Origin of the sequence: Streptomyces purpureus, assembly GCF_014648195.1 — a bacterium.
Classification (GTDB): domain Bacteria; phylum Actinomycetota; class Actinomycetes; order Streptomycetales; family Streptomycetaceae; genus Streptomyces; species Streptomyces purpureus.
Genome location: NZ_BMQQ01000024.1, coordinates 64455 through 112947, shown reverse-complemented (window position 1 = coordinate 112947; position 48493 = coordinate 64455). Strand labels below are relative to the sequence as shown.

At 72.7% G+C, this 48493-nt stretch carries 35 protein-coding genes and 1 pseudogene; 9 read left to right on the top strand and 27 right to left on the bottom strand.

Annotated elements, in window-relative coordinates; all coding sequences use genetic code 11:
* Window positions 1–116: 116 nt before the first annotated feature.
* From IEZ01_RS25985 to IEZ01_RS25955, 7 genes are all read right to left on the bottom strand, one after another.
* Window positions 117–617 (bottom strand): methylated-DNA--[protein]-cysteine S-methyltransferase, encoded by a 501-nt coding sequence (locus tag IEZ01_RS25985; protein WP_019890454.1) that lies wholly within the window; start codon window positions 615–617, stop codon window positions 117–119.
* A gap of 12 nt (window positions 618–629) precedes the next feature.
* Window positions 630–2105 carry an AlkA N-terminal domain-containing protein gene (locus IEZ01_RS25980; protein WP_189204047.1) on the bottom strand — a complete coding sequence of 492 codons (1476 nt, stop codon included), beginning with the start codon at window positions 2103–2105 and terminating at the stop codon, window positions 630–632.
* A gap of 61 nt (window positions 2106–2166) precedes the next feature.
* Window positions 2167–2700, bottom strand: a complete 534-nt coding sequence (locus tag IEZ01_RS25975) for an O-acetyl-ADP-ribose deacetylase (protein ID WP_019890452.1) — start codon at window positions 2698–2700, stop codon at window positions 2167–2169.
* Window positions 2697–4118, bottom strand: coding sequence for a phytoene desaturase family protein (locus IEZ01_RS25970; protein WP_189204045.1), 1422 nt, complete (start codon window positions 4116–4118; stop codon window positions 2697–2699). The genes IEZ01_RS25975 and IEZ01_RS25970 overlap by 4 nt, the downstream gene beginning before the upstream one ends.
* Window positions 4119–4251: 133 nt before the next feature.
* Complete coding sequence (locus IEZ01_RS25965; protein ID WP_019890450.1) at window positions 4252–5082, bottom strand: inositol monophosphatase family protein; 831 nt, start codon at window positions 5080–5082, stop codon at window positions 4252–4254.
* A 68-nt stretch (window positions 5083–5150) separates the two neighbouring features.
* Window positions 5151–5801, bottom strand: a complete 651-nt coding sequence (locus IEZ01_RS25960; protein ID WP_189204043.1) for a M15 family metallopeptidase — start codon at window positions 5799–5801, stop codon at window positions 5151–5153.
* Window positions 5802–5945: 144 nt separating this feature from the next.
* Window positions 5946–7349, bottom strand: a complete 1404-nt coding sequence (locus IEZ01_RS25955) for an amidase (protein WP_189204041.1) — start codon at window positions 7347–7349, stop codon at window positions 5946–5948.
* Between the two features lie 140 nt (window positions 7350–7489).
* Between IEZ01_RS25955 and IEZ01_RS25950 the strand changes: the two genes are divergently transcribed.
* The 3 genes from IEZ01_RS25950 to argB are packed head-to-tail and all read left to right on the top strand — an operon-like array spanning window position 7490 to window position 9904.
* Window positions 7490–8206, top strand: coding sequence for a hypothetical protein (locus tag IEZ01_RS25950; protein ID WP_019890447.1), 717 nt, complete (start codon window positions 7490–7492; stop codon window positions 8204–8206).
* A 49-nt stretch (window positions 8207–8255) separates the two neighbouring features.
* Window positions 8256–8975, top strand: a complete 720-nt coding sequence (locus tag IEZ01_RS25945; RefSeq protein ID WP_189204039.1) for a siderophore-interacting protein — start codon at window positions 8256–8258, stop codon at window positions 8973–8975.
* On the top strand, window positions 8972–9904 hold the full coding sequence (argB, locus tag IEZ01_RS25940) for an acetylglutamate kinase (RefSeq protein ID WP_373287668.1): 933 nt from the start codon (window positions 8972–8974) through the stop codon (window positions 9902–9904). Before IEZ01_RS25945 ends, argB begins: the two co-directional genes overlap by 4 nt.
* A gap of 16 nt (window positions 9905–9920) precedes the next feature.
* Here the strand turns inward: argB and IEZ01_RS25935 are convergent, their stop codons facing one another.
* From IEZ01_RS25935 to IEZ01_RS25915, 5 genes are all read right to left on the bottom strand, one after another.
* The gene (locus IEZ01_RS25935) at window positions 9921–10412 is read right to left on the bottom strand and encodes a GNAT family N-acetyltransferase (protein ID WP_189204037.1); all 492 of its coding nucleotides are present in this window, start codon (window positions 10410–10412) and stop codon (window positions 9921–9923) included.
* Between the two features lie 135 nt (window positions 10413–10547).
* Window positions 10548–12134, bottom strand: a complete 1587-nt coding sequence (locus IEZ01_RS25930; protein ID WP_189204055.1) for an amidohydrolase — start codon at window positions 12132–12134, stop codon at window positions 10548–10550.
* A 15-nt stretch (window positions 12135–12149) separates the two neighbouring features.
* Window positions 12150–13022, bottom strand: a complete 873-nt coding sequence (locus tag IEZ01_RS25925; RefSeq protein ID WP_189204034.1) for an ABC transporter ATP-binding protein — start codon at window positions 13020–13022, stop codon at window positions 12150–12152.
* Window positions 13019–14140 carry a FecCD family ABC transporter permease gene (locus IEZ01_RS25920; RefSeq protein ID WP_019890441.1) on the bottom strand — a complete coding sequence of 374 codons (1122 nt, stop codon included), beginning with the start codon at window positions 14138–14140 and terminating at the stop codon, window positions 13019–13021. The genes IEZ01_RS25925 and IEZ01_RS25920 overlap by 4 nt, the downstream gene beginning before the upstream one ends.
* The gene (locus IEZ01_RS25915; protein WP_019890440.1) at window positions 14137–15204 is read right to left on the bottom strand and encodes a FecCD family ABC transporter permease; all 1068 of its coding nucleotides are present in this window, start codon (window positions 15202–15204) and stop codon (window positions 14137–14139) included. The genes IEZ01_RS25920 and IEZ01_RS25915 overlap by 4 nt, the downstream gene beginning before the upstream one ends.
* Window positions 15205–15437: 233 nt before the next feature.
* Here IEZ01_RS25915 and IEZ01_RS25910 point away from each other — a divergent pair, with 233 nt between their 5' ends.
* Window positions 15438–17132, top strand: coding sequence for an ABC transporter ATP-binding protein (locus tag IEZ01_RS25910; RefSeq protein ID WP_189204032.1), 1695 nt, complete (start codon window positions 15438–15440; stop codon window positions 17130–17132).
* Complete coding sequence (locus tag IEZ01_RS25905) at window positions 17129–19003, top strand: ABC transporter ATP-binding protein (RefSeq protein WP_444545493.1); 1875 nt, start codon at window positions 17129–17131, stop codon at window positions 19001–19003. The genes IEZ01_RS25910 and IEZ01_RS25905 overlap by 4 nt, the downstream gene beginning before the upstream one ends.
* A 79-nt stretch (window positions 19004–19082) precedes the next feature.
* Here IEZ01_RS25905 and IEZ01_RS25900 read toward each other — a convergent pair whose 3' ends face one another.
* From IEZ01_RS25900 to IEZ01_RS25885, 4 genes are all read right to left on the bottom strand, one after another.
* Window positions 19083–19292 carry an MbtH family protein gene (locus IEZ01_RS25900; protein ID WP_019890437.1) on the bottom strand — a complete coding sequence of 70 codons (210 nt, stop codon included), beginning with the start codon at window positions 19290–19292 and terminating at the stop codon, window positions 19083–19085.
* Window positions 19289–33511, bottom strand: a complete 14223-nt coding sequence (locus IEZ01_RS25895; RefSeq protein ID WP_189204029.1) for a non-ribosomal peptide synthetase — start codon at window positions 33509–33511, stop codon at window positions 19289–19291. Before IEZ01_RS25895 ends, IEZ01_RS25900 begins: the two co-directional genes overlap by 4 nt.
* 151 nt (window positions 33512–33662) lie before the next feature.
* Window positions 33663–34658, bottom strand: a complete 996-nt coding sequence (locus IEZ01_RS25890) for an iron-siderophore ABC transporter substrate-binding protein (protein ID WP_189204026.1) — start codon at window positions 34656–34658, stop codon at window positions 33663–33665.
* 200 nt (window positions 34659–34858) lie between these two features.
* Window positions 34859–36211, bottom strand: coding sequence for a lysine N(6)-hydroxylase/L-ornithine N(5)-oxygenase family protein (locus tag IEZ01_RS25885; protein WP_028798136.1), 1353 nt, complete (start codon window positions 36209–36211; stop codon window positions 34859–34861).
* Between the two features lie 249 nt (window positions 36212–36460).
* Here IEZ01_RS25885 and IEZ01_RS25880 point away from each other — a divergent pair, with 249 nt between their 5' ends.
* Together IEZ01_RS25880 and IEZ01_RS25875 are read left to right on the top strand one after the other, a co-directional pair.
* A complete protein-coding gene (locus tag IEZ01_RS25880; RefSeq protein ID WP_189204024.1) occupies window positions 36461–37408 on the top strand; it encodes a methionyl-tRNA formyltransferase in 948 nt (315 codons plus the stop codon).
* A 187-nt stretch (window positions 37409–37595) separates the two neighbouring features.
* On the top strand, window positions 37596–38219 hold the full coding sequence (locus tag IEZ01_RS25875; protein ID WP_019890432.1) for a MarR family winged helix-turn-helix transcriptional regulator: 624 nt from the start codon (window positions 37596–37598) through the stop codon (window positions 38217–38219).
* A 10-nt stretch (window positions 38220–38229) separates the two neighbouring features.
* Here IEZ01_RS25875 and IEZ01_RS25870 read toward each other — a convergent pair whose 3' ends face one another.
* The 10 genes and pseudogenes from IEZ01_RS25870 to IEZ01_RS25825 form a co-directional block, all read right to left on the bottom strand.
* On the bottom strand, window positions 38230–38703 hold the full coding sequence (locus IEZ01_RS25870; protein WP_019890431.1) for a hypothetical protein: 474 nt from the start codon (window positions 38701–38703) through the stop codon (window positions 38230–38232).
* Between the two features lie 187 nt (window positions 38704–38890).
* A complete protein-coding gene (locus IEZ01_RS35745; RefSeq protein WP_267907300.1) occupies window positions 38891–39250 on the bottom strand; it encodes an ATP-binding cassette domain-containing protein in 360 nt (119 codons plus the stop codon).
* A 73-nt stretch (window positions 39251–39323) separates the two neighbouring features.
* The gene (locus tag IEZ01_RS25860; protein WP_267907299.1) at window positions 39324–39551 is read right to left on the bottom strand and encodes a hypothetical protein; all 228 of its coding nucleotides are present in this window, start codon (window positions 39549–39551) and stop codon (window positions 39324–39326) included.
* 47 nt (window positions 39552–39598) lie between these two features.
* Window positions 39599–40615 (bottom strand): TIGR03842 family LLM class F420-dependent oxidoreductase, encoded by a 1017-nt coding sequence (locus IEZ01_RS25855; RefSeq protein WP_189204020.1) that lies wholly within the window; start codon window positions 40613–40615, stop codon window positions 39599–39601.
* Window positions 40616–40660: 45 nt separating this feature from the next.
* The gene (gene hydA / locus IEZ01_RS25850) at window positions 40661–42052 is read right to left on the bottom strand and encodes a dihydropyrimidinase (protein WP_019890427.1); all 1392 of its coding nucleotides are present in this window, start codon (window positions 42050–42052) and stop codon (window positions 40661–40663) included.
* An 86-nt stretch (window positions 42053–42138) separates the two neighbouring features.
* A pseudogene (locus IEZ01_RS25845) lies at window positions 42139–42615 on the bottom strand (dihydropyrimidinase); the annotation flags it as partial.
* A gap of 25 nt (window positions 42616–42640) precedes the next feature.
* On the bottom strand, window positions 42641–43921 hold the full coding sequence (locus IEZ01_RS25840; protein WP_019890425.1) for an aspartate aminotransferase family protein: 1281 nt from the start codon (window positions 43919–43921) through the stop codon (window positions 42641–42643).
* Window positions 43918–44760, bottom strand: a complete 843-nt coding sequence (locus tag IEZ01_RS25835) for a nitrilase-related carbon-nitrogen hydrolase (protein ID WP_019890424.1) — start codon at window positions 44758–44760, stop codon at window positions 43918–43920. The genes IEZ01_RS25840 and IEZ01_RS25835 overlap by 4 nt, the downstream gene beginning before the upstream one ends.
* A gap of 178 nt (window positions 44761–44938) precedes the next feature.
* Entirely contained in the window at window positions 44939–46441 is a 1503-nt protein-coding gene (locus IEZ01_RS25830; protein ID WP_189204019.1) for a UL36 very large tegument protein, read from the bottom strand.
* 129 nt (window positions 46442–46570) lie between these two features.
* The gene (locus IEZ01_RS25825) at window positions 46571–46951 is read right to left on the bottom strand and encodes a PPOX class F420-dependent oxidoreductase (RefSeq protein WP_189204017.1); all 381 of its coding nucleotides are present in this window, start codon (window positions 46949–46951) and stop codon (window positions 46571–46573) included.
* Between the two features lie 91 nt (window positions 46952–47042).
* Between IEZ01_RS25825 and IEZ01_RS25820 the strand changes: the two genes are divergently transcribed.
* Window positions 47043–47414 carry an NAD(P)-dependent oxidoreductase gene (locus IEZ01_RS25820; protein WP_229833228.1) on the top strand — a complete coding sequence of 124 codons (372 nt, stop codon included), beginning with the start codon at window positions 47043–47045 and terminating at the stop codon, window positions 47412–47414.
* Here IEZ01_RS25820 and IEZ01_RS25815 read toward each other — a convergent pair.
* Window positions 47397–47648: a helix-turn-helix domain-containing protein gene (locus IEZ01_RS25815; protein WP_189204015.1), complete on the bottom strand. Its 252-nt coding sequence runs from the start codon at window positions 47646–47648 to the stop codon at window positions 47397–47399. The two genes, IEZ01_RS25820 and IEZ01_RS25815, sit on opposite strands and share 18 nt — an antisense overlap.
* 33 nt (window positions 47649–47681) lie before the next feature.
* On the opposite strand from IEZ01_RS25815, the gene map reads away from it, so the two are divergent.
* The gene (gene map, locus IEZ01_RS25810) at window positions 47682–48449 is read left to right on the top strand and encodes a type I methionyl aminopeptidase (RefSeq protein ID WP_189204013.1); all 768 of its coding nucleotides are present in this window, start codon (window positions 47682–47684) and stop codon (window positions 48447–48449) included.
* The last annotated feature ends 44 nt before the right edge of the window (window positions 48450–48493 follow it).

Below are 48493 nucleotides of genomic sequence, written 5' to 3'. Positions count from 1 at the left end.
CCCTCATACAACCAGCGAACTACCGAACACCCAATGTGACAAGACCCGCTAACAAAGCACTACTAGGGGGTGTCTTGTGGATCAGGCCGAGCCCGGCAAGATCCACAAGACACCCACTAGAGCGGGAAGAGGGCCTGCTCGGGGGCGCCGGCCTCGAAGGCGAGCAGGCGCTGCTTGCGGTCGAGGCCGCCGCCGTAGCCGGTGAGGCTGCCGCTCGCGCCGATGACGCGGTGGCAGGGCACGATGATGCCGATCGGGTTCTTGCCGTTGGCCAAGCCGACCGCCCGGGAGGCGCTGGGCTTGCCGAGGGCTTCGGCGAGTTCGCCGTAGGTGCGGGTCTCGCCGTACGGGATGGTGCGCAGCTGCTCCCAGACGGCGCGCTGGAAGTCGGTGCCGTGCAGCCGCATCGGCAGGTCGAACTCCCGCCGCTCGCCGGCGAAGTAGGCCTCCAGCTGGCTGATCGTCTCGTCGAAGGCGCCGGGGTCGGGGCTGCCGAAGGTCTCCTCTGCGGGGCGGTGTCGCTGGGCGGTCATGTAGAGGCCGCTGAGGACGCCGTCGGTGGCGACCAGGGTCAGGGGGCCGTAGGGGCTGCCGACGACCGTGTGCTGGCGGGGCATCGCGAGGAGTCCTTACGCGGGAAGGTGGTTGATGGGGTGGCTGTCGGTCGCCCAGAGGTACTGGACCGCGTACGCCCGCCAGGGCCGCCAGGCGGCGGCGCGGGCCGTGAGCGCGGCGGGGGTGGAGGGCAGGCCCAGGTCCTTGGCGGCGCGGCGGATGCCGAGGTCGGTGGGGAGGAAGGCGTCGGGGTCGCCGAGGCCGCGCATGGCGATGACCTCGATCGTCCAGGGGCCGAAGCCGGGCAGCTGGGCGAGGCGGGCGCGGGCCTCGGCCCAGTCGCTGTCGACGCCGAGGGCGAGGGTGCAGTCGGCGAGGGCCTGGACGAGGGTGACCAGGGTGGTGCGGCGGCTGCGCGGCAGGGCGAGGGTCTCGGGGTCGAGTGCGGCGAGCGCCCGCGGGGTGGGGAAGAGGTGGGTGAGGCCGCCTTCGGGGTCGTCGACGGGGGTGCCGTGGGCCGTGACGAGGCGGGCGGCGTGGGTGCGGGCGGCGGCGGTGGAGACCTGCTGGCCCAGCACGGCCCGTACGGCGAATTCGGCGGCGTCGACGGTGCGTGGTACGCGTCGGCCGGGTGCCTTGGCGACGAGCGGGGCGAGGAGCGGATCGGTCTGGAGCTGGTCGTCGACGGCGGCGGGGTCGGCGTCGAGGTCGAGCAGCCAGCGGCAGCGGCTGATGGCGATGGGGAGGTCGCGGGGGTCGGTGAGGGAGAGCCGGCAGGCGATGTGGTCGGGGGTGGGGGTGAGGGCGACGATGCCGTGGCCGTACGGGAGGGCGAGGGTGCGGCGGTAGGCGCCGTCGCGCCACTCCTCCACGCCGGGGACGGCGGTGGCTGCGAGGTGGCCGAAGAGGTTGTCGGGGTTGAGGGGCGCGCGGTACGGCAGGCGCAGGGTGAGGACGCCGGGGGTCTGCGGGACGCCGGCCGGGGCGCGGGTGGCGCGGGCGCGCAGTTCGCCGGGGGCGAGGGCGAAGACTTCCCGGACGGTGTCGTTGAAGGTGCGGATGGAGGAGAACCCGGCGGCGAAGGCGATGTCGGCCATCGGCATCGCCGTGGTTTCGACGAGCAGCCGCGCGGTCTGGGCGCGCTGTGCGCGGGCGAGGGCGAGCGGGCCGGCACCGAGCTCGGCGAGGAGCTGGCGTTCGATCTGGCGGGTGGAGTAGCCGAGGCGGGCGGCGAGGCCGGGGACGCCCTCACGGTCGACGACGCCGTCCTGGATGAGCCGCATGGCGCGGGCGACGGTGTCGGCGCGGGCGTTCCAGGCGGGAGAGCCGGGGCTGGTGTCGGGGCGGCAGCGTTTGCAGGCGCGGAACCCGGCGCGCTGGCAGGAGGCGGCGCTCGGGTGGAAGACCATGTTCTCGGGCTTGGGGGGTACGACGGGGCAGCTGGGGCGGCAGTAGATGCCCGTGGTCAGGACGGCGGTGAAGAAGACGCCGTCGAAGCGGGCGTCCTTGGACTGGACCGCTCGTACGCAGCGCTCTCTGTCGGTGTGCATGGCGGGATGCATGGGTCCAGCTTCGGGGACGCGCCGCTCCGCGGCTGGCGGAAAAGCGACATCACCTTTCGGCTGCCAGGGCCTTTTCGAATTCCCGATAGGCGTGGGTGTCGAAGAGGACGAAGCGTACGTCGGTGACGGAGGCGGGCGCGGCTTCGCGTACGGTCCGCACCGCGATGCGGGCACCGTCGTCGATGGGCCAGCCGTAGATGCCGGTGGAGACGGCGGGGAAGGCGATGGAGGTGGCGCCGAGCTCTCCGGCGACCCTGAGCGACTCGCGGTAGCAGGAGGCGAGGAGGTCGGAGCGGTCCTCGACGACGGAGTGGACGGGGCCGACGGTGTGGATCACCCAGCGGGCGTGCAGCCGCCCGGCGGTGGTGGCGACGGCCTTGCCGGTGGGCAGCCCGCGGCCGTAGTGGGAGGCGCGGAGCTTGCGGCAGTCCTCGAGGATCGCCGGTCCGCCCCGGCGGTGGATGGCGCCGTCGACGCCTCCGCCGCCGAGCAGGGAGGAGTTGGCGGCGTTGACGATGGCGTCGACGTGCTGGTCGGTGATGTCGCCGTGGACCAGGGTGATGACGGGCGGGCTCTGGGTCATGACGTGCCTCCTCGCAGATGGCGCCAGACGGCCTTGGCGGCGTTGTGGCCCGACATGCCGTGGACTCCGGGGCCGGGCGGGGTCGCCGAGGAGCAGATGAAGACGGCGGGGTGCGGGGTGCTGTAGGGGAAGAGGGAGAGCTTCGGCCGCAGGATCAGCTGGAGGCCGCTGGCGGCGCCGCAGGCGATGTCGCCGCCGACGTAGTTGGCGTTGCGGGCGGCGAGCTGCGGGGGTCCGGCGGTGGCGCGGGCGAGGACGCGGTCGCGGAAGCCGGGGGCGAAGCGCTCGATCTGCCGCTCGATCGCTTCGGTGAGGTCGCCCTCCCAGGAATTGGGGACGTGGCCGTACGCCCAGAAGACGTGCTTGCCCTCGGGGGCGCGGGTGGGGTCGACGAGGCTGGGCTGGGCGGTGATGAGGAAGGGGGCCTTGGGGGCGGTGCCGTGGTACGCCTGGTCGAGGGCGGCGCCGATCTCGGCGGCGGTGGGGCCGACCTGGACGGTCCCGGCGCGGCGGGGGGCCTCGGCGGTCCACGGGACGGGGCCGTCGAGCGCGTAGTCGATCTTGAAGACGCTGGCGCCGTAGCGGTAGCGGTCGTAGGCGCCGCCAAGGCCGGCGATGCGGGCCAGCGCGGTCGGTGAGGTGTCGAAGACATAGGCGCGGGCCGGCGGCAGGTCGTCCAGCCGCTTGACCTCGAATCCGGTGTGGACGACGCCGCCGCGGTCCTTCAGGAGGCCGGCGAGCGCGTCGGAGATGGACTGGGAGCCGCCGCGCGGCATCGGCCAGCCGTTCTCGTGCGCGGCGAGCGCGAACATCAGGCCGACGGCGCCGGTGGCGAGGCCGTTGAGGGGGGCGATGACATGGGCGACGAGTCCGGCGAGGAGGGCGCGGGCCTTCTCGTCGCGGAAGCGGCGCGCCAGCCAGCCGTACGGCGGCAGTCCGTCGATCCCGAAACGGGCGAGGGTGAACGGGTCGCGGGGCAGCGCGGTGAGCGGCAGGGACATGAAGTCCCGGGCGAGGATGTCCCACTTGCCGAGGTACGGGGCGACCAGGCGGCGGTACGCCCCGGCGTCGCGGGCGCCGAAGGAGGCGGCGGTCTCGGAGACGGAGCGGGAGAGCACGGCGGCGGTGCCGTCGTCGAAGGGGTGGGCCATCGGCAGCTCGGGGTGCAGCCACTGAAGGCCGTAGCGCTCCAGCGGCATGGCTTTGAAGGCGGGCGAGCCGATGCCGAGCGGATGGACGGCGGAGCAGGGGTCGTGGCGGAAGCCGGGGAGGGTGAGCTCCTCGGTCCTGGCCCCGCCTCCGACGGTGTCCTGGGCCTCGAACACGGCGACGCTGTGGCCCCGGCGGGCCAGTTCGGCCGCGGCCGTGAGTCCGTTGGGTCCCGCCCCCACGACGACGGCATCGAGCATGGACGTCACCTTCGGACTCCTTCGTCAGCCGGTGGCCAGGACTCCCAGGATATTCCGGCGGGGGCGGGCGGGTGTCGGCGGCCCGGCGTCATCCGGCCACACCGCTGCCGCCGTCCCACACGCCGTCAGGCGGTGCGCCCTGTCACACCGTCAGCAGCTCCACGACCTTCCGGGCGGTCGCGGCGTCCCGGGCCGCCGTGAAGGGCAGGGTGTTGCCGCCGATGATGCGGAACGGCTCGCCCGTGGAGGTCAGATGGGCGCCGCCCGCCTCGGTGACCAGGAGGAGGCCGGCCGCGTGGTCCCACGCGTACTCCCAGGAGAAGGCGACGGCGTCCAGGTCGCCGCGGGCGACGGAGAGGTACTCCAGGCCGGCCGAGCCGCAGGGGCGGGGGCTGACGCCGTCGACGGACAGGCCGAGCAGGGCGTGCTTCTGCTCGGGCGTGGTGTAGTCGGGGTGGGAGGTGGCGATCCGCAGCGGGGCGCCGGGGGCGGGGGCGCCGGCCCGTATCGGCTCGCCGTTGAGCAGCGCGCCGCGGCCCCGGACGGCGACGGCCATCTCCTCCAGGGCGGGCGCGTACGTCCAGGAGGCGAGGACCTCGCCGCGCCGGGCGAGGGCGACCAGGGTGCAGAAGCCGGGCTCGCCGTGGACGAACTGGCGGGTACCGTCGACGGGGTCGACGATCCAGACGGGGGCCTCGCCGCGCAGTGCGTCGTAGACCGTCGGGTCGGCGTGCACGGCCTCCTCGCCGACGACGACGGAGCCGGGCAGCAGCGCGGTGAGCGAGGCCGTCAGATGCTCCTCTGCCGCCCGGTCGGCGACGGTCACCAGGTCGTGGGGGCCGTTCTTCTCGACGATCTCGTGGGTGGCCAGCTGCCGGTAGCGGGGCATGATCTCGGCGGCGGCCGCCTTGCGGACGGCGTCCTCGACGTCGGAGAGGGCACCGGCGGGCAGGTCAAGGAATTCATCGATCATGTGTCCAGCTAAGCACGGGCCGCTGACAATCCGGGTGGTGCGGGGCGTATCGCCCGGTCATCCGCCGTTCAGCGCCCGTTCGCGGAGAAATGCTGGAAATCGGGGGCGGAGCTCCAGCGTCCGCCCCACTGCCAGCCGATGGCCTCGAAGGCGGTGGTGAGGACGTCGCCGGGCAGGATCATGCCGGGGACGGCCCGGCCGCGGTCCAGGAACGGGACTCCGTCGGGCGGGTGCACGGTGCCTTTGCGGTCGACGTACGGGTTCTCCAGAGGGTTGATGTCGACGGCGTCGCCGTGGGCGTGCTGGGAGAGGCGGGTCGCGTCTCCGGTCACCGAGCGGCAGTTGAAGGCGGAGGTGTTGTCGGCGGCCATCGAGGCGGGGTCGCTCGCGCCGTACTCGGTGACGGGCCGCATCCGGCGGATGGGGAAGCGGGCGGCGAAGGCCTTGCCGAAGACGGTGACGAGCGGGGCGACGACGTCCTGATGGACGATCAGTTCACCGCGGCGGACCTCCCCGGCGAGGTCCCAGTGGTTCATGGTGATCCGGCGCAGACGCTCGGGCGGGACCGGGCAGCCGGGGCGGTAGGAGGCGCCGAGCTCGGCCGCGGTGACGGGGGTGACGACGGCGTCGAGGCGGGCGGTACGGGCCCCGGCTCCGGTCGGTGGCGGGACGAGGACCAGGGCCAGGGCCGTCGCGGCCGCACGGAGTACGATTTGCACCTGTTCACCCTAGATGCCCGTTGTCCCGTCCCGCAGCTCGGACGCGCCCGGGCCGGTGGCCCAATGGGGGCGCCTGACCGGGCGACGGCGGTCCGACGGCAGCGTGGGGGCGCCCCCGGATGTGCGCCACCGCGGCCGCGGGCGTCAGTGGCTGATGGCGACGGGAAGCGGCGGGGCCTTCTCGAACCAGCGCAGTGCGTCCTCCAGTTGCGCGGCGAGCGAGATGAGCCGTTCCTCCCCGCCGTAGGGGCCGAGCAGCTGGGCGCCGACCGGCAGGCCGTCGGTGGTGAATCCGGCGGGGACGTTGACGCCGGGCCAGCCGAGGACGTTCCAGGGCCAGGCGTACGGGCAGGCCGCGGCCATCGTCAGGTCGGTGCGCCAGGCCGGCAGCGCGTCGAAGGTGCCGATGCGGGGCGGCGGGGCGGCCGTGGTGGGGGCGAGCACGACGTCGTAGGTGTCGAAGATGGCGCCGATCCGGGCGTGCTGGCGGCCCTCGCGGGCGCGGGCGGCGCGCAGGATCCGGCCGCCGAGGTGGTGGCCGGTGCGGGTGGCGCTGCGGGTGCGGGGGTCGAGCAGGGCGGGGTCGGGGTGGCGGTCGGCGTAGGCGGCGATCCCGGCGGTGGCGCGGGGCAGGAAGCTGAGGCCGATCAGTCCGTAGCGGGGGCGGGCCTCCTCGACGGTGTGGCCGAGGCGGGCGAGCGCCTCGGCGAGGGCCAGCACGGCGGCGCGGATCTGCGGGTGCAGCGGTGTGGGGGTGGCGGTGAACGGCGCGCGCAGGGCGAGCGCGATTCGCAGCCGTCCGGGGTCGCGGCGGGCGGCGGCGGAGGCGTCGAGGGGCTTGGCGGCGGTGCCGTCGGTGGAGCTGACGGCGTCGAGGAGGAGGGCCGCGTCGGCGACCGTCCGGGCGAGGGGGCCGTTGACGGTGAGGCCTTCGAAGCAGTCGGTGTACGGATGGGTGGAGACCCGGCCGCGCTGCGGTTTGATGCCGACGAGATGGGTCCAGGCGGCGGGGATACGGATGGAGCCGGCGCCGTCGGAGCCGAGGGCCGCGGGGACGAGCCCGGCCGCGACGGCGGCGGCCGACCCGCCCGAGGATCCGCCGGGGGTGTGCTCGGTCGACCAGGGGTTGCGGGTCGCGCCGAAGGCGGCGCCTTCGGTGAACGGCCATTGGCCGAGCTCGCAGGAGTTGGTCTTGCCGACGATCACGGCTCCGGCGGCGCGCAGCCTGCGAACGGCCTCACCGTCGGCGGAGACCGGTGGCAGGTCGCCGGCGCAGCCGAAGGCGGTGGGCAGGCCGGCGACGTCGGTGTCGTCCTTGACGGCGACGGGCACGCCGAGCAGCGGGGCCCGCTCCCCCGCCGCGAGACGCCGGTCGGCCTCCTCGGCCTCGCGAAGCGCCTCCTCCGGCCTGGTCAGCCGGAAGGCGTTGAGGGTGCCCTGGGTGGCCGCGATCCGGTCCAGGGACGCCTTGACCAGCTCCACGGAGGTGATGTGACCCTCCGTCAGATCGCTTGCGTGCCGCGCCAGTCCGTGAAGGGTCGTCGCCATGGCGGGGAGCCTACTGGAGAGTAGGGAAGGTGTCAGCCCCCTCGCTCCGGCCCGAGAGCGGACCCCGCTCACCTCTTACCGCGCCGACAAAAGTAAGGTTAGCCTTACCTCAATACGTCCGCTGTCCGCCTGGAGTCCCGTTGAGCACTCACGCCGCCACCGCCCTGCCTGAGCCGACCCCCGCGGAGCGGGTGCGCTCCGTTCTGGCCCGCGCGGTCTCGCTGTCCCTCACCACCGCCGGGCAGGACTACGACCTGATCGGCATGCACTCCGTCAGCGCACAGGGGCAGATCACGCTCCACCCGCCGGCCGGCAGCCCGCTGGGGCGGGAGGCCGCCGAGTCGCCGCGCGGCAGCCTGGCCGCCCTGCTGGAGTTCACCGACATCGCGCCCAGCGCGGTCCGTGACCGCGTCCGGGCCAGGGTGACGGTCTCCGGGTGGCTCGCCCCGGCGGACGGCGGCGCCCTGCGGCTGGACACCGCGCGCGTCTGGCTCCGGACACCGGCGGGCGCGGTGGACGTGGGCCTGGACGAGGTCACCCTGGCCGAGCCCGACCCTCTCGCCGTCGAGGAGGCCGCGATGCTGACCCACCTCGTCGATGCGCACGAGGAGCTGATGGACGATCTGGTCGGGCTCGCCGGGGCGCGGCTGCCGTACGGCATGGTCCGCGCCCTGCCGTACGCGCTGGACCGTCACGCCATCACCCTGCGCTGCGAGTACCCCGTCGGACACTGCGACGTCCGGCTGCTCTTCCCGGCGCCCGCGCGCGACGCCGCCGAGGCCGGCGAGCGGATCCGGCAGCTCCTCACCGCGCCCCGCGACTGCCCGCACCGGCACCACACGTCCACCCGCCCCTGACGGGCACCTCATCGCGCATCCACTCCAACCACCCCCGGGGGACAACGACATGGGACACGGCTGGCAGGGCGCCGTCCTCAAGCTCATGCGAGGCAAGGACTTCACCTTCACGGTCCGGCACAACGAGCGGATCTCCGACCGGCTCCACCGGCTCTCCTTCTCCGACGGGGGCATGCTCGGGGCGACAGGCACCCATCCGACGATGTGGGTCCGCCTCTGGTTCGACAACGCGGGCCGGCCCCATCAACGCGGCTACACCCTGGTGAACCCGGACCCGTCCGCCGGCACGTTCGACGTGGACTTCGTCCTGCACGCCGGCTGCGCCAGCGACTGGGCCCGGGCCGCGCGGCCCGGCGACACCGTCGAAGCGACCGTCCAGGGCTCGGAGTTCGCCGTGCCGGACCCCCTGCCGTCGCAGCTGCTCGTCGTGGGCGATCCGGCGTCCCGGCCCGCCGTCGACTCGCTGCTCGACGCGATGCCGCTGACTCCCGCCACCGTATGGTTCGAGACGGCCCATCCCCTGGACGACGACCGCCCGCCACGGCCCGGCTCGGCGCACCACGAGGTCGTCCGGGTGCCACGACGGGACGGCGGGGCCCACCTCGTGGACACCGTGCGGAGCGCGCTGCCGGACCTCCTGGACGACGGCTCCTATCTCTGGATCGCCTGCGACACCACGACCACACGCTCGCTGGCCACCTTCGCGCGCAAGCAACTCGCCCTGCCCAAGGAGCGGTTGCACGCCCTCGGCTACTGGAGAGCGACATGAGAGAAGCGGGGACACACATGCGTACAGCCGTGGAACAGCCGGTGACCGAGGCCGGTCCGCGCGCCGGGCACCAGACGTGGCGCGAGGAGCTCCAGGGCCGCACGGTCGTCGTCAAGTTCGGCGGCAACGCCATGGTCGACGACACGCTCCAGCAGGCGTTCGCACGGGACGTGGTGGAGCTGTGGCACGCCGGCCTGATGCCGGTCGTGGTGCACGGCGGCGGCCCGCAGATCAGCACGATGCTCGACCGGCTCGGGCTGGAGAGCCGGTTCGAGGCCGGTCTGCGGGTGACCACCCCGGAGACCATGGACGTGGTCCGGATGGTGCTGACGGGGCGGGTCCAGCGAGAGCTGGTCGGCGCCATCAACGCCCATGGGCCCTTCGCCGTGGGCCTGTCGGGCGAGGACGCCCACACGATGACCGCCGTACGGCGCCCGGCGCGGGTGGACGGGCGGCTCGTGGACATCGGTCTCGTCGGCGACATCGTGGCCGTGGACGCGGGCACCGTACGGGCGTTGCTGGACCAGGGACGTATCCCGGTCGTCTCCCCCGTCGCGCGCGGCACGGACGGTGAGGTGTACAACGTCAACGCCGATCTCGCTGCCTCGGCGCTGGCGGTCGCCCTCGGCGCCGACCGGCTGGTGGTCCTCACCGATGTCGAGGGGCTGTACGCGGACTGGCCGCGCAGCGCGGAGGTGATCGAGCGGCTGACCGCCGCCGAGTTGGGGGCGCTGCTTCCGGGGCTCGCGAGCGGGATGCTCCCGAAGATGGAGGGCTGCCTGCGGGCCGTCAGGGCGGGGGTCGGCCGGGCCCAGGTCCTCGACGGCCGGGTGCCGCACGCGGTGCTGGACGCGGTCCTCTCCGAGAAGAGCCCGGGGACGACGGTCGTCCCGGACGACGTGCCGTCCGGGCCCCCGGCCGGTCCCTGAGAGGTCCTTGCGGCCGTCAGAGCGTACGGGCGAGGACCCGCGCCCCGCGGCGCGGGTCCACGGCCCGCGCCCATGCCGCGGGGGCCGCGCTCAGGGGGGCCGGGGCGAAGCCGTACCGCACGAAGAGACGCCCGCTGCCGGTGGTCGCGGTGAACAGGGCGGCGAGGGACTGGGTCCGCGCCCTGGCCAGTGCGGCGCCGAGGAGCCGTGCGCCGAGGCCGCTGCCCTGCCGTCGGCGGGCGACGCAGAAGTTGTAGAGGACCCCGGCGGGACGCCCCTCGGGGGCCGCGGCCGGGTGGAACCGCAAGCCGAGGCAGCCTTCGAGCGAGCCGTCGTGCGCCTCGGCCACGAGGAAGTCGGCCGTGTGGGCGGCGTAGAGACGTAACGGCCGCTCCCGCAGCGCGCCCGAGCGGACGAACGGCTCGGACAGGGCGGCGAGGGCGGCCGCGTCGCCGGGGCGGGCGGGGCGCACATGGAGGGCGGCGAGGGGTGGCGGGGCCGTGATCAAGGCGTTCCTTCCTTGGTTCCACCGTGCGCGAAGGGGCGGCCGGATCGCCGAGGCACCTCCAGGAACGGTAAAACTAAGGTTAGCCTTACCTAAGTGAATCTCCAAGCCGCTGGGCCCAGTTGCGGCGCCCCCTGGCTACAGGGGCGTCGTCCACGTCTCCTTCGTGTCGCGGCCGTCCACGAGCGTCGTCACGACCTCGATGTCCCCGATCCGGGAGGGATCGACGCGCCGCGGGTCGTCGCCGAGGACCACCAGGTCCGCCCGCTTGCCGGGGGCGAGGGTGCCGGCGCTGTCGTCCCAGTGGCAGGCGTACGCGCCGGCGACGGTGTAGGCGCGCAGGGCCTCGTCGACGGTGACGGCCTCGTCGGGGCCGATCAGCCGGCCGGACGCGGACGCGCGCTCGACCATGAACTGGACGGCGCGCAGCGGGGATCCGTCCGTGACGGGCCGGTCGGAGCTGCCGACGAGTGTCACACCGTGGTTGAGGAAGCCCCGGCCGCGGTACATCCACGGGGCCCGCCGCTCGCCCATGACGGTGGCGTAGTCGTCGCCGAAGTAGCGCAGGAAGTTGGGCTGGACGACCGCGCTGACGCCGAGCTGGGCGAAGCGCGCGAGCTGGTCGGGGCGGATCAGCCCGGCGTGCTCGACGCGGTGGCGGGCGTCGGGGCGCGGCCGCAGCTTCTGGGCGCGCTCCAGGGCGTCCAGGGCGAGGTCCGCGGCGCGGTCGCCGATGGCGTGGACGGCGAGCTGCCAGCCCGCGAGGTGGCCGTCCACGACGAGGTCCGTGAGGCGCTCGGGGTCGTCCTGGAGCTGGCCGGTGTGGGTCATGCCCTCGTACGGCTCGGTGAGGGCGGCCGTGCGCGCCATCATGCCGCCGTCGGTGTAGATCTTGAGCGCGCCGATGGACAGCCAGTCGTCGCCGAAGCCGGTGCGCAGGCCGAGGTCGAGCCCGCGAGGGATGCCGTCGTGCTCGTGGGCGCCGACCGGCCGCAGGGTGTCGCCGCCCGGCATGACCTGGATCCGCAGTGGCAGCCGGCCCTGGTCCCGCAGGAGTTGGTACGCGCCGAGCTCGACGGGGCTGTGGCCGAGCAGGCCGCCGCCGATTCCGGCCTCGGCGCAGGCCGTGATGCCTTCGGCGAGGCAGGCGCGGCCGGCGTGCTCGATCGCGTCGGCGAGCTCCGCTTGCGAGTACGGCAGGCGCAGGCGCCGTACGGCCCCCATGGCGGCCTCGACGAGGAGGCCGTTGTCGTGGGGGACGCCGTCCGGGAGGAGGTCGAGGACGGCGCTGTTGACCACACAGGCGTGGCCGGAGTCATGCATGAGGAACAGCCGGCGGCCGTGGCTGACGCGGTCCAGCTCGGCAGCGGTCAGGTGGCGCCCGAGGGCCCGCTGGTCGTAGCCGCCGATGTGCACCCACTGGCCGGGCGCGCCCTTGCGGGAGGCGGCCTTCTCGACGGCCTGGAGGACGTCGTCGACGCTGTGGAGTCCGGCGATGCTCGGGGAGCTCGCCTTCAGTCCGGTCCACGCCAGGTGGACGTGGCTGTCGATGAAGCCGGGGAGCACGGTGGCGCCCTGGAGGTCGACGACCTCCCGGGCGGGCAGCGAGGTCACGGCCTCGTCCAGACCCACGATCCGGCCTTGCCAGATGCCCAGGTCGCGGGCGACCGGGTGGTCCGGGTCCATGGTGAGGATGTTGGCGTTCGTCAGCCTCGTACAGAGCATCATGGACAGTCCGTCCTAACGGGTTTCGGCCATCACGGTGCCGGCGACGGAGGTGGAGCCGTCGCCGTCCTGCGGCTCGTGGCGCCTGGGCGCGGCCGGCACCATCAGGGGTGTGCCGGTCTCGGGGTCGTCGATGATCCGGCAGGGCAGCCCGAAGACGTCCTCGACCAGCTCGGCGGTCATGACGGTGGCCGGGTCGCCCACCGCGGCGACCGTGCCGCCCGGCCGCATGACGATGAGGTGGGTGGCGTAGCGGCAGGCTTGGTTGAGGTCGTGCAGCACCGCCACGACCGTGTGTCCCTTGCGGGCGTGCAACTCGGCGCACAGGTCCAGGACTTCGACCTGGTGGGCGATGTCGAGGAAGGTGGTGGGTTCGTCCAGGAGCAGGATGGAGGTCTGCTGGGCCAGCACCATGGAGAGCCAGACGCGCTGGCGCTGGCCGCCCGAGAGGTCGTCGACGGGCCGGTCGGCGAGTTCCAGGACGCCGGTCTGGCGCATCGCCTCGACAACGGCGGCCTCGTCCTCGGCGGACCACTGCTTCAGCAGTCCCTGGTGGGGGTAGCGGCCCCGCGCCACGAGGTCGCCGACGGTGATGCCGCCGGGCGCCGTCGAGGACTGCGGGAGCAGCCCGAGCCGGCGGGCGACCTCGCGTGAGCGGTACGAGGCGATGGCCGCGCCGTCGAGGTACACCTGGCCTTCGCTCGGCTTGAGCATCCGGGCGAGTGCCTTGAGGAGGGTGGACTTGCCGCAGGCGTTCGGCCCGATGATCACGGTGAAGGAGTGGTCGGGGATGTCGACGCCGAGGTGGGTGGCGACGGTCCGCCGGTCGTAGGAGAGTGTCAGGTCCTCGGCGCGCAGCCGGGGTGTCGGGGCGTTCGTTCCAGTCATGCGCGGCTCTTTCGCGACTCGGTGATCAGCAGCCAGATGAGGTACAGCCCGCCGATGGTGCCGGTGGCCGTGCCCACCGGGAGCAGCGCCGGGGAGAACAGGCGCTGGGCGGCGAGGTCGCTCGCGGCCAGGAGCAGGGCGCCCATGACGGCGGCGGGCAGCAGCGCGGGGCCGGACGAGCGGGTCAGCCGCCGGGCCAGCTGGGGCGCCGCCAGCGCGATGAACCAGATGGGGCCGGTCACCGCGGTGGCGAAGGCGGCGAGGGCGACGCTGATGAGGAGCAGCACCGCGCGTGTGCGCGCCACGTTGACCCCGAGGGCCATGGCGGTGATGTCGCCCATCTCCACCATGGACAGGCGGCGGGAGAAGTAGAAGGCGGGCGGGAGGAGCACGGCGACGGCGAGGAGGATGGCGTTCGCGTGCTGCCAGCCCCTGTTGCCAAGGCTTCCGATCAGCCACGCCTGGGCCTCCAGGGCCTCCTGGAAGGTCGCGCGGGTGATCAGGTAGGAGTTGACGGCGAGCAGCAGCGCGCTCACCCCGATGCCGATGACGATCAGGCGGAAGCCCTGCAGGCCGCGGCCGAGCATGAGCAAGTACACGGCGGCCGCGGTGGCGAGGCCGCCGATCAGTGCGCCGAGCGCGATCTGGGTCATGCTGCCGTGCAGCACGATGATGACGACGAGCGCCCCGACTGCCGAGCCGTTGGTGAAGCCGATGATGTCCGGACTGCCCAGCGCGTTGCCGGTCAGGCTGGTCAGGATGGCGCCGCTGACGGCGAGGGCGGCGCCGACGCAGAGCGCGGTCAGCAGGCGGGGCATGCGCAGGGTGTTCACGATGAAGTCGGCGCCGCCGGAGCCGTTGCCGAAGACGGCCTGGAGGACTTCGCCGACGGTCAGTTCGAAGTCGCCGGTGGTGAGCGTGGTGAGCATGACGGCGACGAGGACGGTGAGCAGGGCGGCCGTGACGGCAACGGTCCGGCCCTGGAACCGTACGGACAGCGCGCCGCCCCGGGTGCGCAGCACCGTGCCGCTGACGACGCGCGGGCGATGGGCCGGCCCGCGGCCGGAGTCCGGGGAGCTCTTGGCGGTGGAGACGTCCGCCTTCCGTACGTCGCTCACAGCATGACCAGCTTTCGACGGCGGCACAGCGCGATGAACACCGGCGCCCCGACGAACGCGGTGACGATGCCGACCTGGATCTCGCCGGGCGCTCCGAGCACGCGGCCGAGGACGTCGGCTCCGATGAGCAGGACGGGGGCGAGGAGCATCGAGTACGCCATCACCCAGCGCTGGTCGGGGCCGACGACGAACCGTGCGATGTGCGGAACGACGAGTCCGACGAAGGCGATCGGGCCGGCGGCGGCGGTCGCCGCGCCGCAGAGCAGCATGACGCCGACGGCTCCCAGCACCCGCGTCCTGGTGACGTTGACTCCCAGGGCCCGGCCCATCTGGTCGCCCAGGGCCAGGGCGTTGAGCGAGGGGGCGAGGGTGAGGGCGATCAGCAGCCCCACGGCGACGAACGGCAGGATCACGTACACGACGTCGTAGTAGCGGCCCGCGAGGGAGCCCACCGTCCAGAACCGGAACTGGTCGAAGGCCCTGGGATTGAGCAGCAGGACGGCCGAGTTGAAGGCGTAGAGCACCGCGGTCACCGCGGCGCCGGCGACGACGAGCCGGTCGGGGGTGGCGATCTTGCGGCCCGAGGACCCCAGTGTGTAGACGACCACGGAGGCCAGGGCCGCGCCGAGGAGGGCGAACCAGACGTAGCCGAGGACGGTGCCCACGCCGAGGAAGGCGATGGCCACGACGACTCCGGCGGAGGAGCCCAGGCTGATGCCGAGGAGTCCCGGCTCGGCGAGCGGATTGCGGGTCAGGGCCTGCATCAGCGCGCCGGAGAGGCCGAGGGCCATGCCGACGAGCAGCCCGAGCAGCGTTCTGGGGACGCGGTAGTCATGGATGATGATCGAGGTTTCGGAACCGTCGGGGTTCCACAGCACGCTCCAGGTGGAGGTGAACGGGATTCCCCGGGTGCCGACCCAGATGCCGAGCAGTCCGACGAGGACGAGGGCGGCGAGCACGGCCAGCAGGCCCGCTCCCCGCAGAGCCGTGGCGGACCGGCCCGGCCGCGGGCCGGCAGCGGTGACGGCCTGGTCCTCCACCACCGCCTGGGTTTCGACCGGCAACGACAATTCCCCCTGACGGTGACTCAGGCGTACCGCGTGCGATGTGAGGCGCGGAAGAGGCTTGCAACTTAGGCGAGGCTAACCGAACGTGGATAGTCGGTCAACGCGCTGGCCCGCAGCGGGAGTAGACGACGGAACGACCTTCTCCGCGGGCCCGGGGCGAGGACACGATGAGCGCACCTGATTAGAGTAGCCTTACCTAACTTTTCTCAGATCTCCAGGCGGAGGGCCACATGCCAGTTGGAGGACCGACCGGGGGCCACGTCCTCCGCAGAGCGATCAGGGGACAGCGCAGGCGGGTGATCTCCGCGTCCCTGCTCGGCATGACCCACCAGGGGTGTGAAGCCCTGGTGCCCGTGGTCATCGGCGCCGCCATCGACACGGCGGTGGCCACCGGCTCCTCGCAGGCCCTGCTGCGCTGGCTCCTGGTGCTCGCGGCGCTCTTCCTCGTCCTGTCCACCTGCTACCGCACCAGCGCCCGGATCGCCGAGGGCTCGGGCGAACACGCCGCGCACCGGCTCCGGCTGGAGCTCGGCGCCCGGGTGCTCGACCCCCGGGGCGGCGCCGACGCGAACCGGCTGCCGGGCGCGCTGACCAGTATCGCCACCAACGACGCCCGCCGCGTGGGCTCGGTGGCCACCGTGCTGGCGTACGGCTGCGCCGCGGCCGCCGCCCTGGTGATCAGCGCCGTCGCGCTGCTGAGGATCTCCGTACCGCTCGGGCTGCTCGTCCTGCTCGGCATTCCCCCGCTGCTCTGGCTCGGGCACCGCATCAGCCGGCCTCTCGAACGCCGCAGCGAGACGGAGCAGGAGAGCGCCGCGCACGCCTCCGGCGTCGCGGCCGACCTGGTCTCCGGGCTGCGTGTCCTCAAGGGCATGGGAGCCGAGGCGGCGGCCGTCGCCCGCTACCGTACGACCAGTCAGGACTCGCTCGCCGCGGCGCTGCGGGCGGCCCGCAGCCGGGCCGGTCACGAGGGCGCGGTCCTGGCCCTGACGGGCGTCTTCATCGCGGTCATCGGCATCGTGGGCGCCTATCTGGCCATGGACGGCTCGATCAGCGTCGGCGATCTGGTCGCCGCGGTGGGTCTCGCCCAGTTCCTCCTCGGCCCCTTCCAGCTGCTCGCCTATGTCAACGCCGAGTTCGCGCAGGGACGCGCCTCCGCGCGCCGGATCGCCGAGGTGCTGGCCTCCCCCGCCGCCGTGGAGGGCGGGCAGCAGACACCGTCCGGCGCCGGTCACGTCCGGCTGCGCGGGCTGACCCTCGGCACGCTGCGCGGGGTCGACCTCGACCTCCGCCCCGGCAGCCTCACCGGCGTCGTCGCCCGTGATCCGGCGGCCGCCAACGACCTGATGCTCGCCCTCGCCAGGGAGGCGGACCCGTCCGACGGCCTGGTCGAGCTCGACGGCGTTCCCCTGACCGAGCTCGACCCCGACGGGCTGCGCCGCTCGGTCCTGGTCGCCCACCACGACGCCGACCTGTTCGAGAGCAGCCTGCTGGACAACGTACGGGCGGGGGCGGCCGACGCCGGTACGAGTGCGGTCGACGACGCCCTGGCCGCCTCGGCGACGGACGAGGTCGCCCGGCTGCTGCCCGACGGCGCGGACACCCTGCTCGCCGAACGCGGCAGGTCCCTCTCCGGCGGCCAGCGCCAGCGGGTCGCGCTCGCCCGGGCGCTCGCCGCCGATCGCGCCGTGCTCGTCCTGCACGACCCGACCACCGCCGTGGACACCGTCACCGAGTCCCGTATCGCCGCCCGGCTGCGCGACGTCCGGCGGGGGCGGACCACGGTCCTCATCACGACCAGCCCGGCCCTCCTCGCGGTGACCGACCGGGTGGTGGTCCTCGACGAGGGAACCGTCACCGTCGACGGCCGGCACGCCGAACTCGTCGCCGCCGACGAGACGTACCGCGCGGCGGTGCTCGCATGACCGCCACGTACGAAGCCCGCCCGGAAGGGCCGGGCACCCCCGCGACGGAGACGACGGAAGAGACGGAAACGGCCATGAGCGGAACCAGCACGGACCGGCCGGACCGGGCGCTCCTCCCGACCGCGAGCGGCACGGAGAGCCTCGCGGCGCTCCGTACGATCCTGCGCGGGCACCGGCTCCTGGCCGTGGGCGCCGTCACCGTCCTCGTCACCGGAACGGCGATCGGTCTGCTGACCGCTCCCCTGCTCGGACACATCGTCGACCTGGTGGTGGAGCGGCGGGGCTCCCAGGCCCTGACCCTGCCGCTGGTCCTGCTCGTCGTGGTGGCGCTGGCCCGGGGCGCCGCGGCCGCCGTGGGCAGCTCGCTCGTGGCCCGGCTCGGCGAGACCGTCCTCGCCTCCGTGCGCGAGCGGTTCATCGAGCGGGCCCTCGGGCTGCCCCTGGAACGGGTCGAGGCGGCCGGCTCGGGAGACCTGGTCTCCCGGGTCACCAGCGATGTGTCCATGATCGCCAAATCGGTGCGCCAGGCGCTGCCGGAGTTCACCCGCTCCGCCCTCACCATCGTGCTGACCATGGTCGGACTCGCCGTCCTGGACTGGCGGTTCCTGCTCGCGGCCCTGCTGGCCATGCCCGTGCAGGTGCTGTCCGTGCGCTGGTACCTGCGCCGGGCCGCGCCGGTGTACGCCGAGCACCGCGTCGCCACCGGCGCGCTCCAGCACCAGCTGCTCGACAGCATCGGCGGTGTGCGCACCGTCCGCGCGTTCCGGCTGAACGACACGCACACCGCGCTTCTGACGGACCGTTCGGCGTCGGCGCGTGATCTGGCAGTGCGCGGCCTGCACATCGTGACCGGGTTCTTCTCCCGGCTGAACCTGGCCGAGTTCATCGGCCTGGCCGCGATGCTCGCCACCGGCTTCTGGCTGGTCGACAACGGTTCGGTGAGCATCGGCACGGCCACCGCGGCGGCGCTGTACTTCCACAGCCTCTTCAACCCGATCAACGCCACGCTGTTCCTCATCGACGACGCCCAGTCGGCGGGCGCGAGCTTCGCCCGCCTGACCGGGGTCTCGAACCTCCCTGCCGAGCGGCTGCCGCGGGGCGGGAGCGTCCCGGTCGACGGCGCGGTGAAGGTGACCGGCCTCAGCCACGCGTACGCCGACGACCGTCCCGTGCTCTTCGACATCGACCTGGAGGTGCGCAGCGGCGAACGGGTGGCGCTGGTGGGCGCGAGCGGCGCCGGCAAGACGACGCTGGCCAAGGTCATCGCCGGTGTCCACGAGCCGCGCGGCGGGTCGATCTCGCTGGGCGGTGTCGACGTCCGCGAGCTGGGCCCGTCGGGCGTACGGCGGGCCGTGACGCTGATCAGCCAGGAGGTGCACGTCTTCGCGGGCCCGCTCGCCGAGGACCTGCGCCTGGCGCGGCCCGGCGCCACCGACGAGGAGCTGCGCGAAGCGCTGGCCCATGTCGGTGCCCTGGAGTGGGCGCAGGCCCTGCCCGACGGTCTGGCCACGGTGGTCGGCGAGGGCGGTCACCGGCTGACGGTGACCCAGGCGCAGCACCTCGCCCTGGCCCGCCTGGTCCTCGCCGACCCGCCCATCGCCATCCTGGACGAGGCCACGGCCGACGCGGGCAGTGCGGGCGCGGGGGTGCTGGAGGAGGCCGCCTCGAAGGCTCTGGAGGGCCGTACGGGCCTGATGGTCGCCCACCGGCTCCCGCAGGCCGCGACGGCGGACCGCGTCGTCGTCCTGGACGAGGGCCGGATCGTGGAGACCGGCACCCACGACGAACTCGTGGCGGCGGGCGGCCGGTACGCGGCGCTGTGGGCGGCGTGGTCCGACAGCCGCCAGACTTCCGGCCAAGGCGTGTGCTAGGCCCCAAGCCCCCAAAGAAGCCGCCGCCCGCAGAGGAGAAGCCTCTGCGGGCGGCGGCTTTCGTATGACTTCTGCCGCGTCAGTCCTGCTGGGCGGCGAGGCTCGCGGGGCGCAGGTCGGTCCAGTGTTCCTCGACGTAGGCGAGGCAGATCTCGCGGGTGTCCGGGCCGGCGGCGGTCCGCCAGCCGGCCGGGACCTCCGCGAAGGAGGGCCACAGCGAGTGCTGGTTCTCGTCGTTGACCAGGACCAGGAACGCGCCCTGCGGGTCCTCGAACGGGTTGGTCGTCATGCGTTGTCACTCCTCTTGGACGGTGCGGTGAACAGCTCGGACAGCGGCTGTTCGGGGTGGGCCACCACGGTGCGCAGCAGCTCCAGAAGTTCGTCGGCGAGCTGCCGCGCCTTGGCGGCGCCGATCAGGTCGGTCGCGTGGATCAGTCCGCAGTGCACGACGCCCTCGCCGCGGGGCTCGTAGAAGCTCAGGGTGAGTTCCGCCCGGGCGGAGCCGGTGGGTACGGCCTCCAGGGAGCCCACGCCGCCTTCCAGTTTCTCCAGGTCGGCCTGCTCGTGGTGGACGACCATGACCTGCGGTCCCTCGGGGGGCAGTCCGGTGGCCCGGACGACCTCGTCGAAGGGGACCTCCTGCCGGTCCAGGGCGCTGAGCGTGGTCTCCCGGACGCGGGTGAGCAGTTCCGCGAAGGTCGGGTCGCCGGCCGTGTCGGTGCGCAGGACGACGGTGTTGAGGAAGCAGCCGACGAGGTCGGCGAGCTGGTCGTCGGTGCGGCCGGCGACCATCGTGCCGATGGGCAGGTCGGTGCCCGCGCCGTGGGCGGTGAGCAGGGCCGCGAGGGCGGAGTGCAGCACCATGAACATGCTGGTGCCGGTGGCCCGGGCGAGCCGGTCCACGTCCGCGTGGAGCCGTTCGTCGAGGACGAACCCGACGTGGTCCGCGGGCCGTCGGCCCGTGTCCGTGGCGGCCCGGCGCGGGCCGTCGGCCGGGAGGGCCAGCCGGGCCGGGACGTCCGCCAGCGTCCGCCGCCAGTAGGCGAGCTGCTGTGCGCCCCGGCTGTCCGGGTCGCCGAGGTCGCCCAGGACCTCGTGGGCCCAGCGGGTGTAGTCGGCGTACGTGACCGGCAGCGGCTCCCAGAGCGGGGCGCGGCTCTCCGTACGGGCCGTGTAGGCCGTGGTGAGGTCGCGGAAGAGCGGGACCACGGACCATTCGTCCACCGCGAGGTAGTGCATGGTCAGCATCAGGGCGTGGCTGCCGTCCGGGGCGGTGAGCAGGCGGGCCCGCAGCGGCGCCTCGTGCTCCAGGTCGGGTGCCTGGCCGGCGAGTTCGGCGAGCCGGGCGTCGAGGTCCGCGCACTCCTCGGCGGCGAGGGCCGGAGCCTGGGCGGGCCGCTGGTGCACCGTGCCGTCGCCTTCGGTGAACGCCGTGCGCAGCGGCTCGTGGCGGGCCACGACGTCGGCGAGCGCGGCGGCGAGCGAGCCGGTGTCGAGGCCGCCCGGGGAGCGCAGGACCAGCGCGTGGTCGAAGCCGGGGCCACGGCGGTAGGTCTCCCACTGCCACCGCTGGCCGGGCGCGAGCGGCAGCGGGTCCTCACGGTCCCCGGCGGGGCGCAGCGCCACGCGGGCGGCCGCCGCCCCCTCCAGCTTGCCGGCGACACCGGCGACGGTCAGCGCGTCGAAGACATCTCGGATGCTGAGCTCGACCCCGAACTCCGCGCGGATCCGGCCCAGGAGCCGCATGGAGGCCATGGAGTGGCCGCCGAGCGCGAAGAAGTTGTCGTGCACGCCGACGCTGTCCAGCTTGAGGATCTCGCAGAACAGTGCGGCGAGGCGGGCCTGTGTGCCGGTGGCGGGGCGGGCATCGCCCGTCATGGCGGACCAGTCCGGCGCGGGCAGCGCCTTGCGGTCCAGCTTGCCGTTGGGGGTCAGCGGCAGCGGGCCGTCGAGTGGCACGACGAGCGCCGGGACCATGTATTCGGGCAGCTGCCCGGCGACATGGGCGCGCAGCTCCTGCGGGGCTGCCTCCCTGGCGTCTCCCGACTCCAGTACGGCGTAACCGATCAGGCGGACGATGTCGCCGTCGCGGTCGGGCAGCACGGCGGCCTGGGCGACCGAGGGGTGCCCGGCGAGCGCCGCCTCGATCTCGCCGAGTTCGATACGGAAGCCCCGGACCTTGACCTGGGTGTCGACCCGGCCGAGGAAGTCGAGGTTGCCGTCGGCGCGCCAGCGGGCGCGGTCACCGGTCCGGTACATCCGGCTGCCGGGCTTCCCGAACGGGTCCGCGACGAAACGTTCCGACGTCAGACCGGGCCGGCCGAGGTAGCCGCGGGCGAGGCCGCGTCCGGCGACGTACAGCTCGCCGACCACACCGGGCGGGACGGGCCGCAGGTGCTCGTCGAGGACGTAGGCGCGGGTGTTCGGGTCGGGACGGCCGATCGGCACCCGGCCGGAGGGGGTGCCGCCGTGCTCCCGGGCCGGCCACAGCGTGGAGTTGACCGTCGCCTCGGTGAGCCCATAGGCGCAGATCAGGTCGGCCGTGGCGCCGAACCGCTCGAAGAGGTCCGGCGGTACGGTCTCGGTACCCACCAGGACGGTCGAGCCCTCGGGGAGCTCGCAGCCGGGCGGCAGCGCCGACACCAGCGACGGCGGCAGGATCATGTGGGTGATCCGCTGGTCGGCGAGGAAGTCGGTGAGCGCCGGACCGGCGACCCGCGCCTCGTCGGTGATGAGGACGAGCCGGCCGCCGTGGCACAGGGCCATCGACAGCTCGAACGCGAAGACGTCGAAGCCGATGGAGGCGAACTGCAGGACGCGGCTGTCGGATCGCAGCCCCATCCGGTCGACGGCGGTGGCGACCAGGCTGGAGATGCCCTCGTGGGGCACGACCACGCCCTTGGGCCGGCCGGTGGAGCCGGAGGTGTAGATCACGTACGCGGCCTGGTCCAGTGCGGCCGGCTCCGCGTCGACGGGTGCGTCGGACAGCGTGTCCAGTGCGGTGACCGTGTCCGGGGCGTCGAGCAGGACCACGGGGACGCCCGCCGCGTCGGGGATCTTCCCGGCGACCGGCTCGGTGCCGACCACGAGGGCGGCGCGCGAGTCCTCGATCATGTACGCGAGGCGGTCGGCCGGATGGACCAGGTCGAGCGGGAGGAACGCGGCGCCCAGCTTGAGCGTGGCGAGGACCGTGGCGACCATGTCCACGGAGCGGGGCACGGCCACGCCGACCACGCTCTCGGCGCCCGCGCCGTGCGCGGCGAGCAGCCGGGCGATGCGGTTGGCACGGGCGTCGAGCTGCGCGTACGTCACCGAGCGGGCGCGCTCGGCTACGGCGACGGCGTCCGGCCGCTCGGCGAGCCGCTGGGCGAACAGCGCCGGCAACGTCTTCTCCTCGACCTCGCGTGGTGTGCCGTTGAAGCCCTCGACGACCAGCTGCCGCTCGTCGGGGGTGAGGATCTCCGCCTGGGACAGGGGGCGGCCGGGGGCGGCGACGAGGGCCGCGACGAGCCGGCCGAGCCGGTCGCCGAGCCGCTCGGCGGTCTCCTGGTCGAAGAGCTCGGTGGCGTACTCCAGACGGCAGTTCAGGGAGCCGGCGCCGCCGTCGGCGGGGGTGTGCTCGGTGAAGCTGAACACGAGGTCGAACTTGGCGGTGCGGGTCGCGAAGGGTACGTACTCCACTGCGAGGCCGGGGAGTTCCAGCTCGTCGCCGCCGCGGGCGTGGTAGCCGACCATCACCTGGAAGAGCGGGTTGCGGGAGAGGGAGCGGGTCGGGTTGAGCTTCTCGACGACGGCCTCGAAGGGCACGTCGGCGTGGGAGAAGGCGGCGAGGTCGGTCTCACGGACCCGGGTGAGCAGTTCGGTGAAGCTGGGGTCGCCGCTGAGGTCGGTGCGCAGCACGAGCGTGTTGACGAAGAAGCCGACCAGGTCGTCCAGCGCCTCGTCGCTCCGGCCCGCGATGGGCGAGCCGAGGGGGATGTCGTGCCCCGCGCCCATGCGGTGCAGCAGGGCGGCCACGGCCGCGTGCACCACCATGAACATGCTGGCGCCGGTCTCCCGGGCGAGCCGCTTGAGCCCGTCGTGGACCTCCGCGTCGAAGGCCAGGTCCAGCTCGGCGCCGGTGAACGCCGGGCGGGCGGGCCTGGGCCGGTCGGTGGGCAGCTCCAGCTCCTCGGGGGCGCCTTCCAGTGCCGTGTGCCAGTACTCCAGCTGGCGTGCGGCCAGGCTTTCGGGGTCGGCCGGTTCGCCGAGCAGCCGCTGCTGCCACAGCGCGTAGTCGGCGTACTGCACGGGCAGCGGCGCCAGGTCGGGGGCCGTGCCACCGAGGCGGGCCGCGTAGGCGGCCGCCAGGTCCCGCAGGAACGGCCGGTCGGACCATTCGTCGGTGGTGATGTGGTGCAGCAGCATCACGATGACGTGATCCTCGGGGGCCAGTTCCACGATCGTGGCCCGCAGCGGGAGTTCGGCGGCGAGGTCGAAGGGGCGGTTGACGGCCGCGTCGACGATGCCGGGCAGCTCGTCCTCGGTGGCCGTGACGCGCTCCACCACGGGGCATGCCTGCTCGGCGGGGAGGACGCGCTGGTAGGTCTGGCCGTCGGCCGCCGTGAAGAAGACCGTGCGCAGCGCTTCGTGACGGGCCGTCACATCGGCGAGCGCGGCGCTCCACGCCTCGATGTCGAGGGCGCCGTGCGCCCGCATGACCAGCGGGAAGTTGTACGCGGCCGAGGTGCACTCGATCTGCTGGATGACCCACAGCCGCTGCTGGGCGTGGGACAGCGGCAGTTCGCCGGGCCGTTCGCCGGCCGTGAGGGCGGGGCGGGCCGCGCCCTGGGCGCGGGAGACCCGCTCGGCCAGCTCGGCGACGGTGGGCGCCTCGAACAGGTCCCGGATGGCGAGCTCGGTGTCGAGCGCCGTACGGGCCCGGCTGACGAGGCGGGTGGCCAGCAGTGAGTGGCCGCCCAGTTCGAAGAAGTCGCTGTCGATGCCGACGCTGCCTTCGGGCAGGCCGAGCGCCTCGGCGAAGAGGGCGCAGAGCGTCTCCTCGCGCGGGGTGCGTGGCGCGCGGCTGGTCCCGGCGCCGGCGAAGTCCGGGGCCGGCAGGGCCTTGACGTCGAGCTTGCCGTTGACGGTCAGCGGCAGGGTCGCGACGGTGACGAGCGCGGAGGGGACCATGTAGTCGGGCAGGCCGGCCTTGAGGTGGTCGCGCAGGCGCTGGGTCAGCGCCTCGCCCGGCTCGGCGCCCTCCTCCGGTACGACGTAGCCGACCAGGCGCTTGGTGCCGGTGGCCTCGTTCACCACGACGGCGGCGTGCGCGACGGAGGGGTGTGCCGACAGGGCCGTGGAGATCTCACCCAGTTCGATGCGGTAGCCGCGGATCTTCACCTGGTCGTCGGTACGGCCGAGGAAGTCGAGCAGGCCGTCGGGGCGCTGCCGTACGAGGTCGCCGGTGCGGTACATCCGCTCTCCGGGGGCGCCGAACGGGTCGGCGACGAACCGCTCGGCGGTCAGCCCTGGCCGGTCGTGGTAGCCGCGGGCGAGGCCGGTGCCGGCGATGTACAGCTCGCCGGGGCAGCCGGGCGGGACGGGCCGGAGCATCGTGTCGAGGACGTAGGCGCGGGTGTTGCGGATGGGGACGCCGACGGTGGAGGTGGCGCTGTCGGCGGTGGAGCCGCCGAGGGTGTTGATCGTGTACTCGGTCGGGCCGTACAGGTTGTATCCGTACGTGCCCTCGGTGCGGCGCAGCCGGTCCCAGACGGTGTCGGGGACGGCCTCGCCGCCCAGCAGGACCAGCGCCGGCCGGTGCTTGCCGGCGGTCTCGTCCTGGTCGAGCAGCCCTTCCTCGATGAGGAGCTGGGCGTAGGTCGGGGTCACGTTGACCACGTCGACGCGGTGGGCGTCGCAGTAGGCGACCAGCGCCTCGGCGTCGCGGCGCAGTTCCTCGTCGCAGACGTGGACCTCGTGGCCCTCGACGAGCCAGAGCAGCTCCTCCCAGGACATGTCGAAGGCGAAGGAGACGGTGTGCGCGATGCGCAGCCGTCGTCCGCCCGCGGAGGCGATGGCCGGGTCGAAGATCTCCTTCTGGTGGTTGAGCTGCATGTTCGTCAGGCCCCGGTAGGGGGTGACGACGCCCTTGGGCCGGCCGGTCGAGCCGGAGGTGTAGATGACGTACGCCGGGTACTCCAGACGGTCCGGTACGTCGTGCGTGAACCCGGGCCGTTCGGCGTCGGTGATCTCACCGTCCGGCAGCGCGGCCAGCTCGGCGGCGACAGCCTCGTCGTCCAGGAGGAGTTCGGGCGCGGCGGGTCCGGCGTCCCCGCGCAGGGCGGGGGCGACGGCGGTGGTGGAAACCAGGCACAGCGGGCCGGTGTCCTCCACCATGAGGCGCAGCCGGTCGGCGGGGTGGTCGAGGTCCAGCGGCAGGTAGGCGGCGCCGGCCCGCAGGACGGCGAAGAGTGCGGCGACCATGTCGATGGAGCGCGGCAGGGCGAGCGCGACGACCTTCTCCGGGCCGGCGCCCCGGGCGAGCAGGAGCCGGGCGAGCCGGTTGATGTGCGCGTCCAGTTCGGCGTACGTGAGGGCGCGCTCGCCGAAGACCAGCGCCACCGCGTCCGGGGTGCGGGCGACCTGGGCCGCGAGCATGTCGGCGACGGTCTCGTTCGGTACGGGCTCGCGGCTGGCCGCCCAGGCGGAGACGAGGGCGGCGCGCTCGGCCGGCAGCAGCAGGTCGACGTCGGCGGTGCGGGCCGAGTCGGGGGCCTGTGCGAGGGCTTCGCCGAGCCGGTCGAGGACGGCCGTGAAGCGGGTGAGGATCGTGGTCGCGTGGTCGGCGTCGAACAGGTCGGGCCTGGCGGCGAGGGTGACGCGCAGCCGGGTCTCGGGCGTGACGATCAGCGTGAGCGGGAAGTGGGTGCCGTCCACGTTGGAGACGGCGGTGATGCCGTGCCGCTGCCGCAGCTCGGCGGCACGGTCCTCGCCGTCGGCCGAGCGGAGCACGAAGAGGGTGTCGAAGAGGCGGCGGTGGCCCGTCGCCTGCTGGAGGGTGCCGAGGCCCACGTACTCGTACGGCATGACGGCGGCCCGCTCGGACTGCATCCGCCGCAGCAGGTCGAGCAGGGGCTCGTCGGGGGTGAAGGCGACCCGGGCGGGGATGGTGTTGAGGAACATGCCGATGATGCCGGCCACGTTCGGTACGTCGGCGGGCCGTCCGGCGACCGCGGTGCCGAAGGCGATGTCGTCGCGGCCGGTCGTCGCCGAGAGCACCAGACCCCATGCCGCGTTCAGGACGGTGTTCAGGGTGAGGCCGTGCCGCCGGGCGAGGGTGCGCAGCCGGTCGCTGCTCTCCTCGGTCAGTACGGCGTCGAAGTCCGCAGGGATCACCGGGCCGCTGTCGCGGCCGGACGGCGCGACCAGGGTCGGCTCGTCGTAGCCGGCGAGCACCCGGCGCCAGGCGTCGAGGGCCACCTCGCTGTCCTGGTCGTCCAGCCAGGCCAGGTAGTCGCGGTACGAGCCGGGGGCAGGCAGCCCGGTGGCGTCGCCGGACCGCTCGTAGAGCGTGAACAGCTCCTCCAGGAACAGCCACGCGGACCAGCCGTCCCACAGGATGAGGTGGTGGGTGACGACCAGGCGGTCCCGGCCGTCGCCGAGCCGGATCAGGAGCAGCCGGCACAGCGGGGGCGAGGTCAGGTCGAAGCGCCGGCGCCGGTCGGTGGCGAGCAGTTCCTCGGTCCGGGCCCGCTGCTCGTCGGCGGGCAGGCCGGACAGGTCCGCCTCGACGAGCGGGATCTCGGCGCCGTCCGCGATGAACTGCACCGGGCGGGGCAGGCCGTCGCCGGCGAATCCGGCCCGCAGGCTGGTGTTGCGTTCAAGGAGCGCCCGGCAGGCGGCGCGCAGCCGGCCTGCGTCGACGCGGTGGTCGAAGTCGAGGGTCTCCTGGGAGAGGTAGACGTCGAGGGCGTCGCCGGCGTCGTAGGTGGCGTGGAAGTACATGCCCTCCTGGAGCGGGGAGAGCGGCCAGATGTCCGCGACGGGGAGTCCGGCGGCGGCTTCGACGCGGGCGGTCTCCTCCGGGGTGAGGTCGAGGCCGCCGAGCGGCCGGGGGGCCGGCGGCTCCTCGGGGGCGGCGGCGGTCAGCTGGTCGAGGAGTGCGCGCAGGGCGGGGTCGACGGCCGCGCCGGACAGGGCCTGCTGGGCCAGTACGGCCTGCAGGGCGGCCGCGGCCTGGCCGGCGTCGGCCGCGGAGACGGTCACCGCGTCCGTGGGAGGTGCGGGCTCGGGTGCGGCGTCCGGCGCGGCGGCGGCGAGCGCCGCCGGGGTCCGGTGCTGGAACACGTCACGCGGGCTGATGGTCAATCCACTCTCCCGGGCCCTGGTGGCGACGGCGATCGAGGTGAGGCTGTCGCCACCGAGGACGAAGAAGTCGTCGTCGGCGCCGATCCCCTGGACGCCGAGCACATCGGTGAATATCTGGCACAGGGCGCTCTCCCGCTCGTTGCGGGGCGCCCGCCCGCCGGCCCTGGGGGTGATCTCGGGCGACGGCAGGGCGTTCTGGTCGAGCTTGCCGCTGGGGGTCAGCGGCAGCTCGTCCAGCGTCACCAAGGCGCTGGGCACCATGGTCGCGGGGAGCGCTTCGGCGAGCGCGGCGCGCAGCGCCTCGGAGTCGGGGGTACGGGTGCCGGGGGCCGGGACGGCGTAGCCGACGAGCGCGCCGTCGCGGACGACGACGACGGCGCGGGCGACGCCCGGCAGCGCGGCCAGCGCGGCCTCGATCTCGCCCAGTTCGATGCGGTTGCCGCGGATCTTGACCTGGCGGTCGGTGCGGCCGAGGTACTCGACGGCGCCGTCGGCACGGCGGCGCACCAGGTCGCCGGTGCGGTACATCCGCGTGCCGGGCTCGCCGAACGGGTCGGCGACGAACCGCTCGGCGGTCAGGCCGGGCCGGTCGTGGTAGCCGCGTGCCAGCTGGACACCGGCGAGATACAGCTCGCCGGGGACGCCGTCGGGCACGGGGCGCAGGTACGGGTCGAGCACGTGCAGGCGGGTGTTCCAGACGGGCCGGCCGATGGGGACGGCGAGTTCGCTGCCGCCGTCGTAGGGGTGGTGGGTCACGTCCACGGCTGCCTCGGTGGGGCCGTAGAGGTTGTGCAGGGGTACGGGGGCGCCTGCGGAGCGGGAGGTCAGCTCCCACCAGCGCCGGGCCTCGGCACCGGTGAGCGCCTCGCCGCTGCAGAACACCCGCCGCAGGCTCGCCGCCCAGTCGGGGGTGGCTGTGGCGCTCTCCATGACCTGGGTGAAGGCGGCCAGCATCGACGGGACGAAGTGCATCGTCGTGATCCGCCGGGCGCGGACGAGTTCGGCGAGGTAGGCCGGGTCGCGGTGGCCGTCGGGGCGGGCGAGGACGACGGTGGCGCCCTGGTTGAGCGCCCAGAAGAACTCCCACACGGAGACGTCGAAGCTGGACGGGGTCTTCTGGAGCACCCGGTCGTCGGGGTCGAGCCGGTACTCCCCCTGCATCCAGGCGAGCCGGTTGACGATGGCCCGGTGGGTGACGGCGACGCCCTTGGGGCGGCCGGTGGAGCCGGAGGTGTAGATCAGGTAGGCGGGGTGGTCGGGTCCGGCCGGCCGCCCGGGCGTGTCGGGGAGGCCGTCCTCCTGGTCCGCCCGGCCCAGCACGAGCCGGTCGAGGCCCTCCACGCGGGGCAGCCGTTCGGCGGCCTCGGCGGTGGTCACGACGGTACGGGCGCCCGAGTCGCCGAGCATGAAGGCGATGCGGTCGGCGGGGTAGTCCAGGTCGACGGGGAGGTAGGCGGCGCCGGACTTCAGGACGCCGAGGAGGGCGACCATCAGCTCGGCCGAGCGGGGCACGGCGACCGCCACGTAACTCTCCGGCCCGGCTCCGCGTGCCCGCAGCCGCCGGGCGAGCGCCTCGGCCCGCCGGTCGAGTTCGGCGTACGTGAGCGTGGTGTCCTCGAAGACGACGGCGGTGCCGTCCGGGGTACGGGCGGCCTGCGCGGTGATCAGGGTGGCGAGGGTGGCGTCGGGCACGGGGTGGGCGGTGGCGTTCCGCTCGGTGAGGTGTTCGTGTTCCCGGCCCGTGAGCAGGCCGGTGCGGGCGACCGTGCGGTCGGGCTCCGTCATCAGGGTACGCAGCAGCGCCGTGAACCGGTTGGCGAGGACGGCCGTGGTCACCTGGTCGATGCGGGCCGCGTCGTGCTTGAACCGCAGCAGCAGGCCGTCGCCCGGCTCGACGACGAGCGCGAGGGGGTAGTGCACGGCGTCGGAGACCTCGGCGCCGGTGATGCGCAGTGCGCCCGGCTGCTGCCCGGCCGACAGGTCGCCGGTCGGATAGTTCTCGAACACGACGAGGGTGTCGAAGAGTTCACCGCCGCCCGCGGTCCGCTGGATGTCCGCGAGGCCGAGGTGCTGGTGGTCCAGGAGCGCCGTGTGCTCGTCCTGGACGCGGCGCAGCAGGTCGGTGAGGGTCTCGTCGGGGCGCAGGGTCACCCGGGCGGGGACGGTGTTGATGAACAGGCCGACGGCGTTGTCAAGGCCGGCGACTTCTGTGGTGCGGCCGGAGACGGTGGTGCCGAAGACGACGTCGCCGCTGCCGGTGAGCGCGCCGAGGAGCAGGCCCCAGGTGCCGTGCACGACGGTGCTGAGGGTGAGGCCGTGGGTCCGCGCGTAGGCGGTCAGTTCGGCGGTGAAGTCGTCGGGCAGCCGGGTGTCGACGTGCTCGGGCCTGGGCGGTGTCTGCGTGCCTTCCGTCGCCGGGGAGAGGGCGGGCAGCCGGGTCGGGCCGTCCACACCGGCGAGGGCCTGCCGCCATGCCTCCCGGGCGGCGTCCTTGTCCCGGGCGGCGAGCCAGGACAGGTAGGGGTGGGGGGCGGCCGGCTCGGGCAGGGGGTCGCCCTGGTAGGCGGCGGCGAGTTCGCGCAGCAGGACGGAGACGGACCAGCCGTCGGCGATGATGTGGTGGAGGGTGAGCAGGAGCCGGTGGCGCCGTCCGTCGCGGATCAGGGTGGCGCGCAGCAGCGGCGGCCGCTCCAGGTCGAACCGCTCGTCGCGGTCGGCGGCGAGGAGGTCGTCGATCCCGGTCTCGGAGGTGTCTGCCTGCCGCCAGGGAAGGGTCACGCGGTCGGCGAGGCGTTGGACGACCTGGCCGCCGGGCAGCTGGCGGAAGGACGCGCGCAGCAGGGCGTGCCGGTCCAGGAGCTGCTGCAGGGCCCGGCGCAGCCGCTCGGGGTCGACATGGCCGTCCAGGTCGAGGAGTTCCTGCACGACGTAGAGGTCGGCCGCCTGCGCGTCGAACTCCGCGTGGAAGAAGAAACCTTCCTGGAGCGGGGAGACGGGCAGGGCGTCCTCGTCCAGTGCGACCGGGGCCACCGCGGCCGGGCCTGCCACCTCGCCCGCGGCCCGGGCGAGCGCCGCCACCGTACGGAGCCGGAAGACCTCACGCGGGCTGATCGTCAGCCCGGCCTCGCGGGCCCGGTTCACCAGCTGGATGGCGACGATGCTGTCGCCGCCCAGCTCGAAGAAGCTGTCGTGGACACCGACCGACGGCAGACCGAGGACGTCCGCGAAGAGCGCGGCGAGCCGGGTCTCCGCCGGGGTGGTGGGTGCGTCGGCCCCGCCGACGGCCGTCCAGCGCGGCTCCGGCAGGGCGCGGCTGTCGAGCTTTCCGTTGGGGGTCAGCGGCAGCGGCCCGTCGAGGACGACGACGGCGGACGGCACCATGTGCTCCGGCAAGGTGTCCGCGACCCGGGCGCGGGCGGCCGTCACGGCGGCCTCGGTGTCCGCCAGCTCACCGTCGCCGACCAGGTAGGCCACCAGCCGCTTGACGCCGCGGTGGTCGTCGCGGACGAGGACGGCGGCCTGGGCGATGCCCGGGCAGGCCATGAACGCGCTCTCGATCTCGCCCGGTTCGATGCGGTGGCCGCGGATCTTGACCTGGCCGTCGGCCCGGCCGAGGAATTCGAGGTTGCCGTCGGCGCCCCAGCGGACCCGGTCTCCGGTGCGGTACATACGGGTGCCCGGCTCGCCGTACGGGTCGGCGACGAACCGCTCCGAGGTGAGCCCCGGCCGGCCCAGGTAGCCGCGGGCGAGGCCCCGCCCGGCGACGTACAGCTCGCCCTCGGCGCCGACGGGGACGGGGCGCAGGGCCGTGTCGAGGACGTAGGCGCGGGTGTTGGGGTCCGGGCGGCCGATGGGGGCGGGGCCGGGGCGGCCGGGGACGGCGGGCCACAGCGTGGAGTTGACACTGGCTTCGGTGAGGCCGTAGGCGACGACGACCTTGACCCGTCCGGCCCAGCGGGCGATGAGCTCGCTGGGCACGGCTTCGGTGCCGACGACGAGGACGGCGCCGTCGGGCAGTTCGCACTCGGGGGGCAGCGCGGAGACGAGGGACGGCGGCAGGATCATGTGCGTGGCGCGGTGCCGCGCGATGTAGTCGGTGAGGGCGGGGCCGGCGACGCGGCGCTCGGCGGGCACGACGATGACGCGGCCGCCGACGCAGAGCGACATGATCAGGTCCCAGACCGTCACGTCGAAGCCCACGGAGGCGAACTGCACGACGCGGCTGTCTGCGGTGATGCCGATCCGGTCGGTGGCGGTGGCGATGAGGCTGCCGACGCCGTCGTGGGGGACGACGACGCCCTTGGGGCGGCCCGTCGAGCCGGAGGTGTAGATGACGTACGCCGCCTGGTCCAGGGCGACCGGCACTCCGAGGTCGGTGTCGTCGAGGGTCGCGCCGCTGCCGGCGGTGGCCGGGTCGTCGAGCAGGAGGTGGGTGACGCCCGGTGCCTGCGGGAGTTCGCCGGCGAGCTCCCGCACGGTGATGACGGTCCGCGCCCCGGCGTCGGACAGCATGTAGGCGATCCGGTCCTGGGGGTGGTCGGCGTCGAGCGGGAGGTAGGCGGCGCCCGCCTTCATCACCGCGAGCAGCGAGACGACGAGCTCCGGGGAGCGCGGCAGGGCGACGGCGACGACGTCCTCGGCGCGTACGCCGCGGGAGACGAGGAGGCGGGCGAGCCGGTTGGCGGCGGCGTTCAGCTCCGCGTACGTCAGCTCACGCTCCTCGTGCACGAGTGCGACGGCGTCGGGTGAGCGGCGTACCTGTGCTTCGAAGGCGGCGGGCCAGGACAGTTCGGGCACCTCGCGCGGGGACACGCCGAACTCGTCGAGCAGGCGGGCGCGTTCGGGACCGGAGGTGAGTTCGATGTGGCCGACGGGCCGGTCCGAATGCTCGGTGAGGGCGTGCAGCAGGGCGAGGAAGCGGCGTTCGTGGGCGCGCAGCGTCTCCTCGTCGCAGACGGCCGCGTCGGCGTCGAGGTGCAGGGTGACACCGCCGCCGCGGATCTCGCCGAAGCTGAAGGCCAGGTCGCTGACGGGTCCGAGCCATTCGGGCCGGAGTTCGGCCTGGTGGTCGGCGAAGCGCAGGTCCTCGGCGCGGGGCAGGATGTTGACGGTGGGGCCGACGAGCTCCGGGACGCCGTCGACGAGGCCAAGGTCCTTGGCCATCTCCTCGGCGCGGTGGCGGCCGTGGGCGACGGCGTCGGCGACCGCGTCGTGCACCTCGGCGACGAGCGCGGCCCCGGTCGTGCCGGGTCCGACGGTCAGCCGCAGCGGGACGATGTTGGAGACCATGCCGGGGACGGCCGCCGAGACGTCGTCCTGGCGGGCGGCCAGCGGCAGGCCGAGTACGAGGTCCTGCTCACCGCCCGCCCGGTGCAGGTAGGCGGCGACGGCCGCGATCAGGACGCGGGAGGTCCGGGTGCCGGCGCGGTCGGCGGCGGCGCGGAGCCGGCCGGTGTCCTCGGCGGAGAGTTCGACCGAGCGCCGCAGGCGCCGTGCCATGAGGGACGGGGTGCGCTCGACGAGGCGTGCGGGCTCTGTGCGGCCGGCCATGCGCGCGCGCCACCAGGCCCTGTCCGCCGCGTGGCTCTCCGAGGCCTGGTGGGCGAGGTCTGCCTCCACCAGGCGGGAGAGGGACCAGTCCGGGCGGGCGGGGGCCTTCTCGCCGAGGGTGTAGATCTCGCCGGCCCGGCGGGTGACGAGCGCGACGCCCATGCCGTCGAGGACGATGTGGTGGTACCGCTGGTACCACCAGACACGGTCGTCCGCGAGCCGCAGCAGGGCCTGGGCGAACATCGGGTCGTGGGCCAGGTCGACGGGCCGGTCCCGGTCCGCGGCCATCCAGTCGGCGGCCGCGTCCTGGGGGGACGGGGCGCCGCGCAGGTCGACGACGGGCACGTCGACGGTGACGGGGACGGGTGTCTGGCGCGGTCCGCTCTCCCCCGGCGTGATGCGCACATGGAGGCACTCGGCTTCCCCGACGGCCTGCCGCACGGCGGCGGCGAGCCGGTCGAGGTCGACGGCGCCACGCAGGTCCAGGGCGAAGACGATGTTGTAGGCGGAGCTGTCCGGCTCGAGCTGCTGGGCCAGCCAGATGCCGGTTTGCCCACCCGTCACGGGCAGCCCGGGTGCGGGTGTCCGGTCCGACTCGACGTCAAACATCGTACGTATGGCCTTTCCCTGGTGGTGCGGCGGTGATGGGGCGGGGCCGACAACCGGCTGCGGGGGAGGACTTCCGGCGGCGGCGTGCCGGCCGCCCCGGCACGCCGTCGGACGGCGTCGTCCTCCCCCGCCCCGCGTCAGCGGTGTGGTGTTACTTGATGGCCGTCAGCAGCGGCTCGATCTCGTCGATCGCGTAGGGAATCGACAGGACCGTGTTGAAGGAGAACGCCGCGCCGATGTCCGGGTCCTGGTACGGCACGAAGAGGTCGCGCTTCTCCTGGTGGACCTTGAGGTTCTTGTAGAGCGGCTCGGCCTTGATCCGGTTGTTGGCGTCGGTGCTGGAGGTGACCCACACGACCCGGTCGACGTCGAGCACGTTCAGCTTCTCGGCGCTGAGTTCGGCGACGTTCCAGCCCGGCTTGGCCAGGGTGTCGATCTCGGGCTTCAGCTTGAAGCCGAGCTCGGAGAAGAAGATGGACTTGGGGTCGGTCTTGGTGAACGCCGAGTACTTCCCCGCCTCGAAGCTGTCGGCGACGGCGAGGGTCTTCTGGGCGAACTGGGGGTTCTTGTCGCGGGCGGCCTTGAAGCGGGCGTCGATGCCGGCGATCAGCTTCTCGGTCTCGGCGTCCTTGCCCAGGGACTTGCCGATCTGACGGGTCATGACCTGCCAGGAGGCGCCGTAGTCGGGCAGCCCCTTGGGCTGGGCGACGACCTTGGTGAACTTGGAGAGGGTGTCGTACTGCTCCTTCTTCATGCCCGAGTACTGGGCGATCACGAGGTCCGGCTTCAGCGCCGCGATCTTCTCGATGTTGTACTCGTCACGCTCACCGACGATCTGCGGCTTGGCCGACCCCCACTTGTCCTTGGTCCAGGGCCACTTGCCGTACGGCTGCTCCTTGAACCAGTCGACCGCTCCGACCGGCTTCACACCGAGCGCGAGCACGGCGTCCTGGTCCGAGAGCCCCAGCGTGACGACCCGCTTCGGCTCCTTGTCGATCGTCGTGGAGCCGTACTTGTGCTCCACCGTCACCGAGAAGGCGGCCGACGACGAGCCGGAGCCCCCCTCACCCGACGACTTCGACTCCTTCTTCTCGCCGCCGCCCCCACAGGCGGCCAGAGTGAGCGCGGCGACGGCTGCGACAGCCACGCGTGGGACTTGCCTGATGAACCGCGTCAGAGCGGGGCGCGTACCAGTGGACACGGGTGTTCCTTTCACGGGGATTTCACGGTGCGTGCCACGGCCGCCGTGCACGACGGCGCTGCCTGGGGCCGGGCGAGTGGGGGGCTGGCCAGGGGGACCCTGGGGGCTTGGAGGCTCTCTGGAGGAGGCTCGCTGGCGGAGGCTCTCTAGCGGACGGAGCCGATGCCGTCGGCGACGGGGCGGGATGCGCCCTGGACGCGGCCCAGCCCCCGGTCGAGCACCGATTGCAGGATCTCGCCGACCCTGATCGCGGTGTTGGAGAGCAGCGACGAGGTGATGCCGTGGGTGTGCTCGGTGCCGCCCTGGAGGTAGATGCCGCAGCGCAGGCCGGCGTCGGTCATGACGCGGTAGTCCCGTTCGACCCGCACACGGCCCTGCCCGTCGCGGTGGCAGCGGTCCCCCAGCTCGCCCAGGAGGCCGAGCGGATCGGCCGGGCTGTAGCCGGTGGCGAGGACCACGACGTCGGCGTCCAGCTCCTTCTCCTCTCCGGTGACCAGGGAGGTGACGGTGGCGCGGACCTTGTCCTCGGTCTCGGTGACACCGGTGAGCCGCGAGACGTTGAGGAAGCGCAGCCGCTCGGTGCCGAGGACCTTCTCCTGGTACGCCTGGCGGTAGAGGTCGTCGATCAGGTCGATGTCCACCACGGAGTAGTTGGTGTTGCCGTGATAGTCCATCAGCCTGCGCTTGATGTCGTCGGGGGCCGTGAAGTACTCGTCGACGGCCGCCGGATCGAAGATGCGGTTGGCGAAGCTGCTGTCGTCGGCGGGGCTGTAGCCGTACCGGGAGAAGACGGCGCAGACCTCCGCGCCGGGGAAACGGCGGTGCAGATAGGCCACGTTCTCGGCGGCGCTCTGGCCGGCGCCGACCACGATGAAGCGCTCGGGTTCGGCGCCTTGCAGGCCTTCCACCTTCGCGAGCAGGTCGGAGTTGTGCCAGACCCGGTCCGTACGCTCCACGCCCTCCGGCATGAGGGGGCGCAGCCCGGTGCCGATGACCAGGTTCCGGGCACGGTGGACCACCGTCTCGGACCCTGAACGGGCCGTCACATCAACGTATTCCACCACCCCGTCGCGTACGACGGGCTCGACGGCGACGACTTCGTGGCCGTAGGAGACCATGTCGTCGACCTTCGCCGCCGCCCACTCGAAGTAGTCGTGGAACTCGACCCGGAGCGGGAAGAGGTTCTTGTGGTTGACGAAGTCGATCAGCCGGCCCTTGCTCTGCAGGTAGCGCAGGAAGGTGTACTCGCTGGACGGGTTACGGAGCGTCACCAGGTCTTTGAGGAAGGAGACTTGCATCGTCGCGTCGTCGATCAGCATGCCGCGGTGCCAGCCGAAGCCGGACTGACGCTCGAAGAAGTGGGCGGTGACCGCTTCCTGCCTTCCGACGCGCGCGTTGTGCTCGCTGAGCGCGATCGCCATGGCCACATTGGACGGTCCGAAACCGATGCCTATGAGGTCGTGGATCAAAGGTGCGTCGCCAGGAAGAGCCTGTGACATGTCACTCCCATCGTGCGGGACAGCCACCTGTCAGGCGTGGCTGAAAAGAACAGGACACCGAGCCGCCGTTACCGCCAAGCAGCCGAACTTAGGTAAAGCTAACCTGACCTGCACCAACCTGTCGACCGGGCAAATCGGACATGCGCCAGACCTTCGGCCCTGAACAGGCTTGAAAGTAGAGCCCATTGCATCGTTAGGTAAGGCTTGCTTTACTTGGCGCGGTCATTCGCTCTTCTGAGGAGGAACCCCATGCGGGTCGTCATGTTCGGTTACCAGACCTGGGGTCACCGCACCCTGCAAGCCCTCCTGGACTCCGAGCACGACGTGGTGACGGTCGTGACGCACCCCAAGAGCGAGCACGCCTACGAGAAGATCTGGAGCGACTCGGTCGCCGACCTCGCCGAGGAGCACGGCGTCCCCGTCATCATCCGCAACCGCCCTGACGACGAAGAGCTGTTCGACCTCCTGAAGGCGGCCGACCCGGACATCATCGTGGCCAACAACTGGCGCACCTGGATCCCGCCGCACATCTACTCGCTGCCCCGCCACGGCACGCTGAACATCCACGACTCGCTCCTGCCCAAGTACGCCGGCTTCTCGCCGATCATCTGGGCCCTCATCAACGGCGAGCAGGAAGTGGGCGTCACGGCCCACATGATGGACGAGGTGCTCGACGCGGGCGACATCGTGGACCAGCGGGCGGTCCCCGTGGGCCCGAAGGACACGGCCACCGACCTGTTCCACAAGACCGTCGACCTCATCGCCCCGGTCACCGTCGGCGCGCTCGCCCGGATCGCCGTCGGCGAGACCGAGTTCACCAAGCAGGACCGCGCGCAGGCCAGCTTCTTCCACAAGCGGTCCGAGGAAGACATCCGGATCAACTGGGACTGGCCGGCCGACGTCCTGGAGCGCCTGGTCCGCGCCCAGTCCGCGCCGTACCCGAGCGCCTTCACCTTCCACCGGGGCAAGCGCCTGGAGATCCTGGCCGCCACCGTGTCCGAGGGACGGTACGGAGGCACGCCCGGCCGCATCTTCTACCGTGAGGGCGAGGGCGTGGTCATCGTCGCGGGCGCCGACGCCCGCACCGGCCGCAACCACGGCCTGGCCATCACCCGGGTACGCACCGAGGACGGCCACGAGCTGCCCGCGACCGAGTACTTCACCTCCATGGGCGGCTACCTCACCAGCCGCGCCTGACAGCCGGGACATTCGAACTCCGGCGTCCCCCGGACGGTCCTGGGGGACGCCGGCACACTTGGAAAATGACTAGGTTAGGTTCACCTAACTCGCACGGGGAGCAAAGAGAACAGTGGAAGAGTCCGTCATCTCCGGTACGGCGCACGACGCTTCGGGAACGAGGTTCGCGTTATTCGGCATATCGAGCATGCCCACCGACTGGGCACAGGTCTTCCGGACGCTGGCGAGCGCCGACCTGACCATCGATGCCCTCACGGGCGGCCCCCCTGATGACACCCCCGATCACGCCCCCGACACGAACGACGGTTCAGGCGCCAGGTCCTCCGGCCCGCCGTCCCTGAGCATGACACCGCCCAGCGTGCTCGACCTCAACGCCTATCTGATGTACGCGATCGGCAAGGGCGCCCGCCGCCGGCTCAGCGACCGGCTGACCGCGCACAACCTCCGGTTGTGGCACCTGACCGTGCTGGCGATGGTGGCCGATCTCGGCCCGCAGATGAAGACCGTCCTCGCCGCCCGCCTGGACATGAACGCCAGCGACCTGGTGAAGATCGTCAACGACCTGGTCAAGTCGGACCACCTCGCCTGCGACCGCGATCCGGAGGACCGGCGCCGGGTCGTCGTACGGCTGACACCGGCGGGCAGATCTTTCCTGGCCCACCTCAGCGCGGACATCACATCGACCGACGACGACATCCTGGCGCCCCTGAGCGCAGAGGAACGCGTCACGCTCGCCTCCCTCCTGCGCCGCGTCCACCGCCACCTCGAACCGGCCCCGGCCGGCGTGGCCGGTCCGTCAACCGGACGATGAGAAGGCCGGTTCAACAGGCACGGTCTGTCACCGACACGTTCAGACGCACGGTGCGGTAGTGGTTGACTATCGGCTCCGGTGCTTCGGTGATCGTCATGCAGTGAGCCGCGTCGGCGTCGTCGGCGGTGATCTCGTAGACGTGCGCGTCGTCCTCCACCTCCGACACGTCGACGCCGTACCGCGGGCCGGCACCGGTCCTCGCGATCGCGTCGCGTATCCGCGGGCCGTAGTCGACGTGAACGGTCCATTCGGTCTGGGACGTGGAGCTGTCGTCCAGCGTCCTGGCCGCCTGGTGCACCGCCTCCCGCAGCTCGTCTTCGCTCCACTCGGACGAAGACCGCATGGAGTACATCCCGCCGATGGCGAAGAGCACCGAGAGCACGATCAGCGCGAGTCCGGCCGGGTTGTTCGGGTTGTAGACGTAGCGGCTGGTGCCCCACTTGGAGCGCACGAAGACCGGCTCGTGGTTGTTGTCGGTGCTCACAGGCAGTTCCTCCCGATGTGCGAGGTGCGGCGGAGACACCTCTCGGCACGCCCATGCTGGCAGGGGGACACATGCGTTCGCATTGCTGTCCACCGGCAATCATTACGCTCTGTCAATTGCCTGGGAAGGCGCCGGCAGAGATCGTTTCCCACCCCGCCGGCGGCCGACGCCTCCCCCGCTGTCGGACTCACCTGGACACGAGCGGCGTGCCCAGGGCGAACACGTTGTCACAGGCATCACGGACGGTGTCGTCATGTGTGGCGATCACCACTGCACACCCGGCTCGGCTCATTTCCCGTAGCGAGTCCAGAACCATCGCGGTGTTGTCACGGTCCAGAGCGGCGGTCGGCTCGTCCGCGAGGACGAGCTTCGGCTGCTGGACGATGAGACGGGCGAGGGCCACACGCTGCGGCTCGCCACCGCTGAGGCGGTGGACCGTCTCCTTGTGCCGCCCAGCCAGCCCGACGCGCTGCAGTGCCTCCGCGAGGGCCGGGCTCGAATCCCTCCCACACGGGCTCGAGTCTCCACCCAACCCGGAACGGTTCACCTTCTTGTCCCGTAGCCGCCCGCATCGGTAACTCCCCGTCCCCACGTACGCGGTTGAACTCGGGGGCGTGCAGTCATCGGGCCTCGGCTTCCGGCCCCTTCAGAACGGTGCTCCGCTGCCGGGCGGCCACGCGGTCGATCAGGGTGAGCACGGGCGCTGTCAGCACCGTGGTGACCAGCGTCATGACCACGAGCATGGCGAACACGGTGGGCGTGATGATCCCCAGTCGCGGGCCGACGCCGAGCACCACGAGCTCGGTCAGCCCCCGGCAGTTCTCCCTCACCTTCGAGGTCTGGGACACGGACCAGGTCGCCAAGGATGCGAACTGGACGGGCGCGGACGCGGCAGTCAGTCGCATAGTGCCGGGATGATGCGCTGGCCGTACGCGTCGATCGTCGCCTCCCTCGCGTCGTGCATGTCGTAGACGGCGAACTGGTCGACCCCGAGGTCGCGCAGGGCCCGCAGCTTCTCGATGTGCGCCTCGGCCGGTCCCAGCAGGCAGAAGCGGTCGACGATCTGGTCCGGAACGAAGTCAGTGGACGGGTTCCCGGCGCGGCCGTGGTGTGAGTAGTCGTAGCCCTGCCGGCCCTTGATGTAAGTGGTCAACTCCTCCGGCACCCTCGACGAGTGCTCGCCGTACTTGGCGACGAGGTCGGCGACGTGGTTGCCGACCATGCCACCGAACCAGCGGCACTGGTCACGGGCGTGCGCCAGGGCCTCGGGCGAGTCGTCGGCCGTGACGTACGCGGGGGCGGCGACGCAAATGGTGAGGGCGCCGGGGTCGCGGCCGGCGTCGGCGGCGGCCTGCCGGACGGCCTTGACCATCCACTCGGTCAGGAACGGGTCCGCGAGCTGGAGGATGAACCCGTCGGCCTTCTGCCCAGCCAGGGCCAGGGTCTTCGGCCCGTAGGCGGCCATCCACACCGGGAGCTTGCCGTTCTTGATCCAGGGGATGCGGATCGGGTTGCCGTCGACCGTCGCCTCGCGGCCCTCCGCCAGCTCGCGGATGACGTCGATGGCCTCGCCCAGGCGGGCCAGGGTGTTGGGCTTGCGGCCGGCGACGCGCATCGCGGAGTCGCCACGCCCGATGCCGCACACGGTCCGGTTGCCGAACATGTCGTTGAGGGTGGCGAAGGTGGAGGCCGTCACCTCCCACGTACGCGTCCCCGGGTTCGTCACCATCGGACCCACGTGGAGCTTGGTGGTATTGGCCAGGATCTGGCTGTAGATGACGAAGGGCTCCTGCCACAGCACAGCGGAGTCGAAGGTCCAGCCGTAGCGGAAGCCGTTGCGCTCCGCCCTGCGCATCAGGCCGACGACCTGCGAGGCAGGCGGGTCGGTCTGCAGGACGAGTCCGAAGTCCACGCGGGACCTCCAAGTTCGAGTCGGTACGACGAGACCCCGGGCTACTCAGCCCAGGTACTGACAAAGACCGCGCGGCACGAACACCCCGCGCCCCGCGTGCCCCACGTACTTGCGCTGGTCGATGACGACCTCACCCCGCGAGAGAACGGTCTCTACCTGGCCGGTCACCGTCTTCCCCTCGTACGCCGAGTAGTCGACGTTCATGTGGTGCGTCTCCGCGGACAGCGTCTGCGTCGCGTGCGGGTCGTAGATCACCACATCGGCGTCAGCGCCGGGCGCGATCGTGCCCTTCTGCGGATACAGGCCGAACATCCTCGCCGGAGTCGCGCAGGCGATCTCGATCCAGCGGCGGCGGCTGATGTGCCCGTCGACGACCGCTTGGTGGAGGAGATCCATGCGGTTCTCCACACCCGGCAGACCGTTGGGGATCTTCGAGAAGTCGCCCCGGCCCAGGTCCTTCTGGCCGACGAAGCAAAACGGGCAGTGGTCGGTGGAGACCACCTGGAGGTCGTTCGTCCGCAGCCCCCGCCACAGGGCCGCCTGGTGCTCCTTCGGCCTCAGGGGCGTGCTGCACACGTACTTGGCGCCCTCGAAGTCCGGCTCCGCCAGGTTGTCCGTCGACAGGAACAGATACTGCGGGCAGGTCTCGCCGAAGACCGGCAGCCCCATGTCCCGGGCCGCCGCCAGTTCGGCCACCGCCTCCTGCGCCGACACGTGGACGACATACAGCGGCGCCCCGGCGACCCGGGCCAGCTGGATCGCCCGGTGCGTCGCCTCCGCCTCCAACAGCGCCTTGCGAACCTCCCCGTGATAGCGCGGATCGGTCTCACCCCGCGCCAGAGCCTGCTCCACCAGGACGTCGATCGCGATGCCGTTCTCCGCGTGCATCATGATCAGCCCACCGGCATCGCCGGCCACCTGCATCGCGCGGAGAATCTGGCCGTCGTCCGAGAAGAAGACCCCGGGATAGGCCATAAACAATTTGAACGAGGAAACGCCATGCTCGATGAGCTTCGGCATCTCCCGCAGCGTCGTCTCGTTCACGTCCGACATGATCACGTGGAACGCGTAGTCGATCGCACAGTTCCCGTCCGCCTTCTCCATCCAGGCATTCAGGCCGGCATGCAGCGACTCGCCTTTCACCTGCACCGCGAAATCGACGATCGTCGTCGTCCCGCCCCACGCCGCAGCCCTCGTCCCCGTCTCGAACGTGTCCGACGCGAACGTACCGCCGAACGGCAGCTCCATGTGGGTGTGCGCATCGACCCCACCCGGGATCACATACTTCTGCGACGCGTCGATCACCCGGTCCGCCGTCCACTCCTGCGTCTCCGGCGCCGCCAACGCCACCACCCGACCATGCTCGATCAGCACATCCGCGTGCAGCTCGTCCGCGGCCGTGATCACAAGACCACCGGTAATCAGAGTCCGAGTCATTTCCCAGCCCGCCCTTCATGCCGCTTCCCGCGCGCCTGCCGCGCCTCACGGCCTACTCCGCTAGAACACCCCCGGTCACGCGACCGAACGAAACCCTTGAAGGAGGTGATGCCCTCCTCGACGAGCAGGTCCATCTCCTTGAGCGACGACTCGTTGACGTCGGAGAGGATCACGTGGAAGCCGTAGTCGACGGGGCACTTGCCGTCCGCCTTCGCGCACCAGGCGTCGAGCCCTTCGCGTACCGAGTGGCCCACGCTCTGCACCGCGAAGTCGACGATGGTGGTGGTGCCGCCCCAGGCGGCGGCGATGGTGCCGGTCTCGAAGGTGTCGGAGGGGTAGGTGCCGCCGAAGGGCAGTTCCCTGTGGGTGTGGGCGTCGACGCCGCCCGGGATGACGTACTTGTCGGTGGCGTCGATGGTCCGCGCGGCCGTCCAGCTCTCGGCCACGTCGGAGCCGTGGGTGGCGAGCGCGGCGATGCGGCCGTCGTCGATCGGGCCGTCGGCGTGGATTTCGTCGGCGGCGGTGATCACGAGTCCGCCGCGGATGAGGGTACGGGTGGACATGGGTGACTCCCCTGTCGGATGGCGACTACACGGCGCGCAGGGCCTCTTCGAGGATCGCGGCGCCCTCCTCCGCCTCGGCGACGGTGAGGGTCAGGGGCGGGGCGATGCGCAGGGCGGTGGTGTGGTGTCCGCCGCCCTTGCCGATGAGGAGCCCGCCTTCGCGGGCGGCCTCCAGGACCGCGGCGGCCGCGTCGGGGTCGGGCACGTCGGTGCCCGGCCGGGTCAGCTCGACGCCGATCATCAGGCCCCGGCCGCGTACCTCCCGTACACCGTCCACACCCGCGGTGATGGCGCGCAGCCGCTCCATGAGCAGGCCGCCGACGCGGCGGGCGTTGCCCTGGAGGTCATGGTCCAGGAGGTACGTGAGGTTGGCGAGACCGGCCGCCATGGTGACCGGGGAGCCGCCGAAGGTGGAGATCGAGTTCGCGTCCAGGCAGTTCATGATCTCGGCGCGGGCCACGACGCCGCCGACGGACATGCCGTTGGCGATGCCCTTGGCGAAGGTGAGGATGTCGGGCGGGCCGTTCTCGGCGTGCGCCTGCCAGCCCCAGAAGTGGTCGCCGGTACGGCCCCAGCCGGTCTGCACCTCGTCGGCGATCCACAGGATGCCGTGCCGGTCGAGGACTTCGCGGAAGGCCGCGTAGAGCCCGTCGGGCGGTGAGGTGAAGCCGCCGACGCCCTGGACGGGTTCGGCGATCAGCGCGGCGATGTCGCGGGTGTGGCCGATCAGGTCCTCCAGATCGGCGACGCAGGCGTCGATGAAGCGCTCGTCGGAGTACTGCGCGTAGGGGCCGCGGGTGCGCACCCCGCCGTGGACGTAGAGCGTCTGGAGCGGGGACAGACTGGTCGGGGACCAGGCACGGTTGCCGGTGATGCCGACGGTGGAGAAGGAGCGGCCGTGGTAGCTGTTGCGCATCGCCAGGATCTGGTTGGAGCGGCGGTAGGCGGTGGCCAGGAGCAGGGCGGTGTCGTTGGCCTCGGTGCCGGAGGTGGTGAAGAAGACCCGGGCGTCGGGGATGCCGGAGAGGGCGGCGACGCGTTCGGCGAGCTCGACCATGGGGCGGTTGAGGTAGAGCGTGGAGGAGTGGATGATCCGCCCGGCCTGCTCGGAGACGGCCTTGGTGACCTCCGGCAGGGCGTGGGCGGTCATGGTGGTGAGGATGCCACCGAAGAAGTCGAGGTACTTCTTGCCGTCGGCATCCCAGACGTGCCGGCCCTCGCCATGGGTGATCTCGATGGGGTGGCGGTAGTAGAGGGCGAGCCAGTCGGGGGCGACGGCGCGGTGGCGCTCGAAGAGGCTGCTCACGGCTGCACCAGCCCGTCGTAGGCGTCGGGCCGTCGGTCGCGGTAGAAGGCCCACTGCTGCCGGACCTCTTCGATGAGGTCGAAGTCCAGGTCGCGGACGACGAGTTCCTCCTCCTTGTCGGAGGCGACGTCCCCCACCATCTGGCCGCGCGGGTCGACGAAGTACGAGGTGCCGTAGAAGTCGTTGTCGCCGTACTCCTCCTGGCCGACGCGGTTGATGGCGGCGATGAAGTACTCGTTGGCGACGGCGGCGGCGGGCTGCTCCAGCTGCCAGAGGTGTGCGGACAGGCCGCGCGAGGTGGCCGACGGGTTGTACACCAACTGCGCTCCGCCGAGGCCGAGTTGGCGCCACCCTTCGGGGAAGTGCCGGTCGTAGCAGATGTAGACGCCGACCTTGCCGACGGCTGTCTCGAAGACGGGCCAGCCGGCGTTGCCGGGCCTGAAGTAGTACTTCTCCCAGAACCCCTTGACCTGGGGGATGTGGTGCTTGCGGTACTTGCCGAGGTACGTGCCGTCGGCGTCGATGACGGCGGCGGTGTTGTAGTAGAAGCCCGCGCCCTCGATCTCGAAGACGGGGACGACGATCACCATGCCGGTCTCCCGGGCGAGCTCTCGCATCCGGGTCACGGTCGGACCGTCCGGGACGGGCTCGGCCCAGCGGTAGTGCTCCGGCTCCTGGACCTGGCAGAAGTACGGGGCGTTGAAGACCTCTTGGAAACCGATGACCTTGGCGCCCCGCCGGGCAGCCTCGCGGGCGTGGTCCTCATGTTTGGCGATCATGGATTCGGTGTCGCCGGTCCAGGTCGCCTGGACGAGGGCGGCGCGTACGACGTTGGCCATGAGCTGCTCCTTCGGCGCGGCGTCGATGAGCCTCTACGCACGTAGACGCGGGTGCGTAGGAGGAGAACGTAAGCCCCGTCACACCCCGGAGCAAGACCGCCGCCGGGAACCAGCGCAGTCGATCATGTTTCATACCCGAGTGGTCCACATCGGACACACACCGACACGTACGGGCATGTCAGTCGCCGACCAGGCCTCTGGCGCGCAGGGCGTGGACGAGGTCGCGTTCCCGTGCCGGGGACACCGCGCGGGCGGCGTCGAGCAGTTGCGGTACGAGCCGGTGCGGATCGGCGGCGGCGAGCCGCGCGGCGTCCTCGGCGGACCGCGCCTGGACGACCGCGGTGAGCAGGAGGCGGGCTTCACGGGAATGGCCGCCGGTGTCCAGGGCGAGGGCGGCCGCGCCGATCTCGTCGGGGGCCCGGGAGATCCCCTGGCGCAGCAACTGCCCGCAGTCCTCGGCCCGTCCGGCGTCCGCGAGCACTCCGGCGGCCGCGGCGAACCGCTCCGGCGGGAGCGAGGACGCCTCCCACAGCAGGGTGGCCCAGTCGGCGCCGAGCCCCGCGCGGTGCAGCTCCTCCGCGAGCGGTCCCAGAGTGCCGGGCGGCCGGGCGGCGGCCTCGCACAGCAGGGCGTGCGCTTCTCCGCCGCGCCCTTCGGCCCGTAGCCGCCGCAGCGCGTCGACGGTACGGGCGGCGGCCTCGCGGTCCTCCGGCGAGGGGCGCTCGGGCACCACCGGCTCGGGCCGCGCCTCCTCGGCGCCGCCGAACCGCGCCCCGCGCGGCGCGCCCCCGCCGACCGGTACCGCCGCCACCCCGTGCCCTGTGCCGGGCGCCTCGGCCTCCTCGATCCCGGCGTACCGGGCGCCCCGGGGGCGGCGAGGCGCGGCGAGACGGCTGCGGACCCACCGGGGGCGCCCCTGGACGCCCGGCTGGGGGCCTTCGTCCGGATCCTGGCCGGCCGGATTCGGCGCTACGGGCTCGGCGGCCGGTCCCAGGCCGGTGGGCTCACGCACCCCCGGCAGGCTCTGTCCGGCCGGTCCCGCTTCCGGCCCGGCGGCCGGGCCCAGGTCCGTGTGCCAATCCACCCCCGACGGGTCCTGGCCGGCCGGATTCCGCGCTCCATGCCCGGCGGCCGATCCCAGGCCGGTGGGCCCACCCACCCCCGGCTCGCCCGGCTCGCGGTCCAGGGCCGTCAGGCGGGAACGGAGTTCGGCGACGCGGGCGGTGGCGCGGGCCTGGTCGTCGTGGGCCCAGGCGAGGTCGTGGGTGAGGCCCGTCTTATCGGCGTCGGGAACGGCCGCGGCGAGCAGGGCGGCCAGCTCCCCGGCGCGGCGCGCGGCCCGGTCCCGCTCGCCCTCCATCAGTGCGAGCCGCTCCCCCAGCGCCGCACGGCCGCCGGGGCGCCGGTCGTGGACTGCGGCGGCCTCGGCGTGCAGTGCCCGCGCCCGTACCCGCAAGGCGGCCACTTCGCCCTCGGCGCGCAGCCCCGCGAGGTCCTGGAGCAGTGCCTCGACCACGTCCCACGGCAGGATCTCGATGCCGTCGAAGCAGGCCCGCAGGCCCTGCGGATCGCGTGCGGCGAACACGCCGTACCAGCCGCTCGCCGGGTCGAGCAGGCCCGCCAGCTCCCGTAGCGTCCGACTGAACTCCTCGATTTCCACCGGGAGTTGATGTTCCGTCATCCTGACCACGCCTGCCCGCCCGCCTCGCCGAAGCCGCCCCACGCCGTCTCAAGCCGTCCCCCGACGCAGGCATTGGACCGCAGGCGTGTTACGCCACGGCTACGGGGAGTTTTCGGGCGCGGCGCGGTGTCAGAACGTCACGGCGATGCCGGTGTGAGGCCGCTTGCCGCCGCGGGCGATCGTCGCGGGGATGTCGACGAGCCAGAACTGCCAGGTGTACTTACGCAGCAGCAGCCTGCGCAGGGCCCGCATCTCCGAGGCCGCCATCAGCCTGGCGGTGCCCTCCGCGCTCGGCGCCCCGGGCGCGATGCGGCCGCGCGCGTCGCAGGGGGTGACCACGACCCGCGGGTCGTTCCGCAGACGCTTGACCTTCCAGGAGTCGGAGCGGGTCCAGACGACCAGTTCCTCGCCGTCCAGCGCGAACCACACCGGGGTGGCGACGGGCGTGCCGTTCTTGCGGTAGGTGGTGAGACTGACATAGCGGCGGCGCCGCAGCTCCTCGGTCCTCATGGCCGGAGCCTACTCACCGGCTCCGTACGCCTCGCGCGCCCGTTCGCGTCGGTGACGTGCTCGCGGGCCCGGGCGCAGGACCGAGGGGCTGGTGCGAGCGGGCGTACGGCGGCTGGTGACGCTGGGCATCGCGACCACGCCGGAGACGGCACCGGGGGTGCGGCTGATGGACGCGCCCGAACTCCCCGGGGCGTGGCGGGCGTTCGCCCAGGGGTACGTAAACGAGTTCGCGCTGCTGTCCACTGCGGGGCCTGAGCTGGACTGGCTGATGGTGGTGCCGCCGCTGGACCTGAGCGCGGACGCGGCGCGCACCGGTGGGTACCGGACGGCGGTCGGGACGGTCCTCGACGGGCCGGGGAGGATCGGGCGCGCCGATCTCGCGCTCGCGCCCCTCGACGAGCTCGAGCGCCCCCGGCAACAGCCGGGTGCAGCTGGCCGTCTCCGTCTAGACGGGCTGGAGTGACGCCCGTACGACCAGCTCGTCCATGGACAGGCTGAGGACCCCCGCCAGTGCCGCGACGGTGAAGAAGGCGGGGGTCGGGGCCCGGCCCGTCTCGATCTTGCGCAGCGTCTCGGCGGACAGCCCGGCGGCCGCGGCGACCTCGACCATGCTGCGGGCGCCGCGCGCCTCGCGCAGCAGGGCGCCGAGGCGCTCGCCGCGTTCGCGCTCTTCGGGGGTGAGGGGAGTACGAACCATGTCCACCATTCTAATACCGGTATAATAATTGGCATGGTGGAGATCAAAACGAATGAGTCCCTGGAGTTGATGCGGGCCGCCGGCCGGGTCGTCGCCCAGGCGCTGGAGGCGGCACGGAAGGCCGCGGCGCCCGGGGTCACCCCGCGTGCCCTGGACACGGCGGCGCGCGAGGTGCTGTCCGCCGCGGGCGCGGAATCGCCCTTCCTCGGCTACCGCCCGCAGTGGGCGCCGGTGCCGTTCCCTGCCACGGTCTGCGTCTCCGTCAACGACGCGATCGTGCATGGCATCCCGGGCGACGAGCCGCTGCGCGACGGCGATCTGGTCAGCATCGACTGCGGCGCCGTGCTGAAGGGCTGGGTCGGTGACGCGGCGGTCAGCTTCACGGTGGGCCGGGCCCGCCCACAGGACACCCGGCTGATCGAGACCGCCGAGGCCGCGCTGGCGGCGGGGATCGCCGCGGCGGTCGTCGGCAACCGGATCGGCGACATCGCCCACGCCGTCGGCCGGGTCTGCCGCGGCGCGGGCTACGGCATCCCGGACGGCTTCGGCGGCCACGGCGTGGGCCGCACCATGCACGAGGACCCGGGCGTCCCCAACGAGGGCCGCCCGGGCCGGGGCATGGTGCTGCGCCACGGCATGGTGCTCGCGATCGAGCCGATGCTGATCGCGGGCGGCGGCGACGACCACTACACCGGCCGCGACGGCTGGACGGTCCGCACCCTCGACGCCAGCCGCGCGGCCCACACGGAACACACGGTGGCAATCACCGACGACGGCCCCCGGATCCTGACGTCGCTCTAGGAGCGCGCGCCCGACCGCCGTCCGGCGCGGCGGGGGGGGCAGCG

Bases quoted from the DNA above. Each gene is read 5' to 3' on its own strand.
- IEZ01_RS25985 (WP_019890454.1), bottom strand. From the start codon at position 617: ATGCCCCGCCAGCACACGGTCGTCGGCAGCCCCTACGGCCCCCTGACC.
- IEZ01_RS25980 (WP_189204047.1), bottom strand. From the start codon at position 2,105: ATGCACACCGACAGAGAGCGCTGCGTACGAGCGGTCCAGTCCAAGGAC.
- IEZ01_RS25975 (WP_019890452.1), bottom strand. From the start codon at position 2,700: ATGACCCAGAGCCCGCCCGTCATCACCCTGGTCCACGGCGACATCACC.
- IEZ01_RS25965 (WP_019890450.1), bottom strand. From the start codon at position 5,082: ATGATCGATGAATTCCTTGACCTGCCCGCCGGTGCCCTCTCCGACGTC.
- IEZ01_RS25955 (WP_189204041.1), bottom strand. From the start codon at position 7,349: ATGGCGACGACCCTTCACGGACTGGCGCGGCACGCAAGCGATCTGACG.
- IEZ01_RS25945 (WP_189204039.1), top strand. From the start codon at position 8,256: ATGGGACACGGCTGGCAGGGCGCCGTCCTCAAGCTCATGCGAGGCAAG.
- argB (WP_373287668.1), top strand. From the start codon at position 8,972: ATGAGAGAAGCGGGGACACACATGCGTACAGCCGTGGAACAGCCGGTG.
- IEZ01_RS25930 (WP_189204055.1), bottom strand. From the start codon at position 12,134: ATGCTCTGTACGAGGCTGACGAACGCCAACATCCTCACCATGGACCCG.
- IEZ01_RS25925 (WP_189204034.1), bottom strand. From the start codon at position 13,022: ATGACTGGAACGAACGCCCCGACACCCCGGCTGCGCGCCGAGGACCTG.
- IEZ01_RS25910 (WP_189204032.1), top strand. From the start codon at position 15,438: ATGCCAGTTGGAGGACCGACCGGGGGCCACGTCCTCCGCAGAGCGATC.
- IEZ01_RS25905 (WP_444545493.1), top strand. From the start codon at position 17,129: ATGACCGCCACGTACGAAGCCCGCCCGGAAGGGCCGGGCACCCCCGCG.
- IEZ01_RS25900 (WP_019890437.1), bottom strand. From the start codon at position 19,292: ATGACGACCAACCCGTTCGAGGACCCGCAGGGCGCGTTCCTGGTCCTG.
- IEZ01_RS25895 (WP_189204029.1), bottom strand. From the start codon at position 33,511: ATGTTTGACGTCGAGTCGGACCGGACACCCGCACCCGGGCTGCCCGTG.
- IEZ01_RS25885 (WP_028798136.1), bottom strand. From the start codon at position 36,211: ATGTCACAGGCTCTTCCTGGCGACGCACCTTTGATCCACGACCTCATA.
- IEZ01_RS25880 (WP_189204024.1), top strand. From the start codon at position 36,461: ATGCGGGTCGTCATGTTCGGTTACCAGACCTGGGGTCACCGCACCCTG.
- IEZ01_RS25875 (WP_019890432.1), top strand. From the start codon at position 37,596: ATGCCCACCGACTGGGCACAGGTCTTCCGGACGCTGGCGAGCGCCGAC.
- hydA (WP_019890427.1), bottom strand. From the start codon at position 42,052: ATGACTCGGACTCTGATTACCGGTGGTCTTGTGATCACGGCCGCGGAC.
- IEZ01_RS25835 (WP_019890424.1), bottom strand. From the start codon at position 44,760: ATGGCCAACGTCGTACGCGCCGCCCTCGTCCAGGCGACCTGGACCGGC.
- IEZ01_RS25830 (WP_189204019.1), bottom strand. From the start codon at position 46,441: ATGACGGAACATCAACTCCCGGTGGAAATCGAGGAGTTCAGTCGGACG.
- IEZ01_RS25825 (WP_189204017.1), bottom strand. From the start codon at position 46,951: ATGAGGACCGAGGAGCTGCGGCGCCGCCGCTATGTCAGTCTCACCACC.
- IEZ01_RS25815 (WP_189204015.1), bottom strand. From the start codon at position 47,648: ATGGTTCGTACTCCCCTCACCCCCGAAGAGCGCGAACGCGGCGAGCGC.
- map (WP_189204013.1), top strand. From the start codon at position 47,682: ATGGTGGAGATCAAAACGAATGAGTCCCTGGAGTTGATGCGGGCCGCC.